Annotated in this window: 53 protein-coding genes and 1 riboswitch (1 of these 54 running past the window's edge); of the genes, 29 read left to right on the forward strand and 24 right to left on the reverse strand. The window is 64.5% G+C overall.

The features are described 5' to 3' along the window. From B7G54_RS20860 to B7G54_RS38220, 3 genes are all read right to left on the reverse strand, one after another. A partial coding sequence (locus tag B7G54_RS20860) for a virulence factor (protein WP_085041007.1) occupies positions 1-950 on the reverse strand: 950 nt, incomplete at its 3' end. Between the two features lie 134 nt (positions 951-1,084). Then, on the reverse strand, positions 1,085-3,397 hold the full coding sequence (locus B7G54_RS20865; protein WP_085040805.1) for a T6SS effector phospholipase Tle3 domain-containing protein: 2,313 nt from the start codon (positions 3,395-3,397) through the stop codon (positions 1,085-1,087). Positions 3,398-3,416: 19 nt separating this feature from the next. Beyond that, a complete protein-coding gene (locus B7G54_RS38220) occupies positions 3,417-3,821 on the reverse strand; it encodes a hypothetical protein (protein WP_244289396.1) in 405 nt (134 codons plus the stop codon). Between the two features lie 842 nt (positions 3,822-4,663). Here B7G54_RS38220 and B7G54_RS20875 point away from each other — a divergent pair. The 18 genes from B7G54_RS20875 to B7G54_RS40130 all read left to right on the forward strand — a co-directional run bounded on the left by B7G54_RS20875 (position 4,664) and on the right by B7G54_RS40130 (position 22,114). After that, complete coding sequence (locus B7G54_RS20875) at positions 4,664-5,917, forward strand: MFS transporter (RefSeq protein ID WP_085040807.1); 1,254 nt, start codon at positions 4,664-4,666, stop codon at positions 5,915-5,917. A 146-nt stretch (positions 5,918-6,063) separates the two neighbouring features. After that, positions 6,064-6,993 (forward strand): LysR family transcriptional regulator, encoded by a 930-nt coding sequence (locus B7G54_RS20880; protein ID WP_085040808.1) that lies wholly within the window; start codon positions 6,064-6,066, stop codon positions 6,991-6,993. A gap of 115 nt (positions 6,994-7,108) precedes the next feature. Beyond that, positions 7,109-7,603: a cupin domain-containing protein gene (locus B7G54_RS20885; protein WP_085040809.1), complete on the forward strand. Its 495-nt coding sequence runs from the start codon at positions 7,109-7,111 to the stop codon at positions 7,601-7,603. A 38-nt stretch (positions 7,604-7,641) separates the two neighbouring features. Next, positions 7,642-8,661, forward strand: a complete 1,020-nt coding sequence (locus tag B7G54_RS20890) for a hydroxyquinol 1,2-dioxygenase (RefSeq protein WP_085040810.1) — start codon at positions 7,642-7,644, stop codon at positions 8,659-8,661. Positions 8,662-8,723: 62 nt separating this feature from the next. Next, positions 8,724-10,190 (forward strand): aldehyde dehydrogenase family protein, encoded by a 1,467-nt coding sequence (locus B7G54_RS20895; RefSeq protein ID WP_085040811.1) that lies wholly within the window; start codon positions 8,724-8,726, stop codon positions 10,188-10,190. 8 nt (positions 10,191-10,198) lie between these two features. Next, positions 10,199-11,266, forward strand: a complete 1,068-nt coding sequence (locus B7G54_RS20900) for a maleylacetate reductase (protein WP_085040812.1) — start codon at positions 10,199-10,201, stop codon at positions 11,264-11,266. A gap of 28 nt (positions 11,267-11,294) precedes the next feature. Beyond that, positions 11,295-12,167 (forward strand): intradiol ring-cleavage dioxygenase, encoded by an 873-nt coding sequence (locus tag B7G54_RS20905; RefSeq protein ID WP_085040813.1) that lies wholly within the window; start codon positions 11,295-11,297, stop codon positions 12,165-12,167. A 5-nt stretch (positions 12,168-12,172) separates the two neighbouring features. Next, positions 12,173-12,484, forward strand: a complete 312-nt coding sequence (locus tag B7G54_RS20910; protein ID WP_085040814.1) for a YciI family protein — start codon at positions 12,173-12,175, stop codon at positions 12,482-12,484. Positions 12,485-12,487: 3 nt separating this feature from the next. Beyond that, on the forward strand, positions 12,488-12,823 hold the full coding sequence (locus B7G54_RS20915) for a Rieske (2Fe-2S) protein (protein WP_085040815.1): 336 nt from the start codon (positions 12,488-12,490) through the stop codon (positions 12,821-12,823). Positions 12,824-13,019: 196 nt separating this feature from the next. After that, positions 13,020-14,108 carry a porin gene (locus B7G54_RS20920; RefSeq protein WP_085040816.1) on the forward strand — a complete coding sequence of 363 codons (1,089 nt, stop codon included), beginning with the start codon at positions 13,020-13,022 and terminating at the stop codon, positions 14,106-14,108. Between the two features lie 1,351 nt (positions 14,109-15,459). Next, the gene (locus B7G54_RS39795; RefSeq protein WP_165765594.1) at positions 15,460-17,094 is read left to right on the forward strand and encodes a phenylacetate--CoA ligase family protein; all 1,635 of its coding nucleotides are present in this window, start codon (positions 15,460-15,462) and stop codon (positions 17,092-17,094) included. 18 nt (positions 17,095-17,112) lie between these two features. Beyond that, positions 17,113-17,502, forward strand: coding sequence for a hypothetical protein (locus B7G54_RS38715; protein ID WP_133059200.1), 390 nt, complete (start codon positions 17,113-17,115; stop codon positions 17,500-17,502). 718 nt (positions 17,503-18,220) lie between these two features. Continuing rightward, positions 18,221-18,324, forward strand: a riboswitch (SAM-I-IV-variant riboswitch). A 42-nt stretch (positions 18,325-18,366) separates the two neighbouring features. Continuing rightward, positions 18,367-18,699, forward strand: a complete 333-nt coding sequence (locus B7G54_RS39095) for a hypothetical protein (protein ID WP_165765595.1) — start codon at positions 18,367-18,369, stop codon at positions 18,697-18,699. A 300-nt stretch (positions 18,700-18,999) separates the two neighbouring features. Next, positions 19,000-19,881, forward strand: a complete 882-nt coding sequence (locus B7G54_RS20950; RefSeq protein ID WP_085040820.1) for an NmrA family NAD(P)-binding protein — start codon at positions 19,000-19,002, stop codon at positions 19,879-19,881. Between the two features lie 31 nt (positions 19,882-19,912). Further along, positions 19,913-20,287 carry a hypothetical protein gene (locus B7G54_RS20955; protein ID WP_085040821.1) on the forward strand — a complete coding sequence of 125 codons (375 nt, stop codon included), beginning with the start codon at positions 19,913-19,915 and terminating at the stop codon, positions 20,285-20,287. A gap of 72 nt (positions 20,288-20,359) precedes the next feature. Further along, entirely contained in the window at positions 20,360-21,073 is a 714-nt protein-coding gene (locus B7G54_RS20960; protein ID WP_085041008.1) for an SDR family oxidoreductase, read from the forward strand. Positions 21,074-21,236: 163 nt separating this feature from the next. Continuing rightward, positions 21,237-21,698, forward strand: coding sequence for a MarR family winged helix-turn-helix transcriptional regulator (locus tag B7G54_RS20965; RefSeq protein ID WP_085040822.1), 462 nt, complete (start codon positions 21,237-21,239; stop codon positions 21,696-21,698). Between the two features lie 89 nt (positions 21,699-21,787). Further along, the gene (locus B7G54_RS40130) at positions 21,788-22,114 is read left to right on the forward strand and encodes an HD domain-containing protein (protein WP_341866387.1); all 327 of its coding nucleotides are present in this window, start codon (positions 21,788-21,790) and stop codon (positions 22,112-22,114) included. Here the strand turns inward: B7G54_RS40130 and B7G54_RS20975 are convergent. Continuing rightward, positions 22,003-24,450, reverse strand: coding sequence for a heavy metal translocating P-type ATPase (locus B7G54_RS20975; protein ID WP_085040823.1), 2,448 nt, complete (start codon positions 24,448-24,450; stop codon positions 22,003-22,005). The genes B7G54_RS40130 and B7G54_RS20975 overlap by 112 nt on opposite strands. Positions 24,451-24,642: 192 nt before the next feature. After that, positions 24,643-25,068: a hypothetical protein gene (locus tag B7G54_RS20980; protein ID WP_085041009.1), complete on the reverse strand. Its 426-nt coding sequence runs from the start codon at positions 25,066-25,068 to the stop codon at positions 24,643-24,645. A 284-nt stretch (positions 25,069-25,352) separates the two neighbouring features. Here B7G54_RS20980 and B7G54_RS20985 point away from each other — a divergent pair, with 284 nt between their 5' ends. The 3 genes from B7G54_RS20985 to B7G54_RS20995 are packed head-to-tail and all read left to right on the forward strand — an operon-like array spanning position 25,353 to position 27,366. Then, entirely contained in the window at positions 25,353-26,015 is a 663-nt protein-coding gene (locus B7G54_RS20985; RefSeq protein ID WP_085040824.1) for a LemA family protein, read from the forward strand. A 17-nt stretch (positions 26,016-26,032) separates the two neighbouring features. Continuing rightward, positions 26,033-26,866, forward strand: coding sequence for a TPM domain-containing protein (locus tag B7G54_RS20990; protein WP_085041010.1), 834 nt, complete (start codon positions 26,033-26,035; stop codon positions 26,864-26,866). Between the two features lie 2 nt (positions 26,867-26,868). Then, on the forward strand, positions 26,869-27,366 hold the full coding sequence (locus tag B7G54_RS20995) for a TPM domain-containing protein (protein ID WP_085040825.1): 498 nt from the start codon (positions 26,869-26,871) through the stop codon (positions 27,364-27,366). 378 nt (positions 27,367-27,744) lie between these two features. On the opposite strand, the gene glmS is transcribed toward B7G54_RS20995, so the two are convergent. Continuing rightward, the gene (gene glmS / locus B7G54_RS21000; protein WP_085040826.1) at positions 27,745-29,574 is read right to left on the reverse strand and encodes a glutamine--fructose-6-phosphate transaminase (isomerizing); all 1,830 of its coding nucleotides are present in this window, start codon (positions 29,572-29,574) and stop codon (positions 27,745-27,747) included. A gap of 156 nt (positions 29,575-29,730) precedes the next feature. On the opposite strand from glmS, the gene B7G54_RS21005 reads away from it, so the two are divergent. After that, on the forward strand, positions 29,731-30,222 hold the full coding sequence (locus B7G54_RS21005) for an Lrp/AsnC family transcriptional regulator (protein ID WP_021160045.1): 492 nt from the start codon (positions 29,731-29,733) through the stop codon (positions 30,220-30,222). Between the two features lie 43 nt (positions 30,223-30,265). Here B7G54_RS21005 and panB read toward each other — a convergent pair whose 3' ends face one another. Continuing rightward, positions 30,266-31,123 (reverse strand): 3-methyl-2-oxobutanoate hydroxymethyltransferase, encoded by an 858-nt coding sequence (gene panB / locus B7G54_RS21010; RefSeq protein WP_085040827.1) that lies wholly within the window; start codon positions 31,121-31,123, stop codon positions 30,266-30,268. A 77-nt stretch (positions 31,124-31,200) separates the two neighbouring features. On the opposite strand from panB, the gene B7G54_RS21015 reads away from it, so the two are divergent. Further along, a complete protein-coding gene (locus B7G54_RS21015; RefSeq protein ID WP_085040828.1) occupies positions 31,201-32,019 on the forward strand; it encodes an AraC family transcriptional regulator in 819 nt (272 codons plus the stop codon). Positions 32,020-32,038: 19 nt separating this feature from the next. Here B7G54_RS21015 and B7G54_RS21020 read toward each other — a convergent pair whose 3' ends face one another. Continuing rightward, positions 32,039-32,572 carry a methylated-DNA--[protein]-cysteine S-methyltransferase gene (locus B7G54_RS21020; RefSeq protein ID WP_085040829.1) on the reverse strand — a complete coding sequence of 178 codons (534 nt, stop codon included), beginning with the start codon at positions 32,570-32,572 and terminating at the stop codon, positions 32,039-32,041. Then, positions 32,569-34,044, reverse strand: coding sequence for a DNA-3-methyladenine glycosylase 2 family protein (locus B7G54_RS21025; RefSeq protein WP_085040830.1), 1,476 nt, complete (start codon positions 34,042-34,044; stop codon positions 32,569-32,571). Before B7G54_RS21025 ends, B7G54_RS21020 begins: the two co-directional genes overlap by 4 nt. Positions 34,045-34,365: 321 nt before the next feature. Between B7G54_RS21025 and B7G54_RS21030 the strand changes: the two genes are divergently transcribed. Beyond that, positions 34,366-35,658 carry an MFS transporter gene (locus B7G54_RS21030; protein WP_085041011.1) on the forward strand — a complete coding sequence of 431 codons (1,293 nt, stop codon included), beginning with the start codon at positions 34,366-34,368 and terminating at the stop codon, positions 35,656-35,658. Between the two features lie 78 nt (positions 35,659-35,736). Here the strand turns inward: B7G54_RS21030 and B7G54_RS21035 are convergent, their stop codons facing one another. Both B7G54_RS21035 and B7G54_RS21040 read right to left on the reverse strand, forming a co-directional pair. Continuing rightward, complete coding sequence (locus tag B7G54_RS21035) at positions 35,737-36,840, reverse strand: LacI family DNA-binding transcriptional regulator (protein ID WP_085040831.1); 1,104 nt, start codon at positions 36,838-36,840, stop codon at positions 35,737-35,739. Between the two features lie 116 nt (positions 36,841-36,956). Beyond that, a complete protein-coding gene (locus tag B7G54_RS21040; RefSeq protein ID WP_085041012.1) occupies positions 36,957-37,775 on the reverse strand; it encodes a zinc ribbon domain-containing protein in 819 nt (272 codons plus the stop codon). 120 nt (positions 37,776-37,895) lie between these two features. Between B7G54_RS21040 and B7G54_RS21045 the strand changes: the two genes are divergently transcribed. Continuing rightward, positions 37,896-38,732 (forward strand): NAD-dependent epimerase/dehydratase family protein, encoded by an 837-nt coding sequence (locus tag B7G54_RS21045; RefSeq protein WP_085040832.1) that lies wholly within the window; start codon positions 37,896-37,898, stop codon positions 38,730-38,732. 19 nt (positions 38,733-38,751) lie between these two features. Here the strand turns inward: B7G54_RS21045 and B7G54_RS21050 are convergent, their stop codons facing one another. The 3 genes from B7G54_RS21050 to B7G54_RS21060 all read right to left on the reverse strand — a co-directional run bounded on the left by B7G54_RS21050 (position 38,752) and on the right by B7G54_RS21060 (position 40,544). After that, positions 38,752-39,072, reverse strand: a complete 321-nt coding sequence (locus B7G54_RS21050) for a DUF1330 domain-containing protein (RefSeq protein WP_085041013.1) — start codon at positions 39,070-39,072, stop codon at positions 38,752-38,754. A gap of 204 nt (positions 39,073-39,276) precedes the next feature. Beyond that, entirely contained in the window at positions 39,277-39,975 is a 699-nt protein-coding gene (locus tag B7G54_RS21055) for a hypothetical protein (protein ID WP_085040833.1), read from the reverse strand. Between the two features lie 104 nt (positions 39,976-40,079). Next, on the reverse strand, positions 40,080-40,544 hold the full coding sequence (locus B7G54_RS21060; RefSeq protein ID WP_085041014.1) for a MerR family transcriptional regulator: 465 nt from the start codon (positions 40,542-40,544) through the stop codon (positions 40,080-40,082). A gap of 77 nt (positions 40,545-40,621) precedes the next feature. Between B7G54_RS21060 and B7G54_RS21065 the strand changes: the two genes are divergently transcribed. After that, positions 40,622-41,866, forward strand: a complete 1,245-nt coding sequence (locus B7G54_RS21065) for an NADH:flavin oxidoreductase/NADH oxidase family protein (RefSeq protein WP_085040834.1) — start codon at positions 40,622-40,624, stop codon at positions 41,864-41,866. 181 nt (positions 41,867-42,047) lie between these two features. Here the strand turns inward: B7G54_RS21065 and B7G54_RS21070 are convergent, their stop codons facing one another. The 8 genes from B7G54_RS21070 to B7G54_RS21105 form a co-directional block, all read right to left on the reverse strand. After that, entirely contained in the window at positions 42,048-44,165 is a 2,118-nt protein-coding gene (locus tag B7G54_RS21070; RefSeq protein ID WP_085040835.1) for a TonB-dependent receptor, read from the reverse strand. 50 nt (positions 44,166-44,215) lie between these two features. Further along, the gene (locus tag B7G54_RS21075; protein ID WP_085040836.1) at positions 44,216-46,330 is read right to left on the reverse strand and encodes a TonB-dependent receptor family protein; all 2,115 of its coding nucleotides are present in this window, start codon (positions 46,328-46,330) and stop codon (positions 44,216-44,218) included. Between the two features lie 174 nt (positions 46,331-46,504). After that, a complete protein-coding gene (locus B7G54_RS21080) occupies positions 46,505-46,924 on the reverse strand; it encodes a DUF2946 domain-containing protein (RefSeq protein ID WP_085040837.1) in 420 nt (139 codons plus the stop codon). Beyond that, positions 46,902-48,365 carry a PepSY-associated TM helix domain-containing protein gene (locus B7G54_RS21085; RefSeq protein ID WP_085040838.1) on the reverse strand — a complete coding sequence of 488 codons (1,464 nt, stop codon included), beginning with the start codon at positions 48,363-48,365 and terminating at the stop codon, positions 46,902-46,904. Before B7G54_RS21085 ends, B7G54_RS21080 begins: the two co-directional genes overlap by 23 nt. A gap of 244 nt (positions 48,366-48,609) precedes the next feature. Next, complete coding sequence (locus B7G54_RS21090; RefSeq protein ID WP_085040839.1) at positions 48,610-49,095, reverse strand: DUF2946 family protein; 486 nt, start codon at positions 49,093-49,095, stop codon at positions 48,610-48,612. Between the two features lie 73 nt (positions 49,096-49,168). Further along, entirely contained in the window at positions 49,169-49,714 is a 546-nt protein-coding gene (locus B7G54_RS21095; RefSeq protein WP_085040840.1) for a hypothetical protein, read from the reverse strand. Continuing rightward, positions 49,711-49,953, reverse strand: a complete 243-nt coding sequence (locus B7G54_RS21100) for a hypothetical protein (RefSeq protein WP_085040841.1) — start codon at positions 49,951-49,953, stop codon at positions 49,711-49,713. Before B7G54_RS21100 ends, B7G54_RS21095 begins: the two co-directional genes overlap by 4 nt. Positions 49,954-50,046: 93 nt before the next feature. Continuing rightward, the gene (locus B7G54_RS21105) at positions 50,047-50,370 is read right to left on the reverse strand and encodes a hypothetical protein (protein ID WP_021162626.1); all 324 of its coding nucleotides are present in this window, start codon (positions 50,368-50,370) and stop codon (positions 50,047-50,049) included. Positions 50,371-50,962: 592 nt separating this feature from the next. Here B7G54_RS21105 and B7G54_RS21110 point away from each other — a divergent pair. After that, positions 50,963-51,595 (forward strand): LysE family translocator, encoded by a 633-nt coding sequence (locus B7G54_RS21110; RefSeq protein ID WP_085040842.1) that lies wholly within the window; start codon positions 50,963-50,965, stop codon positions 51,593-51,595. Positions 51,596-51,613: 18 nt separating this feature from the next. On the opposite strand, the gene B7G54_RS21115 is transcribed toward B7G54_RS21110, so the two are convergent. Then, entirely contained in the window at positions 51,614-52,582 is a 969-nt protein-coding gene (locus tag B7G54_RS21115) for a LysR family transcriptional regulator (RefSeq protein ID WP_085040843.1), read from the reverse strand. A gap of 270 nt (positions 52,583-52,852) precedes the next feature. On the opposite strand from B7G54_RS21115, the gene B7G54_RS21120 reads away from it, so the two are divergent. Beyond that, on the forward strand, positions 52,853-54,181 hold the full coding sequence (locus B7G54_RS21120; RefSeq protein WP_085040844.1) for an MFS transporter: 1,329 nt from the start codon (positions 52,853-52,855) through the stop codon (positions 54,179-54,181). 128 nt (positions 54,182-54,309) lie between these two features. Continuing rightward, positions 54,310-55,476: a M24 family metallopeptidase gene (locus tag B7G54_RS21125; RefSeq protein ID WP_085040845.1), complete on the forward strand. Its 1,167-nt coding sequence runs from the start codon at positions 54,310-54,312 to the stop codon at positions 55,474-55,476. Between the two features lie 67 nt (positions 55,477-55,543). On the opposite strand, the gene B7G54_RS21130 is transcribed toward B7G54_RS21125, so the two are convergent. Then, positions 55,544-56,855, reverse strand: partial view of an NADP-dependent glyceraldehyde-3-phosphate dehydrogenase gene (locus B7G54_RS21130; protein WP_085040846.1) — the 3' portion only. The gene runs 317 nt beyond the window's last position; only the last 1,312 of its 1,629 coding nucleotides appear in the window; its start codon lies beyond the right edge, outside the window — the gene reads right to left on this strand; it ends in the stop codon at positions 55,544-55,546.

Here is a 56,855-nt window from a genome sequence, read left to right on the forward strand (position 1 = left end):
TTGAGGTCTGGAACCGCGACGCCGGCATTGCGTGCCGCCTGGTCGATGGTTGCCTTCCATGCCTGCACAGTTCGCGTCGTGCCAACCTTCGGCGAAAACGCTTGCGAGTTGCCCGTTGCGGCTTTGCCGATCCATGCCAGCGGTTCGCGTTCCGTATTGAAGTTCGGGCCGGCGAGGAACAGCACGACGAGGTTCTCGTTGATCTGCGCATCCGTGGGCGGGAAGCTTGGCGCGTCCCAGTTGATCGCCCATACGGTCTTGTCGGGATTCGCCTGCAAGTAGTCCAGTGCCTTGTTCAGCGATGTAAAGCCCGCGTTCGCGCCGCCTTGGGTGATTTGCACATCAGGGGGCGTGTCGCGGCTCCAAAGCGTCTTGGGTGACGGCGGGCCGATTTCGAAGCATTCGACAAACTCATTGGTCAAGTACGTCTTCGCTTCGATCGGATCAAGCCTTGGGGGTAACGCAAACTCGATATGCATTCCGGCAAGCTCGCGCCAATCTTTGGAATTCTCGGATTTCACCGTGTAGAAATAGCTCGTGTTAGCGAAGTAGCGCGAACGCATCAACACGAGAAATTTCTTTACGTACTTGTGATAGAAGCCATTGAATGTTTCCTCGCCTCTGTTGCCGTATGCGATACCTGCTACCGATTGCAAGATGGCAAACGACTTCGGATCGGTGCGAACCATATCGTCATTCTTGTTTGGAACGACAAGCCCTTGCGTCCACAACAATTGCCATTCGGTGGGGTAGTCCATACGTTGCAATGGATTCAACCACATCAGGCCGACAACCTGCGCGACGAACGGCTTCGGCTGCGCATCGAATACTGATGCTGCCTTCCCCGCAGGCTCCCGGACGGAGGCAGCGTATGCCGGACGCATGATGGCCGTGGTGAACAGAAACACAGCGAGCGCAGTCAGGCCAGGTACAACAAAGAATCGTTTCATCCAATCTCCGATTTCCAAATGGGCCGGGTCGGGTTGTTCTGCGTATGCCATCAGCGACGCCATGAGCACGGTGGCGATGAGCCATGCCGAAAAGGCGGCGGCGACACGTCGCGGCCAGGTAGCGATCAGTGCCTTCATGCGAAACCCCCGACCTTCAGATAGAACCCGCCTTCACGTTCGTCCGTTATTGCCTCGGGAATCTTTCCTTCACTATTCGTGGCATGCACCCATTCGTGCATCGACATTCGAGCAAGCGTTCCGTATTCGAAGTAATTGACGTACTTCTTGTTCAGACTGGATTCGGGAATGCCGTTCCCCATCCGCCAATCAGCCTCAATGCGCAAGTCATAGAGTTGATCGGGAGTCAGATAGCACCGACCCACCGCAACGTCATACGCAAGTGCCTTCTCGGCATGTTCCGGATTGGTCATCGTCGTCGAGTGATTGGTCGGGCTGTTGATCGCCCCACGATCGAGCCAGTCGACGATCTGCTTGTCGCGCCACTCCTTGTAGCCGTCCGGCATCGCGCTTTTGCCGTCCTCGCCGATCACGTGCCCGTCGCGATCGAGCCATTCGGTGTTCAGCGTTCGACGTGCCTCCATACGCATCAACGCGCGATCCTCGTAGCGCTGTCCGGCTTCAGTTTCTGCCGTACCTTGCGCGACGCTATCCTGGCTCTTCGGCTGGTACCGGTCGTACGGATCATCGCTCTGCTTGTCCGCATCGGCCTTGTTCGCGTCACGCCATGCAGCCGGCGGATCGTTGCCTTCGTTGAAGTCGCTTGTCGCGTCGCCGTCGCTTGTTTCGATGGGCTTGCCGAATCGCAACGCCTTCGGCGGGAAGGGCTCGTCAAGTGCCGGAGCATCCGCCACCATCGTCCAGCCCTCGGGCGGATCGGCGTTCACGCGGAGCATGTTCAACGCAGAACTGATCCCGGTCACGACGAACATGAGCGGTGCGGTTACGAGCGTCGCCGCCATCCCGAAAACGGATTCATTCCCTTTGAGCGCGCCGACGAGATTGAATTTGGCCAGCGGCGATGGTGGATACCAGAATCCCGGCGTCTTTCCTTTTTGTACATGCCGCCAGTCATCTTCCCGATACCGGTAGGGCTTCTGCACGCCGACCGGGAAACCGGATGCAAACACGCGCTGCGTCAGGATGCCGGCCGCACCGATATCGGCGAGTTCGTGCTTGCCGATCCCGCGCCAGCCGATCCCTTGAACCGTCACCGCCGAGATCACCTGGTCGTGCGGACAGCAGTACGCCGTGACGCGGCCATACGTCGAATCATTCAGACCGTGCCGCACGCGATCCTCTTGTGCCGTATAAGACCGGTTGCTCGTTGGCGATACCCGCTCGTTTGCCATGTCATCGTCGATCTGGGCAGCAGGCAGTTCGCATGCCTTGCGAGCACCGATGATCGAGAGAAAGTTGCCGAACGTCTTCGTGCGCGCGGCGTAGGTCTGCCGTCCGCGCTGGCCGTGGGCGTCTTTCGTTGCGCGTTGCGACCACGTATCCATGAACGTGTCGGATTTGTTCGGGCCGTCTGCATGCGCGAAACTGTACGGAGCATTCGCCAGCACGTAGGCGTCTGCGACGCAGTGTCCGACGCGTCCCCATGGGTCTTCCACATCGGTGAATGCATCGCCGAAGAACGCCGCCGTGAGGCCGACGATGTTGCCTTGGCTATGACACACGACGGTAATCGGTACATCGGCCTGCATGCGCCGGATCGACTCGATCAGCTTGGCAAGGCGCAACGCCGCGAGTACGCCATACGCGCGTGGCGGCGAGCGATACAGTGGCCGATTGGTTGGATTGATGCCTTGCACCGTCATCCACCCCGCGGTTCGATCATCCAGGCCGCCGTGCCAAAGATCGGGCAGGCTTGCACAACCGTTCGTGAACGGTCCGCCGCCCCAATAGTCCTTTTCGTTCAGAAAGATCTTGTCGCCGTACTCTTTCAGTTCGGCTGCCGTCGCCCGATAGCCCCACCGGAAATGAATGACGGGCGAAAACGACGGATCGGGCTTGATGTAGTCGCCCGCCCAGAGCTTTGGATTCAGAAATCCTTCCGGCGTCACGTTTTCCGTGTACTTCGCGGGCACCAACTGCCCGGCGTCGATGCCGTGATACATCAACTGATCGTCCAGGCGGCCGAGCCGGCGATTCAGGCCTTTGCACAGTCCTTCCTCCGTCGCGTCGAACCATTCGCCTTCGGAGTTCACGCCATGTACGAAGATCACGATACCGGGCAACGGCATCTGCTTGATGCAGACAAGCGACGTGTTCTTCGTGAACATCGTCACCCCGTCGCCCCGACCGACGATGATCTGCGGCGAGTTCGGGCGCGGCACTGCCGCGTCCGGCACATCGCTTTTTGCGGCGCGTTCGCCGGTGGGCGCGTCCGCTACCGGTCGCGGATCGACAAATGAATCGGCCATCCAGACTCCTGCGCGTGCCTTAAACATTCTTCTTGATGAACTGAACCGCCAGCTTTTCGAACCGGTCGGCATCGACCGCCGGCAGTTCGCCGGCGGCGTCGGTCGTCAAGTTCGACAGCGTCCCGGACGCCACCCGAATGTCGCGCACGATCGCATTGATTGCTCGTCTGCCGCCCCGGTCGGTCGTCAGCCGGGCCGGCACCGGCAAACCGAGAAACAGCGCAGGCGATAGAGGATCTCGGGTGGACACGCAGGTCGGTTGCCCGTCGATCCCCGATATCAACCCGTCGCGAATATCGGCGTGATGGCGCGCCAGAAGATGGCCGGCTGCACGTTGCGCCAGCCCGAAATAGAGATCGACAGGCCGCTTGTTGCTGCCAATCAGACCGGACGCAAAATTTCGAAATGTACTTTCTATCGACATCACCGCAATCCCGCTATTTTCGTTCTCAATTCGGACTGGTTCGAATTGGGGTTTCAGGTAAATAAAAATAAGGCGCTGGAAAATTCGCGGTGAAGAATATCAAACTTATTTGCCGTGATAAACGGTTTGATATTTAGAGATAATTTTTTGATTCAGAGGAGACTGTATTTGACATTCTCTATGTGGGGCGGGGGATTTCGGTTGAGTAGTAAGAGTAGATGCTTTGAATAAGAATTCAATGGCGTATCGATTTTGAATAACTTGTTTTTAGTCGAATTAAATTGAATGAAAAATATAACGAATGAGATTCATCCCATGTCTGGACGAACTGCTGCGCACGGCGATGTTGGAAAGGGATGTGAACAGGATTGCGCGGGTGCTCGTCCGGTGCATGTGGGTTTGCCCCTGTTTTATTCGCCTCCCGCTATCCGGCGGGCGGTTTCTTCTTGCATGGTTCCGACGGGTTTGACTGATCGTGTGCATGCATGACGTGAATGGCGCGTTGCGTGGATGCCTCGATGTCCATGAGGGAATTCCCCGTGAGGCATGAGCGAGCGCCGCTCCGGGGCCGTGCTCGTTCGCTTCGCGCTTTCCCGCCGCCCCTTCCCGGCACCGCCCCCGATTATTTGCGTTTCGCGAATGGCGCGTTCGCCGGTTGTTCCATACCCGACAGGCGACGTTCCACCTATCGTGGTGACGCCGGCCGATTGAACTCAACGCGTCGAACCCGAACGGCGGCCGGCACTTCGTCGCGATTCGCGTCGCACACAAAAAACATCGGACCTGGCTCATGCGCAGGCGCTCCGGCGCGCGCAGGCGAACCTGTGTCCACGGAGACGGACATGAAAGCAAACGAGTGGGATACCTCATACGAGTGGAAGGCGGTCGCGCTGCTGGCGCTCGGCTTCGGGCTGGTCGGCCTCGACCGCTGGCTGATCGCGCCGCTGTTCCCTTCGATCATGAAGGACCTCAACCTGAACGCGCAGGACGTCGGCAACTGCATCGGCGTGCTCGGCCTGTCGTGGGGCATCTTCGCGGCGCTGATGGGCGGCATCTCCGACAAGATCGGCCGCCGGAAGGTGCTGATTCCGGCCATCATCGCGTTCTCGCTGCTGTCGGGCTTCTCGGGGCTCGCGGGCGGCCTGCTCGGCTTGATGGCGATTCGCGGCCTGATGGGCGTCGCCGAAGGCTCGTTCTGCCCGACGAGCTTTGCCGCGACGGCCGACGCATCGCATCCGCGGCGGCGCGGCCTGAACCTCGGCCTGCAGCAAAGCGGCTTCGCGCTGTTCGGGCTCGCGCTGTCGCCGATCATTGCCACGCAGTTGCTCGGGTTCGTGTCGTGGCGCTGGGTCTTCGCGCTCGTGGCCGTTCCCGGCCTGATCCTCGGCGCGATCATGTTCTTCGTCATCCGTGAGCCGAAGGTCACGAAAGCCGCCGCGTCGGAGCATGCGCCGGCGTCGCTCGGCCACGTGCTCAAGAGCCGCAACATCCTCGTGGCGATGGCCGCCCTGTGCTGCGCGATGACGGGCGTATTCGTGCTCGGCGCGCTGCTGCCGCTGTACCTGACCGATTACCTGGCGCTCGGCACGCAGAAGATGGGCCTCGTCGTGTCGGCGATCGGCTTCGGCGGTTTTCTCGGGCAATTCGGGTTGCCGGGCCTGTCCGACCTGGTCGGCCGCCGGATCGCGAGCATCGTCGGCTTCGCGGGGACGGCCGTGATGCTCTACATCTTCCGTGGCCTCGGCCCGCAGCCGCTCGTGCTGTTCGGGGTCCTGTTCGTCGCATCGTTCTTCACGCTCGGCCTGGTGTCGCTGCTGTCCGGCCCGGTGGCGACCGAGGCCGCGCCCATCGGGCTCGTGTCGACGTCGATCGGCGTGGTGGTCGGCGTCGGCGAGATCTTCGGCGGCGGCATCGCGCCGGCGATGGGCGGCTACGTCGCCGCACACTTTGGCATCCAGAACATTCTGTGGCTGCCGATGGGCGCGGTCATGCTGGGCATCGTGGTCAGCCTGCTGCTGAAGGAAACCGCGCCGGCCGTGCTGCAGCGCCGCGTAGCCGTGCAACCGGAACTGGCGGCCGGCGAACAGCCGCGCTAAGCCTTGCGCGGGCAGGGCGGTGCATGCGGGGGCCGGCGTCGACGGCGATTGACACCGATTGGGTGACACAGTGACGCTTCCCGCATGACACAGCCCGTTATCAGCACGGGTAGACTGCCGGTTTCGCTGTCGAAAAAGGGCGCGGCATGGACCGGTTTCTGAGCATCGAGGCATTCGTCAGGGTGGCGGAGGCGAGCAGCTTCGCCGAGGCGGCGCGGCAGCTCGGCGTGACCAGCTCCGTCGTGACGAACCGCATCCAGCAGCTCGAGAAGTTCGTCAACGCGCCGCTGTTCCATCGCAGCACGCGCCACGTGCGCCTGTCGGAAGTGGGCGAGGCGTTCTATCGCGAGTGCGCGGAGGTGGTGGGGCGCGTCAACGAGTTGACGGACCAGATGCGCGAGCTTCGCGCGACGCCGACCGGGCGGCTGCGCATCCAGATGCTGCCCGGCTTTGCGCTCGATCACTTCGGCGCGCCGCTGGTGGAATTCAACCGGCGCTACCCGGGCATCCAGCTCGACATCATCGTCAATGACCGTGTCGTGGACCCTGTCGAAGAAGGGTTCGACATCGCGTTCCAGATCTTCCCGCCGATTTCCGAGTCGCTGATCGAGCGACGCCTGTTCACCGTCAGGCGCCTCTTTTGTGCGTCGCCCGCTTACCTCGACGCGCATGGTGCACCACAACATCCGCGCGACTTGCTGCAGCACACCACCGCGCTGTATTCGGGCTATCCGTCGCGCAACCGCTGGACGATGACGCGCGGCGACGAGGTCGTCGAAATGGAGCTGCCGGGCATGATCCGCTCGAACTCCGTGCACCTGCTGCGCGAATACGCGCTGTCGGGCGGCGGTGTCGTGTGCCTGCCGACGCTCGTGGCGAGCGATGCGCTCGTCGCCGGCCGGCTGGTGCCCATCCTGACCGACTTCCAGCTCGCGCCGCTGAGCTTTGCCGCGGTTTATCCCGCAACGCAGCGACAGGCGCTGAAGGTGAAGGCGCTGGTCGAATTCCTCGCGGAAACCATCGGCGACGAATCCCCGTGGGATCGTCCGCTTCTGGAGCGTGGCTGGGTGCGTTGAATCGCGCGGATTATTCGCGAAACGCAAATGCCGTAGTCGCCGTCCCGTGCCTTGTTGCCGTGGGGCCTTGCCCCTAGAGTGGAATCCAACAAGCGGTTCAACTCAGGAGACAGAAATGACCGACACGGCATTCCATACCGTCCTTGGCTCGCTCGACAGTTACAGGAAGGGCGAGATCGAAATCACCAGCGGCAGCGCTCAACACTACGCGTTCTCGAATGTCTTCGAGGTCGCATCGAAGTCGGCCCCTTACGAAAAGGTCGTCGCCGGCAAGAACCTCGAATACGTGATCGAAGTGCTGAGAACCGACGGCCAGTCGCCGTGGTTCGCCTGCGCGCATGACGAGTTCGTGATCCAGATGGACGGCGAAGTCCGGATCGAATTCATCAAGCTCGATACGCCGCCGAAATCGGGGCGCGGCACCGTGAACGCCGGCGCCCAGCCGGCCGGCCGCAAGATGGGGTACGTCGTGCTGCGCAAGGGCCATCAGGCGCTGCTGCCGGCCGGCTGTGCGTATCGCTTCACAGCGAGCCAGCCGGGCGTCGCACTCGTGCAGACCATCCTGGGAGAGCTGTCGGTGGAGAAGTGGGCCGACATCTGCCTGCACTGATTCGTCCGACCTCATTCGACTATTCCAGGAGACACGTTATGGCCACCCTCGAAACCCTCGACCTTTCCGCCAGCTTTGCCGCCGATCTGGTGCAAGCGTCCGACGCCGATGCCGTCACCGGCTATCGCCGCTTCCAGCTCGGCGCGTTCGAATTCCAGCGCGACGAATATTTCGTGAAGATCAGCTGGCCCGCGAAAGGCCAGACACGCACGCATGCGATGCCGGCAGACGCGTTCCTGCGCGCGATGATGCGCGACGTAGCGTGGGGCTTCTTCTACGGCTGGGTGAACTTCGACCACGTGTTCGGCACGCGCAATCACTACGGCAAGGTGGACATGTATGCCGGCACCTTCAACGGCATCCTGAAGGACGCCGGGGTCGACTACACGGAAACCTTCGAAACGCCCACGATCATGGCGACCTTCAAGGCGATGCTGCACGACTGGACGAACGAAGGCTTCGATCCGTTCGCGGCGCCCGAGGAAACGGGCACGGCATTCGGCCGCAAGCACGGCGACAACGGCTCGGCGATCGAGCGTACGCGCATCGCGACACGCCGCATGCCGGGCCTCGAAGGCGATTCGCCGCTGCGCGACGACCTGCCGGTCAACCGCGCGTTCCTCGACGTCGCGCAGGACGAACCCGAAGTGCACGTCGAGCCGGGCTTCGAAGGCGAACTGCACGCGTTCAACCTGTTCAAGTACCTGTCGCGCTCGGACGTGACGTGGAATCCGTCGGTCACGTCGGTGTGCGGGCGCAGCCTGTTCTGCCCGACCACCGAGGAATTCATCCTGCCGGTGTTCCATGGCAACGACCGCGTCGAATGGTTCCTGCAACTGTCCGACGAAATCGTGTGGGACATCGGCGACAAGAACACCGGTGCGCCGCGCGCACGCGTGACGATGCGTGCCGGCGATATCTGCGCGATGCCCGCCGACATCCGGCATCAGGGCTATTCCACGAAGCGGTCGATGCTGCTGGTCTGGGAGAACGCGACGCCCGACCTGCCGCAACGCTACGAGAGCGGCGAGCTCGCGCCGTATCCGATCGCGTTCTGAGGAGCGCTTGCGCTCCCGCTTCAGCTTCAGCTTCAGCTTCAGCAATACACCGAGGACGATTCATGCAAACCCAACTCTTCATCGACGGGCGCTTCGTTGACGCCGTCGATCGCGGCACGATCGACGTGCTGAATCCGCACGACGGCGCCGTCATCGCGAAGATCGCCGCAGCCACCGCGGCGGACGTCGACCTCGCCGTCGAAGCCGCGACCCGCGCGTTCCCCAAATGGTCGGCGCTGCCGGCCGCCGAACGTGGCCGGCTGCTGCTGCGCCTCGCCGACGCGATCGAGGCCAACGCGGAGGAGCTGGCACAGCTCGAATCGCTGGACACCGGCCACCCGGTCCGCGATTCGCGCTCGCTCGACGTGCCGCGCACGGCCGCGTGCTTTCGCTACTTCGGCGGCATGGCCGACAAGCTGCAAGGCTCGGTGATTCCCGTCGAAACCGGCTTCCTGAACTACGTGCAGCGCGCGCCGATCGGCGTGGTCGGCCAGATCGTGCCGTGGAATTTTCCGCTGATGTTCACGAGCTGGAAGATGGGCCCGGCGCTTGCCGCCGGCAACACCGTGGTGCTGAAGCCGTCGGAAATCACGCCGCTGTCGACGCTGCGCATCGTCGAGCTGATGGCCGAGGTCGGGTTTCCGGCAGGCGTCGTCAATATCGTCCCCGGCTACGGCCATACCGCCGGCCAGCGGCTCGCCGAACATCCGGGTGTCGGCAAGATCGCGTTCACGGGATCGACGGCCACCGGCCGCCGGATCGTCGAAGCATCGCAGGGCAACCTGAAGCGCGTGCAGCTTGAACTGGGCGGCAAGGGCGCCAACATCGTGTTCGACGATGCCGACCTCGACGCGGCCATCAACGGTGCCGCATGGGCGATCTTCCACAACCAGGGGCAGGCGTGTATCGCCGGCTCGCGTCTCGTGCTGCACGAACGCATCGCGGATGCGTTCCTCGAGCGATTCGTGGCGCTCGCGTCGTCGATCCGCATCGGCAACCCGCTCGACGCCGATACCGAAATGGGACCGCTGACGTCGAAGCAGCACCTCGATCGCGTGCTGTCGTATGTCGACGTCGCGCGCGAGCAGGGCGGCCGCGTGCTCACGGGCGGCAGCGCACCGCAGGATCCGGCGCTTGCCAACGGCTACTACGTGCGCCCGACGGTCATCGAGGCAAGGAGTGCGGCCGACCGTGTCGCGCAGGAGGAAGTGTTCGGCCCGTTCGTCACGGTGCTGCGCTTCGGCAGCGACGACGAAGCGCTGGCGATTGCCAACGCAACCGAATACGGGCTGGGCAGCGGCCTCTGGACGAAGGATCTTTCCCGCGCACACAAGATGGCGTCGCGGATCAACGCGGGCATGTGCTGGATCAACTGCTACAAGCGCGTCAATCCGGGCAGCCCGTTCGGCGGCGTCGGCCAGTCGGGGTACGGCCGCGAGATGGGCTTCGAGGCGATGCACGACTACACGGAAGCGCGGTCGGTGTGGGTCAACGTCGACGGCAACGTGCCGCCGCATTTCAAGCGCTGAGGTTTGCCATGGATCGCTTCGTCTATCAGGGCACCCCGTCCCGCGTGGTATTCGAATGGGGCGCGCTCGCCAGGCTGCCGGACGAGCTGTCGACGCTCGGTGCCCGCCGCGCGTTGATCCTGTCCACGCCCGAGCAGCGGCCGCTCGCCGAGCGCGTCGAGGCGATCCTGGGCGACCGTGCGGCCGGCATTTGCGCGCAGGCGGTCATGCACGTGCCGGTCGAGGTCGCGCACGCGGCTCGCGAGATGGCCGGCGATCTGGACGCGGACTGCTGCGTCGCGATCGGCGGCGGGTCGACGATCGGGCTGGGCAAGGCCATTGCGCTCGAGTCGGTGCTGCCGATCCTGGCCGTGCCGACGACGTATGCCGGCTCCGAGATGACGCCGATCTTCGGGCTCACGGAAGGCCGGCTGAAGCGTACCGGGCGCGACGCACGCGTGCTGCCGCGTACGGTGCTTTACGACCCGTCGCTGACGCTGTCGCTGCCGCCGGACATTTCGGCGGCATCGGGCATCAATGCGATGGCGCACGCCGTCGAGGCGCTCTATGCGGAAGACGCGAACCCGGTGATCAGCCTGATGGCGGAAGAATCGATCCGTGCACTCGGCGAAGCGCTGCCCGTCGTGGTGCGCGATCCGGAGAACCGCGCGATGCGCAGCCGCGCGCTGTATGGCGCATGGCTGGCCGGAACCTGCCTGGGCGCGGTCGGCATGGCGCTGCACCACAAGCTTTGCCACACGCTCGGCGGCACCTTCAACCTGCCGCACGCGCAGACGCATGCCGCGATGCTGCCGCATACTGCGCACTACAACCACGCCGCTGCGCCGGATGCGCTGCGCCGCGTAGCGCGCGCATTGGGCGGGAACGACGCGGCCGAAGCCGGCTCGCTGCTGTTCGCGCTGAACGCGCAACTCGGCATCGAGCCGGCGCTCGCCGACCTCGGGATGCCGCAGGCGGGCCTCGACGAAGCAGCCGACCTTGCTTGCCGCAACCCGTATGCGAATCCGCGGCCGATCGAACGCGCGGCGATTCGCGCGCTGCTTCAGCACGCATGGGAAGGACGCGCGCCGCAATGAACGGCCCGACGCGTCAATGGAGACAGACATGAGCCATGACCATCATGACGGCGACGCCAGGCTGACCGAGCAGGTCGTTGCCAGCTTCGACGGCACGCCGAACCCGCGCTTGCGCACGCTGATGCAGAGCCTCGTGCGGCATCTTCATGCGTTTGTCCGCGAAACGGAATTGACGGAGGCGGAGTGGATGGCGGCGATTCGCTTCCTGACCGAGACGGGGAAGATGTGCGACGACGCAGTGCGACAGGAGTTCATCCTGCTGTCGGATACGCTCGGCGTCTCGATGCTGGTCGATGCGATCAACCATCGCTTCGCGACCGGCGCAACGGAAACGACCGTGTTCGGCCCGTTCTACATCGAGGGGATGCCCGAGCGCGCATATGGCGAGAACATGGCGCTCACACCGGGTGTGCCCGCGGTCGTGCGCGGCCGGGTGCTGACCACTGACGGCAAGCCGGTGCCGAACGCCGTGCTCGACGTGTGGCAGACCGCGGAAAACGGCATGTACTCCGGGCAAGACACGGCGCAGCCGCACGGCAACCTGCGTGGCCGCTACCGGACCGACGCCGAAGGCCGCTACGCGATCACGACGATTTTGCCGATCAGCTATCCGATTCCGACCGACGGCCCGGTCGGGAAGATGCTCGACGCCACCGGCCGGCATCCGTGGCGGCCCGCGCATCTGCATTTCATGATCGATGCGCCGGGCTGCCGTACGCTGGTTACGCATCTGTTCGACGAAGACGACCCGTACCTGAAATCGGACGCCGTCTTCGGCGTGAAGCCGTCGCTGATGGTTGCGTATCGCCGGTGCGACGCGGATGACGCGCTTGCCCGTCAGTTCGGCCTGGCCGGCCCGTATCGCGAAGTGACGTACGACTTCGTCCTCGACCGGAGCTGACCGCCATGGCGCGATTTTTCGCGGTGTTTGCGACGGACCAGCCGGGCATGCGCGACGTGCGCGATCGCGTGCGGCCGATTCATCGGACTTACCTGCGCTCGGCCGACCAGCACGGCGTGGTGGTGCGGCTCGGCGGCCCGACGCTGGACCCGCACGGCGACGCGATGAACGGAACGCTGCTCGTCGTGGAGGCGGACGACATCCAAGCAGTGATGCAGTTCGTCGGCAACGATCCTTATGTGAAGGAGGGGCTGTTCTCGCACGTGGAAGTGCGGCCGTGGGACTGGAGCCTCGGCAACCCCGAGCAGAGGGTATGAGACATGGAAGCACGACAACTCTGCCGCTTTTCCGATGTGCCCGACGGCGGCGCGCGGGTCGTCGACGCGGCATGCATCGGGCACCCCGTCATCGTCGTGAGACGGGGCGAGCAGGTGTGGGCTTATGTGAATCGTTGTCCGCACTTCTCGGTGCCGCTCGATTTCGTACCGGGTAGCGTTTCCTGTTACCGGTCGCAGGTGTTGATGTGCGCCCATCACAGTGCGCTGTTCCGGTTCGACGATGGCGTGTGTATCGATGGGCCTTGCTCGGGATCGGCGTTGGATGCGGTGGCTGTCGAGGTGGACTCCGCTGCGTGGATCATCCATCGAGGCGCTTGATTCGGGTGTTTCGATAAGTACCGACGGGGCCGGTCAATTCGGCGGCTATCGTATTTATCAATCAGTAAAGCTAATCATATTTCTGGTGTCTGATAAACGGCATCGGAATGAAGGCGATTCCTTGTGCAGCATCGAGCGAGCACCTGCCCCATAGCAGGTGGCAGCCTCGCTTTTTCATAAAAAAGACGGAGACAGAATGAAACTCAGGTTTGGAGCGGTGGCGATTCTTGCCGTGACGCAGGGCGCATGGGCGCAGAGCAGCGTGACGATGTTCGGGCTGATTGACGCCGGCATCTCTTATGTCAGCAACGAGGGCGGCGGGAAGAACGTCAAGTTCGACGACGGGATATTCGCGCCCAATTTATTCGGCTTTCGCGGCACGGAAGACCTCGGCGGCGGATATCGCGCGACGTTCGCGCTCGTGAACCAGTTCTCGATGGCGAACGGCAGCATCATCGGGGCCGGGATTTTCGGGCGCAATGCGTACGTGGGCCTCGAAAGCACCCGGTTCGGCAGCGTCACGCTGGGCAATCAGTACGACTTCATGGTGGATTCGCTGTTTTCAAAGGGCAATACGATTTCGCGGGACATCTCGGGGCTGTATGGCTTCCGGAATGGCCCGTTTCAGCGGCTCGCGCTTCCTGATAATCCGACCGGCGCGTTCGATTGGGACCGCACGGCGGGTAGCAAGCCGATCGCGAATTCCGTCAAATACAGTTCGCCGACGGTTGGGGGCTTTTCCGGCGGCGTGATGTATGCGTTTGGCGGCGTGGCCGGTTCGGTTGGGGCAGATAATGCCGTCAGTGCCGGGCTGAACTATGAAGCGGGGCCGTTCGGTGTGGGCGCGGCCTACACGAACGAGAAGTACGGCCCCGCACCCGGCGTGCCGTCCACCAGCGTGCGGAACTGGGGTGTCGGGATGCACTACGACTTCGGTGTCGTCACCGCGAATGCGCTGATGACCACCGTGCACAATTCGTTCAACGATGCCGGGGTGTGGATGGCCGAAGCGGGTGGGTTGTGGCACGTCAGGCCGGATGTCGTGCTGGGCGCGAAGTACATGTACATGAAAGGCAATGAAGCGGTGAACAACAACCACGCGCATCAGGTCAGCGTGGCGCTTCAGTACCTGTTTTCGAAGCGGACGATGGTTTATGTGTCGGCGGACTACCAGCGCGCGAACAGCGGCGCGAATGCGCAGGTCAATGGCGTGCTGGAGCCGAACGGGGCGTCGAGTTCCGCGAGCCAGACGGTGGCGCGGGTGGGGGTGCATACGGTGTTTTGATGGGCGGCCGGAACGTGCATTCAGTTCCGCCATGCCTTGTGCCGTTGTGCTACCTGCCAGGCGCGGCGATTGTCGTCGCCTTGTCCTGCTCCGCCGCCGGCGCCTCGTCTGCCGCTTGCGCGCGCTGGATCGCCGGACGCGCGAGGAAGCGGTCGATGTAGCGGCAACGCGGTTGATCCGGCGGAGCTGGCTCGTGCGCTCGGGTATTTTGACCAGGCGCATTTCATGCGCGATTTTCGGAAGCTGGTGGGGAAGGTGCCGGCGGAGTACCGGCGCGATGACTTGCAGAAATGAGCCCGCCTGGGCATCCGTGAGGGAACCTCGGCCCTCATGTAAGATGCGCACAGCTTCACCCGGTCTTGAGAGGGGCCGGTTCTCGCGCCATAACGGCAATCAGCCGTACAACAACAAGGAAGCCACGAGATATGCCGGGGATTCCCACGGAAGCCTTTACTGTCTGGCACACGATCCTGTCCGTGGCCCGACATGCACCGTCGCCGCACAACGTTCAGCCGTGGCGTGTGCAATTGATCTCGGACGATTGCGCCGAGCTGTTCATCGATGGCACGCGCACGCTGCCGAAAGAAGATACGACCGGGTCGTTCCTGTTGTCCGCGATGGGCATGTTCATCGACGCGATCGATTTGCTGGCGGCGCCGCACGGGTTGCGTGTCGAATGGCAACTGCATCGCCCGGTGCAGGAATTCGCGGCCGTCCTGTCGCGGCCGACACCGTCAGGTTTGATTCCGTTCGCCGCGCTGCGGCTCGTCGCCAGCGCCAGCGCGGACGTGTCGCGCGACGACCCGTCCGCGCTGATGCTGGCGCGCCGCACGTCGCGCCTTTCGATGGATCCAACACCGGTGCCGGATGCAGCCGTCACGCAACTGGCGGCGCTGGCTGACGAATGGGGGCATCGATATACGCACCTGTCCGGTGCGAAATTGATCGAGCCGATCATCGCGGCGAACATCGACGCCGTGTTCCATGACATGAACGTCGCGGACTACCATGACGAAATCACTGCCTGGTTTCGCTTCACGGAAAGCTCGACTGCTCGACATCGCGACGGTCTCGACTGGCGCTGCATGAACCTGTCGCGCGCGGAGTTCTGGATGTCCGCACGCCTGTCGAAAATCCTGACGTTCAAGCCGACGCGCTTCTATTTCAAGCGCCGGTATCGTGCGCAACTCGGCCACGTACCGGCAATCGGCGTGTTGAGTGGCGATTTCTTCAATCCGGAGAGTGCGATCGAGTCGGGCCGTTTCCTTCTGCGCTTCTGGCTGGCGCTGACGAGCCTCGGCTTGTACCTGCATCCGTACGGCAACCTGGTTACGAACCCCGCCGCCGCCGCATGGTTCAGCGTGCATACCGGGGTCGACCGGGCATGGCTCGTGTTCAAGGTCGGCTACTCGCGTACACCGCCGCAGAGTCAGCGCAGGACGCTCGCCGACATCCTTGTCGACGCGCCGGCTCCGTCCCACTCGCCGAGATCCGCATGAACACGCTCATTCGCCTCTTTCTCGAAGCCATTCTCTGGACACTCTGGTTCCTTCGCCGTGTGATTAGCGTCGACGGACGTCTCTATGTTTTCCTCAATGCGCCGATCTTTCAGCCCTATCTGACTTACGTCGGCCGCATGCGCGCCCGAGTGGCGTTCCTCAAGGCGAGCACGTCGTGCCCGGCATACATCGAGTTCCTGAAGGCCGAGGAGTACAAGGCCGGCAGAAGATGGCGGCTGTCGGACCTGCCCGCCATGACCAAGGAGAATTACATCAAGCGCTATTCGATCGAGCAGCGCTGTTATGGCGGTGCGATTCCGAAGTCGGGCGTCGTCATCGACGAATCGTCGGGGTCGACGGGGCAGCCGAACAACTGGGTGCGCAGTGCGGCAGAGCGCAGCGACGTCAAACGCATCCTGCAACTGAACTATCAACTGGTGTTTCGCGACTCCGGCAAGATGTTGCTGAACTGCTTTGCGCTCGGGCCGTGGGCGACCGGCATGAACGTGTCGATGTCGCTCGTCGACGTCGGCATCATGAAGTCCATCGGCCCGGACAAGGCCAAGCTGATCAACACGCTGAAGCTGTTCGGGCCGAAGTATCAGTACCTGATATTCGGCTATCCGCCGTTTATCCGCTCGGTGGTCGACGAGTGCGATCTCGACCTGACGCCGTATCACATCGATTTCATTGTCGGCGGGGAAGGGTTGTCGGAAGCGTTGCGCGACCATCTGTTGCGCAAGGCGAGCATGGTGATTTCGTCCTATGGCGCGTCGGACCTCGAGATCAACATCGGTGTCGAGACGCCGACGACGATCGGCCTGCGGCGTGCGCTGCTGAGCCGTCCCGAGTTGTGCCGGGAATTGTTCGGTCGCGATACGCCGCCGATGATCTTTCAGTACAACGCGCTCGACTACGTGATCGAAACGAATCACGATGGCGAACTGCTGGTGACCATCGGGCGGCAGTCTGGTGCGGCGCCGAAGATCCGTTACAACATTCGCGATTCGGGTGGCACGTATACATTCCGCGAGCTGAACAAGCGTCTGTCGGCACATGGCATGCGGCTGACGGATTTTGCGTCGCGGACCAGCCATTTTCCGTTTCTGTTCGTGTACGGCCGTAATGATTCGAGTGTGCCGTTCTATGGCGCGAAAGTGTTCCCGTCGGATATCGAGCAGGTTCTGTCCGCTTCGTCGGTGTTGCACGACTCGATCAGCACGTTCCAGCTCGCTACGACAGAGGATGCGGAGTTGACGAGTTTCCTGCATGTCCATCTCGAACGTGCGTCGGGCAGTGTACCGATGCAGCTTGATGATGCGGCGCTGCACGGCGAGATGTTCGAAGGGATGAAGCGCGTGAATCAGGATTTTCGCGAGGTGTCGAGGCTGTTCGATTCGAAGCAGGTCGTCGTGCATGTGCACGATCACGACACCGGGCCGTTTCACGGGCGGGATATTCGGATCAAGAACAAGTACATCGCGTGAGAGTGGGGGCGTGCCCTCGTGCTGCTTGTCGTGGTGCACGAGGGTTTTCGTACAGTGAATGTTGAAGCTGACACGATGAAAAAATCGTTGGTGGTGATCTTCGCCTCATCATTTCTGGTGCTTACGCATCCGGTGTTGGCTGCATCCGTTTCAACGGGGCGCTCTTATGTTTGTCATTTTGGCAAGTACGGCGAGGTCAAGATAGACACTCGCGATCCCGGAGCTTCAATAATCATTGGCGGTGTTCGTTACCCTGCCGTGAATGGTAGCTACTTCTACCAGACCGTCGACGGAAAAGTGGCAGTTGCATTCAATCCCGACATGACGGCCTGGACGTTGATGACGGACGGGGAGAATCGGAGCGGCATAACCGATTCTCATTGCAAGGTGGTTGCGAACGAGAAGTGAAATTTCGGGTCGTGGTTTGCCAAAAAAGGGTGTTCGACTGAGACGTATTGCATGGTTGTCGCGCGACACCAGTTCGTGAGCTGTGCAGCCAAGCAACTTCGTCAAAAAATAGACTTGATCTTCGGAGGGTGGGTGATGAATGGCTATTTTTTGATGTTCTTGCTTTTATTGATCGTCTTGAGTGCACTTATTGTGTACTCGAACTGGAGGCGCATTAAATACATGCGCGCAAAAAACTACCAGTGGTATCGGGAAACGTACCCTGACGCAGTGCGCGGAAGTCGAGTCATGTGTCGCAGTTGCGGCAACGACCGAATTCATGCTCGCAACGTTATGCAGCGCACGTTTATGCGGGAGCACTTCTGTAGCCAATGCGGCGAAAGTCTTTACTACAGCCCGGAAGGTACGGTGCGTTAACGTTGCGGCCATATCGAACTACGCTGTATGCCGACGGGCGCCAGAGGATTGAGCATTAGACGATCGCGTAGCTGTCGTCGCGCGTCAGGCCAGCACACCGGGTCATTCTGCATCTTCCTTTGTTGCGTCATCCCAGTCTGACCGCATCGGCCGGCCGCATACTTGAACGTCCACGGGTTCCCCTGGCGCGTGAGCTGAACTGGTGGCGCCATCCGGTTGAAGAGTCGCTTTCCCGACGCTTCTTGCCCGACATCGTTTTTTCAGTATAATGAACCAACGTTCGGAATGTCGAACGCAAGAAGTCCAGCATCCAGAGTCGGATTTTCCGACGCCAACCTGCCCTCCCGGGCAAGGTGGACGCCTTTGAGGCGATGCGGCCGATTTACGGCAACGAAACGGGAGCAGCATGGCTGGCACCGGTTCGATAACCACTCATCCGGAGCAACCATGCGTCAAGCTACCTCTGCTTCCCACCCGGCAGTCTGTGAAGACTGGTCGCACTTCCTTCCAGGTTTCACGTTGACGCATACGGTTCATCTCGTATCGAGATTGAATCCGGGCATTGTCTCGACAGCGGCTGCCGTACTCGAAGGTGAAACCGCCACGGTTGACCGTTGGGCCATCGCCCGCTGTGGCGACGTTCTCGAGCAAAAAATCGTTCTCGGGGAAATGACGGAAGGGCAAGCGGTTCGACTGCGCGAACGGCTTGCCGCGCTCGATGGTGTGCTCCGCACGAGGATGGAGCATCACTTCGTTCGGGGCGGGTCGGCTGCCTCCTGATAACGCATCGGGGCTCGGCCGTTAGACGATGGATTCTCGTCGTCGGCGTATCGGCTGAAAAGGGCAGGCAATGATCCCCTCCCTAGTCGAAAATTGGACCAGATCAAACAGGCGGCGTCAGATCGGCTGACACAGTTCGGCCATTTCAAGTCGTTCGCCCGTGTCCGCAATGCCACCGGCCGAATCGAGCGAGGTATTCCTCGGGGTGCGCACGAACCAGAAAAACTTGACAGTGAGAGCATATGCTCCTAGTCTTGCTTGAAGGGAGCATATGCTCTCACTTTCGAACGGAGCGAAGCGATGAACGAGGCCGAGATTCTTGTGAGCGGTGCAACCGGACGGACCGGAGGTATTGCTATTGACGAACTGCTCACGATGGGCAAACGCGTGCGGGCATATGTGCGCACGGATGACGATCGAGCGGCCGCCCTGAGGCGGCGCGGTGTCGATATCGCGATCGGGGACTTCACCGACATCAACGACATTCGGGCAGCGATGGAAGGAATCCGGTCGGCCTATTTCCTTCATCCAATCGCGCCGGGAATCATTGGGGCCGCAGCCTATTTCGCGCAGGCAGCAAAGGAAGCGGGCGTCACGGCGATCGTCAACATGTCGCAGATTTCCGCACGCCGGGAGTCGACGAGCCACGCAGCACAGGATCACTGGGTTTCCGAGCAGGTCTTTGATTGGTCAGATGTCGCGACTACGCATTTGCGCCCCACCTTCTTCGCCGATTGGCTCGTCTATCCGCATTTTGCAAAGGAAATCCAGGCCACGAGGAAGATTGAATTTCCCTTTGGCAACGGCCGTCACGCGCCCATTGCCACCGACGATCAGGGACGCGTCATCGCTCATGTCCTCGCCAACCCCGAAGGCCACGAGGGCAAGACCTACACGCTCCACGGCCCCGTCGAGATGAACCATGTCGAGATCGCAGCCGCGATGAGCGAGGTTCTCGGCATCCGGATCGAATACGCGCCGACTTCCATCGAGGAATTCCGAATCAAGATGGAAACCCTTTACAAGTTTCCGCCGTTCCTCACGCAGCATCTGGTCGAAGTTGCGCAGAACTACCGCGACGGCATTTTTTCGGGTACCAACGATGTCGTCGAGAAAATCACCGGGAAGCCGCCGCTTTCGGTCCAGCAGTTCGTCGCCAAGAATCGATCCGCATTCGCGTGAACAGATCCTTAAAACGAATCGAGGTTTGAAAATGTCAATCACTCAAGACGAGCGGCACCCGTTTCTCGATGATCTGACGGCTGACGCGGAACTGGTCAGCTCAGTGTTGCGCGTTCCCGTTATCGGGCGCGACGAAATCCGGCTCGCCGTCGACGCCGTCGGAACCTTCTACGCGTCACAGACGCCCACGTTTCTTCAAACCGTCGGCTCGCGGCTTTTTCTTGAATACGAGGCTGTTCTGACGAGCGGCGAGAAGTTGAGCGCGGTCGTTGTGGTCGATCGCAACGCCGACGGATCGGTGCCGCGAGTCAGTGTACGGATGAGCCCGCTTGGCGCTGTACTGACGCTCGCCACCCATCTGCGGGGGGCGCTCTCGAAGCAGTTACCGGAAAACGTCTTTCTTTGAACCGAGCACGCGCGGGCTGGCGGCGGGCGTTGACTCGCACCCGGCATGCGGCTTTTGAAAGAGGAGCATGTGATGGATATCAAGAACGCCACCGTCTTCATCACCGGTGCCAATCGCGGCCTGGGTCTGGCTTTTGCGCGAGAGGCGCGTCGTCGCGGGGCGGCGAAAGTTTATGCGGGCATGCGCAACACGAGTGGCTTCGACGAGCCGGGCGTTGTGCCGGTCAGGATTGATGTCACGGATACGGCGTCGATCGCCGAAGCCGCGAAACTGGCGGCGGATACGACTGTGCTGGTCAACAACGCGGGGATTGCCGCCTTGATCGACGGGCCTCTGGCGGCCGACATGGAAGCGCAATCCGCCCGCATGTTCGATACCAACTACTACGGCGTAGTGCGCGTCACACAGGCCTTCGAACAGATATTGGCGGCCCAGCCGCATGCTGCCATCATCAACGTGCTTTCCGATATCGTGTGGCTTCCGCGGCCCTATCTCACACCGTATGCCGCCTCGAAGGCCGCAGCGTGGAGTTACACAAACCAGCTTCGCCTTTATCTGCACGAGCGTGGCATCCAGGTTCTCGGCCTGCACGTCGGGTTCGTGGATACCGACCTGACCAACGGCATTGACGTGCCCAAAGCCAGTCCGGAGGACGTCGTGCGACAGACTTACGACGCGCTCGCCTTCGGCAAGAGCGAGGTTATGGCCGACAAGGGGACAGCGGTGCTGAAAAGCACGCTTGCGGCCGAGATACCCGGCTACATCACACCACCTGCAGGGCTTTGAACACCGCGGATGACACGGGGCGGCTGCGGCAGCGAGACATGCGGTGCGCGGATCGCCGTACGCCAGCGCCGCCGCTCCCGGCTTTCATCGAAAGACACCGCCACACCTTCGCGCGACGCACGCTTAGCGTTCGCGCCACTAACCGCAATCAGGAGTAGAACAGATGTTGCCTGTCAACCAGCCGCTTGGAATCGATCAATGCAACTGCTTCGCCGTAAGGAAGGCGAGCAGGCAGATCTCGCGACTCTACGATAGCCATCTTGAGCCCGTGGGCCTGCGCATCACGCAATTCCTCACCCTGGCCGCGCTGAACGAGGTGGGAAGTACCCCGGTCAACGCCCTTGCGGAACGGCTCGATATCGAACGAACGGCGATGGGGAAAATGGTTGGCTTCCTGGAACGCGACGGCTTCGTCACGATCAAGCCGTCGCCCACGGACGGCCGAAGTCGCCTTATCGAGCTCACCGAGGAAGGGCGGCGCCTGCACGAAAGGGCGGCTCCTCTCTGGCGGGAGGCGCAACGGAAGTTTGAGCAACTGAATGGCGTAGACAACGTTACGGCGTTGCGGGAGGGGTTGAGAGGGGTGGTCGTCGGCGACGTGTCGATGCATTCGTCAGAAGGCTAAGCTTCCGGATGCATTGCGACGGCAACATGATTCGTGAAACCAATCCTCATTCGAGGAAGGGCTATGAACCTCCTGTCACCATCGGGAGCATGAGCGCACCGGATTCCGAACTTGCCCGCAAAGCGGCGGCCCTCGCCGCGCAGGCTCATTCGAGGCCGCTCCTCAATCATGTCCATCGGACATGGTGGTTTGCGGAGTTCATCGGCAAGAAGCGGCAAATGAAATGCGATCGCGAACTGGTTTATCTTGCATCGCTGCTTCACGACCTGGGTTTGTCCGAGGATCATGCTGCGGATACCGCCGCTCAAACTTTGGCGTTACGCAACCTCAGCGCGTTCGAGATGACAGACGCGGAACTCAAACTCATCGCAAGCGCCGCAATCATCGGCGAGAGCAGCAGCCCCGTGAACGGGTAAAGCACCCCGGCCGCCAACGGAACCCCAAGCGCGTTGTACACGAACGCGAAGCCAAGATTCTGCTTCATGTTCGCGACAGTTGCCTCTGACAGCTCTCGCGCCCGCGCAATACCGCGCAAGTCTCCCTTGACGAGCGTCACCTGAGCGCTGCTCATCGCCACGTCCGTGCCTGTTCCCATGGCCACGCCGACATCGGCCTTGGCAAGCGCGGGGGCGTCGTTGATGCCGTCGCCAGCCATCGCCACGACATGCCGGGCTTGCTGAAGCCGTGTCACCAGGTCGAGCTTGTCGGCAGGCTTCACCTCGCCATGGAATTCATCGACGCCGAGCTTCTCGGCCACGGCCTTGGCCGTGACCACGCCGTCACCGGTCGCCATCACGACGCGAATACCGTTCTCCTTCAATGTCGAAAGCGCTTCCGGCGTCGTCGTCTTTATCGGGTCGGCGACTGCCAGCAGCCCGGCCAAGCCGCCGTCGACCGCCAGGTACATGACGCTGGCGCCTTGCGCGCGCATGCCGTCCGCCTCCTTGGCCAGCGATTCGACGGAGACGGCGTCAGTCTGCATCAGCGCGGTGTTGCCAAGCGCTAGCTTCCTGCCAGCGACCAATCCTCTCACGCCGATACCCGTCGCGGATTCAAAGTTCTCGGCTCGGTCCAAAGTCAGGTTCTTCTCGCGGGCAGCCGCGACGATGGCCGCGGCAAGCGGATGCTCACTGCCCTGGTCGAGACTCGCCGCCAGACGAAGCACCTCGTCGGTCGCGTATCCGTTTGTGCCCACGGCCTGCTCGAAGGCTGGATGTCCCTCGGTCAGCGTTCCCGTCTTGTCGACAATCAGTACATCGACCTTTCGCAGATTTTCAATCGCGGCTGCATCGCGAAAGAGAATCCCGGTGGTGGCTCCTTTGCCGCTTGCGACCATGATGGACATCGGTGTCGCAAGACCAAGCGCACAGGGGCACGCAATGATGAGCACTGCCACCGCATTGATGAGACCGAACACCCAGCTGGGCTCGGGCCCAAAGATGCCCCACACGAAGAACGTCAGAAGAGCGGCGCTGACGACTCCGACGACAAACACGCCGGCCACCTTGTCGGCCATGCGCTGCATGGGTGCCCGGGACCGCTGCGCCTGCGCGACCATCTGCACGATTTGTGACAGCACCGTCTCGGAGCCGACCTTTTCCGAGCGGATGATGAGACTGCCTGTCGCGTTCATCGTCGCGCCAATGACGTGGTCGCCAACGCGCTTCGTGACGGGAATGGGTTCGCCGGTAATCATGGACTCGTCCAGCGAACTCGAGCCATCGGTTACCACGCCGTCCGTGGGGACTTTCTCGCCGGGCCGCACGCGAAGCAGGTCTCCCACATGCACATGGGACAACGGAATGTCTTCCTCGGAACCGTCGGGGTTGATGCGTCGAGCCGTCTTGGGGGCGAGCCCGAGCAGTGCCTTGATGGCGGCGGACGTTTGCGAGCGGGCCTTTAGTTCGAGCAACTGCCCGAGAAGCGTCAGCGAAATGATGACCGCCGCTGCTTCGAAATAGACGCTGACCCGGCCGTGCTCACTGTATGTTTCAGGAAACACACCGGGGAAGAGGGTGGCAATGACACTGTAGATATAGGCCGCGCCTGTCCCGAGGCCGATGAGCGTCCACATGTTGGGGCTGCGGTTCATGAATGAGCGCGCGCACCGCTCGAAAAACGGCAGGCCTGCCCACATGATGACCGGCGTAGAGACGACGAACTCGACCCAGCTTTCGGTGCCGGCATCCATCAATCCCAGGCGATGGCCAAACATCGCCAGCACGAAAACGACGACGGTCAGTGGCAACGTCCACCAGAATCGGCGTCGGAAATCGACCAGTTCCGGATTCTCGCCTTCGTCGACGCTGGGCAGAATCGGTTCCAGCGTCATGCCGCACTTCGGACATTGCCCAGGATGGTCCTGGCGAATTTCCGGGTGCATCGGGCACGTGTAGATGGTGCCCTCAGGCACTGCTCGTGGCTGCTCAATGGTCGAGGGCTCGACGTACTTGGACGGCGCAGCCTGGAATTTCGTCAAGCAAGCCTGGCTGCAGAACGCGTACCACTTGCCATTGTGTTCGTGACGGAAGCGTGACCCATCGGCCACTGTCATTCCACAGACGGGGTCGCGAAGCGTATCCCCGGTACGAACGTGCTCGTCCTGGCCCTCATGGTGATGAGCATGCGCGTCGTGTCCGTGCCCGGCGGAATGGTCGTGCTTGTCCGTCTCACGTGCGTGATGCCCGCCCGATGACAAGTGCTCGGAAATCCGTTGGCGGTAAAGCTTGTCTTCGCCAGGTTGACCGCTCATTTGGCGCTCCTTTGCTCACCCATTCCGCTCCCATCGGACTCGTCGCCCTGCGCATTCGGTATTGCCGTGACGGCGGTGCGACTACGTGCGTCACCTTTACGGAGGCTAGCCGGTACATCCGTTGCGTGCAGTGAGACTATATTGCCAAATCATCAGAGGGTGCCTGCCTCCTACCGCCTATCTCGAACGGTCTTACTTCTCGGCCGGATGCTCCTGCGCAGCCTGGCGGTCCATCATTGCCTGCATCATCATTTCCATCATGTCCATGCGCTTTTCCATGCTTTCGTGTCGCGACGACATCGGCATGCCCGATGAATTGGCACCCATCATTCCCATCATGTTCATACCGTTCTGCATGACTTTCATCTGCTCGTCCATCAGGGCGGCGCGTTCCTGAGGCGTCTTCGCGTTCATCATCTTTTCGTGCATGGCACGCATGCTCTGCATTTGGTCGTCCGCTTCGCGGTTCGCCTTGCTTGGCGCTTTTGCGGCTGCTTTACTGGGATGATGGGCATCGTGAGCTGCATTGTCGGCGGCTGACGGCGTACCGGCGATTGCAACGGCACTGACCATGCCGAGCGTCGCAATTGCGATTGCGAGTTTTTGGGGAAATGCCATCTTGTTCTCCATGAGCATGGTTCTTGAGAGCCGGTCGAACCCTGAAACCACTCTATGCTCGCGCCCCTTCGATGGCTTGACGTGGCTCAACAAAGGAACGAACCGACTTCGTCATACGAATCGCAGCCGTGGAGCTAGCTGTGACCGGATGGGTGTATCAACCTGGGCATGCTGCGACAACGCAGCATTGACGTGCATCAACGCCGAGACCGGCCAGCTACTTACGATGGGTAGTGCACCCGTAAGCGGCGGAATGCCGCGGAATATCGAGCAGAGGCGCGCCCATGTTGGAAAATTCGGCAGCAATCTCCGCGCGGCGCGGTCTGGCCCGCGCATTCCTGGCGGCCGCACTGGCGGTGTGCCTGCTTCCTTTCGCTGGATGCGGTTATAACGCCATCCAGAGTGAAGACGAGCAGGTGAAGGCCAGTTGGTCAGAAGTTCTAAATCAATATCAACGGCGTGCCGACCTTGTCCCCAACCTCGTCAACACGGTGAAGGGGTACGCGAACCAGGAAAAGGAAGTGCTCGTCAGTGTGACGGAGGCGCGGGCGCAAGTGGGCTCGATTCGCGCCACGCCCGAACTCATCGCCGACCCGCAGGCGTTCGCGAAGTTCGAGGCGGCGCAGGGGCAGCTCACGTCATCTCTGTCACGTTTGCTCGTGGTATCGGAGAACTATCCGCAATTGAAGTCGGATGCGAACTTCCGCGACCTGCAGGCGCAGCTCGAGGGTACGGAAAATCGTATTTCCGTTGCTCGCAATCGATACATTCACTCCGTCCAGACGTACAACACGACGGTACGTTCGTTCCCGAATAATTTGACTGCAAAGGCGTTCGGCTATCTGGAACGACCCAACTTCTCAGTGAGCAACGAAGCCGAGATTTCCAAGCCGCCGCGGGTCGACTTCGGCTCGACGCCGGCATCTGCAGGCAGGGCATCCAATTGAACGTGTTCCGACTGGCGATGGCCGTCGTCTTGGCCTTCTTTGTCTTCGGGGGAGTCTGCGCCCACGCGGACGCCGTTGTCCCGCCGCTGACATCGAGAGTAACCGATGAGACTGGAACCCTGACCAGCGACCAGAAGGTTGGCCTTGAGCAGACGTTGAAAGAGTTCGAAGCGAAAAAAGGAACGCAGATTTCGGTTCTTGTCGTTCCAACCACGGAGCCGGAAACCATCGAACAGTATTCGATGCGAGTCGTCGAGCAATGGAAGCTTGGGCGCAAGAACGTCGACGACGGTGCGCTCCTGATTATCGCCAAGAACGACCGAACGCTTCGAATCGAGGTCGGATACGGCCTCGAAGGCGTGCTCACCGATGCGACGAGCAATCGCATCATCAACGAGGCAATCGTTCCCCGGTTCCGAAACGGCGATTTCTACGGCGGCATCACTGCGGGCCTCGACGGCATGATGCGCGTCACCAGCGGCGAGCAGTTACCCCCACCGCAGCGACGATATCAGGCAAGCGACGGCACCGGACGGTTGCTTCCGGTTCTCTTCCTCCTGACGGTCATGGCCGGCGGCCTGCTGCGCGCCATGCTCGGGAGACTGCCGGGGGCCGCCGTTACAGGCGGAGTCGTTGGTGTACTCGCGTGGGTTTTGTCGGGGGCGCTTTTTGTCGCTATTGCGGCAGGACTGATGGCGCTGCTCTTCACGTTGCTGGGGGGCGGGATGGGAGCAGTTGGTGGGCGCTTCATTGGCGGTAGCGGTGGGCGTTTCGGTCGTGATTCGAATCGCGACATCTTTCGCGGAGGCGGTGGCGGCTTTGGCGGCGGTGGCGCATCGGGACGGTGGTGAGCATGGACCTGAAACGCCTCTTCCGGCATCTCTTCACGACCCACTGGCGGGTCAACAGCGCATTTTCACGGCGAGCACTTATTGCTATTGAAGAGGCTGTACGTACCAGTCATCGCGCGCACGTGGGTCAAGTCAGGTTTGCGGTAGAGGGGGCGCTGCACATCGGCGATTTGCTGAAGGGCATATCTGCGAGGGACCGTGCCATCGAGGTTTTCTCGGACCTCCGGGTTTGGGACACGGAGCACAACAACGGCATTCTTATCTATCTGCTTCTTGCGGACCGCGACGTCGAAATCGTTGTGGACCGAGGCATACACGCCAAGGTGGATGGCCGCGAATGGGAGGCGATTTGCCAAGCCATGGAGGCCCATTTCCGGCAAGGAGATTACCGGTCCGGTGCCCTGCGGGGTGTCGAGCAAGTTACCGAGCTCTTGAGAAAACACTTTCCAGCTCACGGCCCGAGGCGCGACGACCTTTCGAGTTCGCCCGTTGTGATGTGAGTCCTTGACCTCATATCGCTCCTCCGGAGCGGAAATCTGTCAATTTTGTGAGAAACCATCGGCTCCAAGCCATTTGGCCAACTCAAAGTGCATTTCAATGATGAGCTCCATCGTTTCATGGAAACACTGAAGGCTCGTGAACGGTTGCTCGAGAACGAACTCGGTAAAGCAATTTCAGACTGGTTCGGGTATCAGGTCGATTGATTTTCCGCGACATTCTTCGCCTCGGCCACGCGCAATTGCTGGTGGAACAGTTTCACTTAAGCCCCGCCCGACGGGCGTTTGCGGGAATTTTATAGGGCGTTCAGTGAAACTTTGTGAACCGCTTTAAGTGAAACTATTCGAAGTTGCTACTGGCCAGGTCTCGACCGATACACCTCACTCCACCGTCACCGACTTCGCCAGATTCCTGGGCTTATCAATATCCGTCCCTCGCGCCAGCGCCGCGTGATACGCGAGCAATTGCATCGGCACCGTATGCAGAATCGGCGAAAGCGGCCCGTAGTACTCGTTGAGCCGAATCACCTCGATTCCTTCACTCGGCACCAACCCGCAGTCCACATCCGCGAACACGAACAGCCGTCCATTCCGCGCACTGACCTCATGCATGTTCGACCGGAGCTTTTCAAGCAGCATGTCGTTCGGCGCAACCGCAATCACCGGCATCTCGTTGCTCACCAGCGCCAGCGGCCCATGCTTCAGCTCCCCCGCCGGATAAGCCTCCGCGTGAATATACGAAATCTCCTTCATCTTCAGCGCGCCCTCGAGTGCGATCGGATAATGCATCCCGCGCCCGAGAAACAGCATGTTGTCGCGTCGCGCGAGCAACTCTGACCACGCCATGATCTGCGGCTCGAGCGCGAGCACTTTCGACATCGCATCGGGCAGGTGCCGAAGCGCCCGCAGGTGTTCCTTCTCCTCGTCGTCGCTTAACCGCCCGCGCACCTGCGCAAGCGACAACGTCAGCAGAAACAACGCAACGAGCTGCGTCGTAAACGCCTTCGTCGAAGCCACCCCGATCTCGATCCCCGCACGCGTGACAAATTGCAGCGCACATTCCCGCATCAACGCACTCGTTGCGACGTTGCAGATCGCGAGCGTATGCGTCATGCCCATCCGCTTGGCGACATGTACCGCACCCAGCACATCGGCCGTCTCACCGCTTTGCGACACCGCGACGACGAGCGTGCGCGGATTCGGCACACTGTCGCGATAGCGAAACTCGCTGGCAATTTCCACGCTGGCCGGCAGCTTCGCGATGCTTTCGATCCAGTACTTCGCAGTCAGCGCCGCGTGATAACTGCCGCCACACGCGAGCAGCAGCACCGAATCGACGTCATTGAAGGCGCGCCACGCACCATCACCGAACAACTCCGGCATGATCGAGGAAACATCGAGCAACGTATCGGCCACCGCCTGCGGCTGTTCGAAGATCTCCTTCTGCATGTAGTAGCGATATGACCCGAGATCGGCCGCACCGCTATGCGCGGCGACGCGCTGCACTGCGCGCTCGACACGCAGGCCGGCCGCATCGACGATCCAGTAGCGATGCAGTTGAATATCGGCAACGTCACCGTTCTCGAGGTACGCGATGCGATCGGTGATCCCCGACAGCGCAATCGCATCCGACGCCAGAAAATTCTCGCCCTCACCAACACCGACCACGAGCGGCATCCCGTCGCGCGCGCCGACGACCCGGTGCGGCTCGTCGCGGCACATCACCGCGATCGCATAGCTGCCGCGCAGTCGCGCGACCGCGCGCCGCACCGCATCGAACAAGTCACCGTCATACAGGTGGTCGATCAGGTGCGCGATGGCCTCGCTGTCGGTCTGGCTCGCGAACACGTAGCCGTGCGCCTGCAGTTCCGCACGCAGCTGGTCGCAGTTCTCGATGATCCCGTTGTGCGACAGTGCGATGCGCGCATTGGCGTCGCTCGGTGAGAAGTGCGGATGCGCGTTGAGCGTGACGGGCGCGCCGTGCGTGGCCCAGCGCGTATGCGCGATACCCGTGTAACCCGACAGCGCCTGTCCGGCGATCTCGCGCTGCAGGTTCGCGACGCGGTCGACGCTGCGGGCGCGCGCCAGCGCCCGGTCGCGGTAGACCACGACGCCGCACGAATCGTAGCCGCGGTATTCGAGCCGCTTCAGGCCGTCGACCAGGTTCGGCAGGATGTCCCGCTGGGCGACCGCCCCGACAATTCCACACATATCGCGCTCCGTAAATGTCCTGTCTGGATCAATGAGAGCGATGGTAGAACCGACTAAATGGAATTAAATTTCAAAATATAGAAGAAAATGAAACGAATGTCAGATCGTCTATCATGTTGAAATTAAATTTCACACCCTGACCGGAAGGAGCTGCCGATGGCCGGCATCACCCTCGACGATCTCGACCTGCGCATCCTCGCGATCCTGCAGGACGACGCATCGGTGTCGAACCTGCAACTGGCCGAGCGCGCGCTGTCGTCGCCGCCTACCTGCATGCGCCGCGTGCGGCGGCTGACGGAGGCCGGCGTGATCCGCCGGCAGGTCGCGGTGCTCGACCCGGTGGCGATCGGCACGGCCGTCACGGCGCTGATCGAGATCAGCCTCGACCGGCAGACGGCGGAAGACTACGACGCGTTCGAAGCGTACGTGTGCGCGGAGCCGGCCGTCACGCAGTGCTATCGCGTGTCGCCGGGGCCCGATTTCGTCGTGGTGGCCGATCTGGCCGACGTCGCCGAATACGACGAATTCGCGCGGCGGCTGTTCACCGGCGCATCGAACGTCCGCAACGTGCGGACGTTCTTCTCGACGCATCGCGCAAAGTTCGAGGCGAACGCGCGGGTCACGCATGCGATGCGCAAGCGAGCTTGATCGACGCATTCGCCATGCGTTCGCGAATGCCTTTGCGATGTCATCACGCAGCCGCGTCAGCCGCGCCCACCAGTTGCAGCGGCTTGCCATACCCGAAGCAATGCGCGGGCTCAGGGAACGCACGCTGGCGCACGTCGTGCGCGTACTGACGGATCGCATCGCGCATCACCGCGTTCGCATCGGCATAGCGCTTCACGAAGCGCGGCGTGTACGCATCGAATGCGCCGATCATGTCCTCGGTCACGAGCACCTGCCCGTCGCAGGCGGGCGATGCGCCGATGCCGATCGTCGGGATCGTCAGCGTTTCGGTTAGATGGCGCGCGAGCGCTTCGGCAGTGCCTTCGACGACGACGCTGAACGCGCCGGCCCGTTCAGCCGCGCACGCGGCATCGAACACCTGCGCGGCGGAGCGCGGGTCCATCCCCTGCGCGCGGAAGCCGCCCGTTGCGTTGGCCTGCTGCGGCATGAGCCCGACGTGCGCCATCACCGGAATGCCGCGTTCGGTCAGGAAGCGGATCGTGTCGGCCATCTCGCTGCCGCCTTCGAGCTTCACGGCCTGCGCGCCGGTTTCGGCGAGCAGGCGCGCGGCGGAGCGATACGCTTGCGCGGGCGATTCCTGGTACGTCGAGAACGGCAGGTCGACGACGACACAGGCCTGCGCGGCGCCGCGCACGACGGCCGCACCGTGTGCAATCATCATGTCGAGCGTGACGCGCAGCGTATCGGGCATCCCGTACAGCACCATGCCGACGGAGTCGCCGACGATGATCACGTCGGCCACCTCGTCGACGAGCTTCGCCATCGGCGCGGAATACGCGGTCAGCGACACGAGGCTGCCGATGCCCTTGGTCGAACGGATCGCGGTGACGGTCTTGCGGGTGGTGCGGGTATGAGCGCTCATGGACGGAAGCCGTGTGAAAGAAGAGCCGCCACGGTAGCATCGCGCTCGTTCGTGCAATGACCTTCGGAGGACGTCTTATGTTGCTGGCGGGACAATCGGGTGACCCTTACGCGGTGCCGCCGATGGCGCGCCTGCCGAGGCCGCTGTACGTGCGTGCGTTCGGGATTCCCGGCAACGTGAGCATCGACGCGCACAGTCATCCGTGGGCGCAGCTGATGTATGCGACGAGCGGTGTGCTCGAGGTGTCGACGCCGTCGGGCCGGCACCTGCTGCCGCCGCACTATGCGATGTGGATTCCGCCGCACGTGCCGCATGCGGTGTCGACGCGCGATTGCGTCGCGTTCCACAGCCTGTATCTCGACGCCGCGATCGCGTGCGACGACGTGCACGGCGATTGCGCGATCCTCTGCATGACGCCGCTGCTGCGGGAGCTGGTGATCGCCACGGCCGAACTGCCGGTGAACTACGACGAGACGGGGCCGGACGGCGCGCTCGTCTGCCTGATCGCCGACCGGATCGCACGGATGCGGGCGGCGCCGCTCACGGTGCCGCTGCCGCGCGATCCGCGTCTGCTGAAAATCGCGCGTGCGTTGCATGCGTATCCGGGCGATACGCGCAATCTCGACGAATGGGGCCACCAGGTCGGCGCGACGCGACGCACGCTGTCGCGGCTGTTCCGGCAGGACACGGGGCTGTCGTTCACCGAATGGCGGCAGGCGGTGCGGCTGCTTGCGTCGCTGCCGCTGCTCGATGCGGGTGAGCCGATCGGTGCGGTGGCCGCCCAACTGGGTTACGACTCGACGTCGTCGTTCATCGAGCTGTTCCAGGCAAAATTCCGCGTGACGCCCGGCACTTATGCGAAGCGTGAAGCGCGCCGGCCCGTGCTGAGCGCGTGACGCGGCCGTACGCCATCGCTCAGAACGCGAGCGCCTGCTGCACCGGATGGTGGGCGCCGCGCTCGAACCCGGCACCTTCGAGCGACAGCAGCGCACGCTTGCGGTCGATGCCGCCCGCATAGCCGGTCAGGCTGCCCGATGCGCCGATCACGCGATGGCACGGCACCATGATCGACACCGGGTTCCGTCCGACTGCACCGCCCACGGCGCGCGCGCCGCTCATCGGCAAGCCGACGCGCTCGGTGATGTCACCGTACGTCACGAGTTCGCCGAACGGAATCGCGAGCAACTCCTTCCATACCCTTCGCTGAAACGCGGTGCCGCGCAAGTGAATCGGCACCGAGAACGTCTCGCGCGTGCCGGTGAAGTACTCGGCGACTTCTTCCGCGACCTTGCGCGCAAGCGGCGACATCGCGAGCGCGTCCGCTTCGGTCACGATCGCAACCGGCGGGAAGTATTTCTGGCCGACGAAGTAGAGGCCCGTCAGCGCATCGTCCTCGATGCGCACGGCGATGTCGCCCAGCGGGCTCGGAATCAGGTGAGCGGGAGTCATCGCAATACATCTCCATGAAGGCGCCACACGTGCAGTGCGGCATACGCGCGCCACGGCGCCCAGCGCGCCGTATGCGGCGCGGATGATGGCACGCGCGCAGGGTCGGTGGGGGCGGCAAGCAACGCATCGTCGGCCGGGAACGCATTCGGCCACGCCATCGCGCGCATCGCGACATACTGCACCGCACGTTCGTCGAAGCCGGGCAGCGCGCGCAGGGCGTCGAGCGTCGTGTCGAGCGGCGCCATCGGTTCGAGCGCGAGCGTGCCGTCGTCGACTGCGCGTGCGAGCGACACGATCGCCTGGGAGGCGTCGCGCGCGATGCCGATCGTTTCGAGCGCGGCAGGCGGCAGCGCGGCCAGCGTCGCGGCGGAAGGCAGCGCGTGCGTGAGGCCCGGCGGCGCGCTTTCGATTGATGTGCCGAAACGCTCGGCGATGCGCGCCAGCACGGGCGTGCCTGCATGCGTCGCCGCAAGCCGTTCGCCTGCGATCGCACGGATCGCAATCTCGACGCCGTCGAACGCGCCGGGCACACGCAGGCCCGGCGAGCCGCTCGCGAGTTCGCCGAGATGCGCGTCGATCACGTCGGGGCGGCTGTCGAGATCGAACAGCCGTCGAATGCGCGCGAGCACGGCCGGCACGACCGGCGTCAGCGCGGGCGACACGGTGACGGCCAGCGCGAAGCGCTGCGGCACGTGCGCCACCGACACCCAGCCGGTTACGCGGCCGTCGGCGCCCCTGTTTCGATCGGGCAATTCGACGACGCGCGCATAACCGGGCGCATCGACCCGCTCGACACCGTCGATCTGCCGTTGCGCGAGAAAACGCATCAGGTTGGCCCATGCGAACGGCGGCCGGTACGGCAGCGGGAACGTCATGTCGCCATCGGCCGGCGCGCGGGCCCCCTTACGCAGCCGCAGCGGATTGAGGCCGTACCGTTGAAGAAACAGGTCGTTGAAGCGCCGCACGCTGCTGAACCCGGCCGTCGACGCGACGACGGCCACCGGCAGCGCGGTATCGGTCAGCAGCCGCTTGGCCATCAGCAGCCGGTGCGTCTGCGCGAACTCGACCGGCGACACGCCGAACTGCGCGCCGAAGATCCGGCGCAGGTGGCGCTCGGTCACGCCGACGCGCTGCGCGAGCGCGTCGACGGAATGCGCGTTCAGGAAACCGTCCTCGATCAGCGTGGCGGCTGCGTCGGCGAGATTGCCGGACAGGTCGAGCAGCCCGTGGCCGGGCGCGAGCTCGGGGCGGCAGCGCATGCAGGGCCGGAAGCCGGCTTTCTCGGCGGCCGCGGCGGTCGGGTAGTAGCTGCAGTTCTGCGCTTTCGGCGGTTTCACCGGGCAGACGGGGCGGCAATACACGCCCGTCGTCGCCACGCCGACGAAGAACCAGCCGTCGAAGCGGCGGTTCCGCGAAAGCAGGGCGTCGTAGCAGGTATCGGGATCGAGGCGCATGCGACGACTGTAAACCATCCCGGCCCCCGATTCTGGCTGGAATCGGACATGTGTATCGGCGGCCGCCCTCGCGCGTGCCCGTCGGGAAAATCCGGGAAAAACGGTTAATGCCACGTGGCGAAACAGTCATCTCTTTTGCCGCGACCAATTTGAGATGACTCATCGAAATCCCCGACTGACAGGGCGCCGGCAGACGTCCTATCCTTTTGAAAAACGTTTTCCAGGTTGATCGGCGGAATCGGCCGTGCGCGCCAGCGCACCGCTGCCCGCCCCGGCGCCGGTCGCCGGTCGACGAACATCGTGCGGCGCGACGGGCGCGGCCGCATATCGGAGACATTCATGCAATCTGCCGTCGTCGGCGCCGTGCGCGCTGCCGCCAGCCGCTACCGCTGGGCCGTCTGTGCGCTGCTGTTTTTCGCGACCGTCATCAACTACATGGATCGGCAGATCCTCGGCCTGCTTGCGCCGATGCTCCAGCACGACATCGGCTGGAGCCAGGTGCAGTACGGCCGCATCGTGATGGCGTTTTCCGCGTTCTATGCGCTGGGCCTGCTCGGCTTCGGGCGCATCGTCGACCGGCTCGGCACGCGCATTTCGTACGCGCTGGCGATGCTGGTGTGGAGCATCGCCGCGATGCTGCACGCGGCGGTCGGCTCGGTGACGGGCTTCGCGTTCGTGCGCGCGCTGCTCGGGATCGGCGAGGGCGGCAACTTCCCGGCCGCGATCAAGACGACGGCCGAATGGTTCCCGCGCCGCGAACGCGCGCTCGCCACCGGCATCTTCAACTCGGGGGCGAACATCGGCGCGGTGTTCGCGCCGGCGATCATCCCGGCGATCGCGGTGGCCTACGGCTGGCGCGCGGCGTTCGTGATCATCGGCGCGATCGGCCTCGTGTGGCTCGCGGTGTGGCTCGTGTTCTATCGCCAGGCCGATACGCGCGCGCTCGCTGCGGAATATGACGAGCCGCGCGACGAAGCGGAAGCGCTCGACGCGGCGAATGCGAATGCCGGTGCGCCGCGCTGGGGCGAGCTGATCCGCAAGCGCGAGACGTGGGCGTTCCTGATCGGCAAGTTCCTGACCGACCCGGTGTGGTGGTTCTACCTGTTCTGGCTGCCGAAGTGGCTCAACGAGTCGCGCGGGATGGACATGCAGCACATCGGCCTGCCGCTCGTCTGCATCTATGCGCTGACGACGGTCGGCAGCATCGGCGGCGGCTGGCTGTCGTCGATGCTGCTGCGCGCGGGCTGGAGCGTGAACGGCGCGCGCAAGACGGCAATGCTGATCTGCGCATGCTGCGTGCTGCCGATCGCGTTCGTGTCGCAGGTGCAGAGCCTGTGGGCCGCGGTGCTGATCGTCGGCCTCGCCGCCGCTGCGCACCAGGGCTGGTCGGCGAACCTGTTCACGACGGCGTCCGACCTGTTCCCGCGCCGCGCGGTGGCATCGGTGGTCGGCATCGGCGGGATGGCCGGTTCGATCGGCGGCGTGCTGTTCTCGGAAGTGATCGGCCAGGTGCTGCAGCGCACGGGCCACTACTGGGTGCTGTTCGCGGTCGGCGCATCGGCCTACCTGATCGCGCTGGGCGTGATGCACGTGCTCACGCCGAAGATGAAGCCGGCGCAACTCGACGCGTGAGTATGGGGCCGCGTGCCCGCAAGCGAACGCGCCGCCCAAGGGCGGCGCGTTTTCTTTTGACGACTCGGTGCAGCGAACTCAGCCGGCCGCGGCCGTCGACGCGCGCATGATCAGCCGCGGCTCGAACGTCGAATAGCTCGCATCGGTGCGCCCCGCGAGCGCATCGATCAGCTTCTGCATCGCGAGCTCGCCCATGTTCTCGCTCTGGATGTCGACGGTGGTGAGCGCGGGCGCCGCGTATTCGCCGTACGGCACGTTGTCGATGCCCGCGACCGACACATCCTGCGGCAGCCGGAAGCCGAGCGACGCGGCTTCCTTCATGAAGCCGAGCGCGATCAGGTCGTTGTAGCAGATCACGGCTTGCGGACGCTGCGGCCCGAGCATCACGCGCGAACACGCACGCTTGCCGGCTTCGGCGGTCGGGGCATGCGCGTCGTGCACGTCGAGCGTGAGCCCGGCTTCCGCGAGGCAGTCGCGCGCGCCCTGGATCCGCTCGTCGTTCACGCGCGCCGTGCCAAAGCCGAGATACGCGATGCGCGTGTGGCCGAGATTGAGCAGGTGGCGCGCGAGCATGTAGGTCGACAGCCGGTTGTCGATGCCGACGCTCGGAATCGGCAGGCCGGGGCTGCGACGCAGCAGCACGAGCGGCTTGTTGAGGTCGAGCATCCAGCCGGCCTCTTCATCCGGCATCCGCGTGCTGACGATCAGCCCGTCGACGCGCTGCGCAAGCGCCTCGATCAGCGAGCGTTCGCGCGCCTGGTTCTCCTCGGTATCGACGAGCAGCAGCGTGTAGTCGTGCTGCAGCGCGACGCGGTTCGCCCCCTTCACCACGTTCGTGAAGTGCGGGTTGCTGATGTCGAGGATCACGAGGCCGATCGTGCGCGTGCGGCCGGTGATCATCGAGCGCGCGAGCGGGTTCGAACGGTAGCCGAGCCGGTCGATCGCCTCCTTGAGCCGCGCTTCGACGGTCGGCGAGAAGCGCTGCGTGCCGTTCACGTACTTCGATACCGTCGCGACCGACACGCCGGCTTCCGCCGCCACGTCGCGGATCGTCGGGGAAACTTTTTTCATTCGAAGGGTAACGTTTTCGTCCGATAACGCCGGATTGTGGCAGAAAAAGGGCACGCGCGGCCATGCGCCGATATCGGGAAAGTGCGGATGGCTGCGAACGGGCTCGACCATTGACGTTCGGCGGCGCTCCCGCGTATAGTTGGAAAACGTTTTCCGATCCGGGCCAAATACCAGATCGGCGTCCAGGTCAGATTCAAGGAGATTCGTTGACGTCCGCCGCCGCCTGCCTAAAGGCGGAGGATTCCCACACCTGGCGATGCACGTCCGCATCGGAGAATGTTCAACGCAGCGTTGGTATCTCGATCATGCACGACACCACATCCACTGCAGGCCCACTCTCTTACTCGCAGCCCCGCGATACCTTTCGGTCGCGTCGTGCTGCCTTTCGACCCGCACGACGAACAGGACTGGGTGGAACCGCTTTCGTCGACTTCCTCGAACGTGGCTCCGTGCGCGATCGCCTTGTAACGGAGCTTGTTTCGGAAGGACGACCGGGACGCGTCGTAGACGCTCCTCGCCATCCTGGTTCTGGCGAGTTTTGCGGCCGACACGTTGCCGGCCGCGATGTAATCGAAACGCCGCACCAGATCGAGCGCGAGCTTGTGCTGGAAATCGGCACGGGCATCCTGCGCAAAATTGGTCCCATCCTTGATCTTGCCTTCTGGAAGCGGCCGACTATTGAACACGCGAAAGCTGTTGCCGGCGCAGCGAAATGCGTCGCCTTCCCGCTTCAGGTCACGGCCCTTCAGCGGCACCCAGCCAAGCGATTTCCTGCCGCGATAGCGCAGGGAGGGCCGGCGGCGCTGACTGCGCGACTTCGCGTATTGCTCGCACGTTGCATTGACCGTTCCGGAGTGAATGCCGAACTCCTTGCTGCTACCGGTGGTCAGCATGTTCAGATCAAAACCCGTGGGCCACTTCTTGTTCCACTTGAGCGCGTGCTTCTGCGTGTCGTTGCAGAAGTGCCAGACGTAGTTCACCGCACGGCTCTGCTTGTTAAGCAGTCCGTTGAGCGATTTCACCCGGTAACGGTAGACAAGGATCATGCCGGCCATCCTAACCCGTGGAAGAAGCTGCCTGTCAAGCGCACTCCTTTCACTCTCCGCCCCATGTCCCCAAGGAAGTTTCCTTGAGGGAAAGAGCGGAGTCTCTCGGAGCAAATCCTGATGAACGCCTCATCCACCGGCGCGCGCAAACCGTTCGGGCGCCTGTTGCTGACGGGCGCGGCCGGCAACCTCGGCCGCCAGTTGCGCGGCGCGCTCGCCGACTGGGCCGACGTCGTGCGCGTGAGCGACATCGCGACGCTCGGCGACGCGGCTGCGCATGAAGAAACCCGCGTCGTCGATCTGGCCGACCGGGCCGCGGTGATGCAGCTCGTCGACGGCGTGGACGCGATCGTCCACCTCGGCGGCATTTCGGTCGACGCGCCGTTCGACGATCTCGTCGGCGCGAACATCACCGGCACGTATAACCTGTACGAAGCCGCGCGCAAGCACGGCGTGAAGCGCGTCGTGTTCGCGAGCTCGAACCATGCGATCGGCTTCCATCCGGTCACGGAAGTGCTCGACGCCGATTCGCCGCTGCGTCCCGACAGCCTGTATGGCGTGACGAAGTGCTTCGGCGAATCGCTGTCGCGCTACTACTTCGACCGCTTCGGGATCGAGACGGTGTGCCTGCGGATCGGCTCATCGTTCGAAGTGCCGAAGAATCCGCGCATGCTCGTCACGTTCCTCAGCTATCGCGACTTCATCGAGCTCGTGCGCTGCTCGCTGCTGACGAATCGCGTCGGGCACGCGATCGTGTACGGCGCGTCGGACAACCCGGTGAAGTGGTGGGACAACACGAAGGCCGGCTTCCTCGGCTTCCGCCCGCGCGACAGCTCCGAGCAGTTCGCCGGGTTGTTCCCGGTGACGGCGCCGACTGCCGATTACGACGATCCCGCGCAACGGTTCCAGGGCGGCGGGTTCGTCGTCGGCGAGCCGATGGAGCGGAAGGCTTCGTAAGCGTCGCCGGCGTCGCGATTCAGCGCAGGATGTCGGTCGCCCTGTGCCGCTCGCCGACACCGTCGATCAGGATCAGCGGGCCGCTCGCGTGACGTGCGCGCAGCGGCTGGATCTGCCGGTACGCATTCGATGCGTACCAGGCGCGCGCCGTGTCGAGATCGGGAAACGCGATTGCGATCAGGTCGCCGCGCCATACGCCCTCACGTATCTCCGGCCGCGCGCCGTGAATCACGAAATGGCCGTCGAACGGCGCAAGCGTGCCGTCGATGCGTTCGAGATACTCGACGACGTCGTCGCACATCTCGACGTCGTGCAGGTGGGCGATGGCGTAGGCGGTCATGGCGGGCTCCTTGACGTGATGCGGTTCGTGCGTCGATGCAGCCATGATCGCGGCGCAGGCGGCGCGCGTCGATTACCTGTGACGTAAGCAAACCCGCACGGCTGCGGAAGTTTTCCCGCGCGTGCCGACGGGCGCACCGCTCGTGCGGCGCGGCAGCGCCCGCGCCTGCCGCTTACCCGCATGCATCGTCAGCCAGTGCAGCCGTCAAGGCTGCTTGCTGCAAGCCGGATCGGTGTTGCGCCGCTCGGGCGAATCGCACCAGTAACTCGGCCGCCACGCTTCGAACGTGACGGCTTTCGCCGCGTTGGCGCGCGTGACGTGCACCGGGTCGGCTTTCAGCACATCGCCGTTCGGGTCGTCGTTGAAGCGCCAGTTCCGGAACACCTCGCGATGGAACACCCACGTGCGATGCGCGGCGTCGTAGCGAAACGTCACGCGGTCGCGCCAGTGGTTATGGCCCGCGAAGACGCCCTGTTCGACCGTGAACGTGCGCGGTTCGATCGTCAGCGCGTTCTCGGCAACGCCGTCCAGGTACGGGTCGCCCATCCCGCCTTCGTCGGCTTTCATGATCACGGTGTCGTTGCGCGCCGCGAGCCGATAGTGCCCGTCCGTGCCCGGCAGGAAGATCATCAGCGGGCGCAGCGACGCCTTGCGCGTCGAATCGTCGGGCCGATGCGCGACGACGACATAGCCGATACGGGTGCTGTCGGTCAGGCGCCCTGACGCGGCATCCATCGCTTCGTAGCCGGCGGGAAGCTGCGCGACGATGTCGTCCGGAAGGTCGGGTGCGTCGGGGCAGGCGAACGAGGCAGGCGTATCGGCGCACGTCGTGGCGCAAGTGTTGCCGATGCTGAACGTCAGCAGCGCGGCGACGAGGAATCCTTTGATGCGGGGGATCGTCATGCGGATCGGGTCATGAGGTTGCGCCGCGGAAGCCGGCGCACGCGCGTCGCCCCGTCTCGCCGTAGCGCGGGTTGGTTGTTCGTCGGGACGCGCAGTGTAACCGGTCATGCGCGCTTGCGCGTCGGCCGCGGGACGGCCGCGGGCATCGGCGCCGGCGGTTCGTCGGCCTGCAGGCACAGCCGGTCGAGCATGCGTTGCGCGGCGCCCGCGCAATCCTCGCCCTCCGGCTTGTTCACGATCTCCTCGATCAGCACCTGCAGATGTTGCCGGTTCTGCGCGAGACGCCGTTCGAGCAGCACGATTTCGTCGACCTTGTGCCGCAGCGCGGCCAGCAGTTCGTCGCGCGGCCACGCGCCGAGATCGGGCGGCAGCACCGCGCGGATTTCGTCGAGCGCGAAGCCCGCGCGCTGCGCACGGTCGATGATCGCGAGCCGCGTCAACGCTTCCGGTCCGTATTCCCGATAGCCGTTTGCCTGCCGGCGGGCCGGTTCGAGCAGGCCGCTCGCTTCGTAGAAGCGGATGCGCGACGCCGCGATGCCGCTGGCCCGCGCCAGTTCGCCGATTTTCATGCCGTGCTCCAAAGGGGCTTGACCTTAAAGTTGACTTTAAAGTTATCGTTGGGCATCGTCAATCGAGGGTGCCCTCCATGAACCTGTTTACGCCGCTGACACTGCCCAACGGGGCGGTGATTCCGAACCGTCTGGCCAAGGCCGCGATGGAAGAGAACATGGCCGATGCGAACCACGCGCCGTCCGACGCGTTGCTGCGCCTGTACCAGGCGTGGGCCGACGGCCAGGTCGGCCTGATCCTGACCGGCAACGTGATGGTGGACGGCCGCGCGATGACGGGGCCGAACGGCGTCGTGCTGGAGAGCGACGCGCATCTCGATCGCTTCCGCCGCTGGGCGCAGGTGGCGCGCTCGGGCGGCGCGCACGTGTGGATGCAGATCAATCACCCGGGGCGCCAGATGCAGGCGGCGCTCGGCCAGACGACGCTCGCGCCGTCGGCCGTGCCGCTCGCGCTCGGCGCGCTGTCGAAGCAGTTCCCGGTGCCGAAGGAGATGACCCAAGCCGATATCGCCGACGTGCAGCGGCGCTTCGTGCGCGCCGCGCAGCTTGCGGAGCAGGGCGGCTTCAATGGCGTGGAGATTCACGCGGCGCACGGCTATCTGCTGAGCCAGTTCCTGTCGCCGCTGACGAACCGCCGGCAGGATCGGTGGGGCGGCAGCATCGAGAATCGCGCGCGCCTGCTGCTCGATATCGTGCGGGAGGTGCGTGCAACGGTGTCGCCGGCATTTGCGGTCGCGGTCAAGCTGAACTCGGCCGATTTCCAGCGCGGCGGCTTCAGCGCGGACGATGCGAAGCGCGTGGTCGAGCTGCTGAATCCGCTCGGCGTCGATCTCGTCGAACTGTCGGGCGGCAGCTATGAAGTGCCGGCGATGCAGGGCGAGGCGCGCGACGGGCGCACGCTGGCCCGCGAAGCGTATTTCCTCGAATTCGCGCGTGACATCACGGCCGTCGCACGGATGCCGCTGATGGTCACGGGCGGCATCCGGCGCCGCGCGGTTGCCGAGCAGGTGGTCGACAGCGGCGTGGCGATGGTCGGCATCGCGACCGCGCTGTCGATCGAGCCGAACCTGCCGCGCGACTGGCGGGACGGCAAGGACAGCGCGCCGGTGCTGGAGCCGATCCGCTGGAGGAACAAGGCGCTGGGCGCGCTGGCCAACATGGCCGTCGTCAAGTTTCAGCTCACGCGCCTCAGCGAAGGCCAGCCCACGCACCCGCAGGTGTCGCCGCTGCGCGCGCTGGTCAGGCAGCAACTGGCCGCGCAGTGCCAGACGCGGCGCTACCGGAAGTGGATGGCGGGGCGTGCGGCGGGCACGCGGGCGTGACAGCGGTCATGCGGAGCCGGGTGGTTGGTCGCCCGGCGAGGTGTTCGTCGCACCGCTGCGCGCCGATCCACGGTGTGCATGCGGTGCGCGGGCGGCCGCGCATTCGCGGTGAGGTCGCGATGGACGTGCGCGCCGCAATGCATGTGCCGGCGGCACGCGCGTTGCACCGCATCGCGCCGCATCAGAACCGGTAGTTCGCCAGCACTTCGAGCCGCCGGTCGTTGCCGAGCAGGTACTGCGTCTCGTTGTAGTACGCGGACTGCACGAAGCGCCGGTTGAACACGTTGTATGCGCGCGCGGTGATCGTCGTGTCCTTGCGCGGCTTCCACGCGAGGCCGAGATCGACGGTCGTGTACGACGGCATCACGAGCTGGTTTGCGGTATCGGCAAAGCGCTTGCCGACGTACTTGACGCCCGCGATGCCCGTCCAGTCCGGCGCGAAGCGCCAGCTCACCCACAGGTTCGCGAGCCGCTGCGGCACCGACACCGGCACGTTGCCCGCACGCGAGACCGTCGTGCCGCCGGACGTCTGCTGGAAGTCGTCGTATTTCGCGCGCAGGATCGACACGTTCGCGTCGACGCGCCAGTCCTTCGCGATCTCCGCGCCGACGGTTGCCTCGAGCCCGCGCGACGACTGCTGGCCGACCTGGATCGACTGGTTCGGGTTCAGCGGATCGGCCGTCAGGAGATTGCTCTTGACGATCCGGTACGCGGCGAGCGTCCATTCCGCGTTGCCGCCGAGGAGCGACTGCTTCACGCCGATCTCGATCTGCCGGCCGGACGCGAGCGCGAAATTCGCCTTCGACGCATTCAGCGACAGCAGCGAACTGATCGGATCGGCCGCCACCGAATACTGGCCGTACACGGCGAGGCCGGGTTGCACGTCGTACACGGTACCGATGCGCCAGCCCGTGTTCGCGAACACCTTCGAGAATGCGCCGCCGTTCACGAGATCGTCGCGGTTCACGCTCGCATGGTCGTAGCGCAGCCCGCCGATCACCGACCAGCGCGGCGTGATCTCCAGCCGGTTCTCGGCGAACAGCGCGTACTGGTTCGCCTGGCTGCGGTACTTCGGATAGGTGCCGGCCGTGTTGATGAAGCTGCCCGGATCGACGTTGAACGGATCGACCGTCGACGTGCCCGAGTACGGCGAGTTGTTGTCGTGCTGGAACGTCGTGTGATTGAACTCGAACCCCGTCGAGAACGTGTTGCGCATCCCGAGCAGCGAGCCGGTGACGGTGGCCGCCGTCACGTTGCCGTACTGCGCCTGGTCGTGGAAGATCTCCGTATAGCTGCTGCGCCGGACTTGCGCGGTCGACGGCAGGTACGTGTAGTACTCGGCATCCTTCCAGTGACGGTTGCTCTTCATCCGGTACAGCGTGCTCGTCACGTTCAGGCTGTCGCTCGGCTGCCAGTTCGCCGACACCGTCGCCCAGCTGTCGCGGAACGCGATGTCGCTGTCGCCGACGTTGTAGTTCTTCCTGTCGAACGCGCGATCGCGCGCGCCGTTGACGAGCGGCACGCCGAAATACTGCATCGGATGCTGGAAGCCTTGCGCATACGACGCCGTCACGTACAGGTCGGACGTCACGTCGTAGCGCAGCGCGCCGGAGATCGACAGGTTGCGCGAATTGCCGCGGTCGACCCAGTTCGACGAGCGGTTGCCGCTGATGTCGAAGCGGTACGACAGCTTGTCGTTGATCGCGCCGCCGCTGCCGAACGCGGCCCGCGCCGTGCCTTCGGTGCCGCCGCCGGCCTGCAGCTCGTTCTGGATCGCGCCGCGCGTCGGCTTTTTCGGCACGATGTTGACGACACCGCCGATCGCGCCTTCGCCGTAGATCACCGAAGCGGGGCCGCGCAGCACGTCGACATGATCGACCGGCCACGTGTCGAACGGAAACGTGATGCCGATCGCGCCGTATGGGCGTACGCCGTCATAGAGCTGCGTGACCGACGACGCGCCGACGAAGCCGCGCGCGCCGAGCTCCGAGCCGCCGTTGCCGGGATGCGGCGAGGCGCTGATGCCGGCGGCACGGCTCACCGCATCGACGATCGAACTGTCGCCGCGCGTGTCGAGCGTCGTGCGATCGATCTGCTCGACGCTCGCGGGCGTTTCGAGCGACGACAGGCCGAGACGGCTGCCCGTGTCGAGCGGCTGCGTGAGCGGCGTCGCCTTCTGGGCGTTGACGCGAATCGGCGCGAGCGTGGTGCCGGTGTGCTTGACGTCGCTTTCCTGTGCTTGCCCGGCAGGCGCGAAGGCCGCGAGAAAGGCGGCGGGCAGCATCGATCTGAACTTCATGTTTCGGTATCCTTTTAATCTGTGCAATGAGCTATGCCGCGGGCGACGCATCAGAACGCGTACCGCATGCCGGCGAACACGCTGCGCCCTTCGCCCGGATAGAAGATCGCGGTGTTCGCCGTGCGTGCATCCGCGACCGTGCTGATGTCGCTCACATAACGCTTGTTGGTCAGGTTGCGTGCATCGACGAACAGCGACAGCCCGTTGCGGAAGTCGTAGCCGGCCTGCAGCCCGAGCAGCGCATAGCTCGGCACGCGCAACGTGTTCGCATCGTCGGCCCAGGCGCCCGACGGCACCCAGTCGAGGGTGGCCGCGATGTGGAAGCCGCTCGGCCGCGCATACCCCAGCGTCGCGCGCAGCACGTTCAGCGGCACGCCCGCGATCCGGTTGTTGCCGTACTGCGGGTCGTTCTTGAAGCGGAAGTCGTTCAGGTTCCAGATGCCCGACAGCGTGACCTTGTCGCCCGCGCCGCGCCCGGTGACGTTGCGCAGCAGCTCGACCGACGCGCCGGCCTCGATCCCCTGCAGCACCGTCTTGTTCGCGTTGAACGTCGCCGCCGGGACATCCGGGTTCGTCGTGTACTGCAGCAACTGGTCGCGCACGAGCGAGCGATAGGCGGTCACGTCCCAGCTCACGCGCTCGCGCGAGCCGCGCGTACCGAACTCGATCGTCCACGCATGCTGCGAAGCGAGCGGCGTGAAGCGTGTCGTGTTCGAGAAGGTCTGCGTGAGGTCGGTGAAGTCGGGCACGTCCTGGCTGCGCGTGACGTCGACGTAGGCCTGGGTATGCGCATCCGGCTGCCACAGCAGGCCGAGCTTCGGATTGACGCCGCTGTAGCTCGCGTTCGTCGACTTGTAATTCGGGTCGCGCGGCAGCCCGCCGTTGTCGATGTACTCGCGCACCGAGTGCAACGCCTTCACGCCAGCCATCAGCGCGACGGCCGGCAGGACGAACAGCCGGTTCTCGACGTACGCCTCGTAGTTGAACGCCGTCTGCGTCGAGTCGAGCGTCTGCGCGCCCTTGTTGCCGTTGACGTTCACGTACTGGTTCGCCTGCGTGCGGCCGCCGAAGAAGCGCGCGCCGACGATCAGGTCGTTGCGCATCCCGCCGAGCGTCAGGCGGCCCGTGTAGCGCGGCGCGAAGCCGTAGGTCCAGCCGTCCTGGTCGAGCGCCTGGAAGATCGGGTGATAGAGGCTCTTGTGAATCGCCCACGTGTCGAACTGCAGTTCGCCCGAATCGAGCTTCACGGTCGTGCGGTTCGCGATCCGCTCGGTTCGCGTGTTGCGCGCCTGGTCGCCCGCTATCGCGTTCGGCGCGGCCCTGGTCGGGTTGTTCAGCGCGTCGGACAGCGACAGCGTGCCCGGCAGCAACTGGTCGACGACGTACACGCCGACGTAGAAGCGCGTCTCGACCGTCGGGCTGAACCGGTAGCCGACGTTCGCGTTGAACTGCTCGTATTGCCCCTTCGCGTGATCGCGATAGCCGTCCGCGTGATTGACGCTGAAGTTCGCGAGGAAATCGAGCGGGCCGAGCACGCGCGAGATCTGCGCGCTGGTGCGCACCGTGCCGTAGCTGCCGCCTTCCACGCGCACGATGTTCGGCGCGTCGGCGGTATGGGCGGTCGGCGTGATGAAGTCGATCGCGCCGCCGAGTGTCGACGCCCCGTACGCGAGGCCGTTGCCGCCCTTGTAGACCTGCACCGCCTGCAGCGCGAGCGGATCGATCTGGTAGTAGTCGCCGCTGCCGTCCGCGAGGTTGGTGGGAATGCCGTCCTGCAGGATCTCGAGGCCGCGCGTGTGATACGAGCGGGCGATCCCCGAGCCGCGAATCGACAGCCGCAGCTCCTGGCCGTAGCGATTCTCGACGAACACGCCGGGCACGTCCTTCAGCACGTCGCGCAGCGTGAATGCGTAGGTGTTCCGGTAGCTGTCGGCATCGACGAAGCCTACCGAGCCGACCGTCTGCTCGAGCGTGCGCTTCAGGTTGCCGGTCGATTTCGATGTCAGCGAGTCCGGCGCGCGGGCCGCGTTGACGTTGATCGCGGGCAGCGTCGACGCGGCCGGTGCGTCGGTTGGCACGGCGGCGCCTTGTGCGCATGCGGCCGACGCGGAGAGCACGGAGATCGCGCCGGACAGCGCGACGGCGATACGGGTCGAGGGAAACATGTCGTTGTACGTATGGATAGGGTGACGTTTGATGAAACGGACACGATGCGCGCCATGCGCGGCGCCGGCCGCCGCGCGTGGTCACGCGCGCGGGCTCGGCATCGGGCACCGGCTGGGCGGGCAGGCGAAGCGGACGGCGCCGCGCGGTGTGCGGCGGTGCCGTCGCGATGGGCGTCAGGCGTGTGCGGAAGGCGGCCCGCGGGCGGCGGGCGCGTAGCGCTTCGACGGGCTGCGGGGGGAGGGGATCGGTGGCTCGGGCGGCGCATGCCGCACGGCCGGGGAGGCGGGCAGGAACGCCGCGTACTGCAGCGGCGGATGGCCGGCGAGCAGGCCGCAATAGCCGCAGCGGTCGAAATGCGCATCGGACGGCGCATGCGGTTCCGCGTGCGCCACGAGCGTGTTGCCGGTTGCCGAGCAGATCGCCGCGGGCGGCACGCCGCTATCGGATGCCGGTGCGCGCAGTTGCGAGATCAGCGGCGCGACCAGCGCGAGCACGAGCGCGAACAGCCCGAGCCACGCCGTGGCCCGGGCCTGGCGCGTCGGCGCGCAGCGTGCGCCGGCGCGCGATGAATCAGGCCGCTGCGCGTGCCGCACGGCCGAACAGCAGACGGTCGATCAACCAGACCGCGACGATCGTCGCGCCCATCAGCGGGAAGACGACGCCGAGCAGCACGAGCCCCGCGATCCAGCCGCGCATCGGCGGCGCGCCGCGCTCGCGCGACGGCGCACCGAGCCTGGCCGCCGGGCGGCGCTTCCACCACATCACGGTGCCCGTGACGGCCATCGCGGCCAGCCCGAGCGACAGCACCGCGCAGAGGATCTGGTTCGCGAGCCCGAAGTAGCGGCCCATGTGCAGCGACGTGCCGTACGACACGGCCTGCGATACCGCGCCGTAATCGTCATAGCGGATGTCCTTCAGCACGGCGCCGCTGTACTGGTCGATGTAGATCGTCCGCTCGGCCTTCGGGTCGTCCGGGAAGTACGACGCGGTGAACACGCCGTCCGCGCCGGACGGCAGCGCGAGCGTGTAGCCGCTCGTCACGCCGAGGCCCGCGACGATCGCGATCGCGCGTGCCAGCGGCAGCGGTGCCGGGGTCGGCGCCGACGGCGAATGCGGGACGGGCACGTTGCCGACTGCCCACGGCGTTTGCGGCAGCGGCAGGTCGTCCATCACCATCCCCGGCATCGACTCGCCGGATTCGTGGTGATGGCCGGACGGCGCGGCAGCCTGGGCAGGCGCAGGCGCCGCGGCGGCACCCGGGCGCGTCGAGCGCACCGACGCGTCGCCCCATGCGCCTTCCGGCGCGCCGAGATTCACGGTCGCGGCCAGCGCCTTGAAGTTCTTGCCCCACGAGCCGGACCACGGCAGCCCCGTCAGGATGAAGGCCACCGTGCCGGCCGCGAGCCAGATGCCGGCCGTCGCGTGGAGGCTTTTCCACAGCGGCCGGCCGCGCAGCGACAGGTCGGGGCGCAGTGCGGGCCCGACGCGCGCAGCGCCTCGCGGCCACCACAGCGCGATGCCGGTACCGATCATCACGAAGGTCCAGCACGCGGCGAGTTCCATCAGCAACTCGCCTGTCTTGCCGAGCAGCAGCTTGCGATGCAGCATCCGGTCGACCTGCATGAAGCGGTTCTCGACGCTCAGCGTGCCGAGCACGCTGCCGTCGTACGGGTTCACGTACACGCTCTCGCGGCTGCCGTCGCGCAGCCGGAACACGTATTCGGCGCTGCGGTCCGGCGCGGTCGAGACCTGGGCGGAAACCGGCGTCGCGCCGGCCGGCATCGCGGTGCGCGCACTCGCGAGCAGCGTGTCGGGATCGAGTCGCGGCGTGGCGCGGGGCTCGACGACGAGCCGGTGCGGATACAGCAGCGGCTCGATCTGCGGCTGGAAGCAATAGAGCGTTCCGGTGATCGCGAGGACCACCAGGAACGGCATGACGAACAGGCCGGCATAGAAGTGCCAGCGCCAGAGCGTCCGGTAACCGGCGTGGGCGGATTGGGCGGGCGAGAGGGCCCGCTCGACGGTGGTCGACATGGTGTCAGCTCCTCGTATGCGTTGAGCCGCCACGCCGGCGCGGGCCGGCGGGGACGTCAACGTGCGTCGCGCTCGCCTGCGCGCATCGACGGAACGGGCGGCGCGGCGCCATGCGCGGAAGGGGCGCATGACGGCGTCGCCCGCGCGGTGCGGGCAGGCGGGTGAACGCTTGAATCAGGTCGTGTGAGACGAACGGCGTGCAGGCCCATGCACATCGACGTACACGAGCCGCTGGGCGGAACCGTCAGCAGAACAGGGGAGGCGCGCGGGAGGGGGGGCGATCGCCGAAGACCGATCGCACGATGGGAATGCTGTCGAAGCGAATCCGGCATCGCCGCGGCGCGGCGGCGGGAAACAGCAGCACGAGCAGCACGAACGACGCCAGCGCCGTGAACAGCACGGCACCGAATGCGCACAGGCTGTCGCCGTTTCCGGACGACGCCGTGTTGTCGGCATGCGCGTCATGCTTGAGCGCATCGGCGAGCGCCCGCGCGTCGTTGGCCGGTGTGATCGGCGCGCCGGCATCGAAACGGGCGGCCAGTGCCGCCACGTTGACGATCAGCGGGCCGCGGCCCGAACACAGCACCACCGAGCCCGCATCCGGACCGTCCGGATCGAGCATCACGGCACCCGACATCAGCGCGCGGGACAGCAGCGTCACGAGGAGGAAACCCCACAGAAGCTGTCGCGCGACGCCTTGCCGGAGCAGGAAGCGGCGAAGTGCGTTCATGGCGCGCGATTGTACCTCCGTTTGCGGGGAGGGGCCGGCGTGCAGCCGGAAGCCGGCAGGGCGCGCGCGGCGGCTATCCGGAGCCGAACGATCCGCTGCCGGGCCGCGCGTTCGCCGAGCCATACGACCAGGTGCCGTCCGCGCGGGCGGTCAGCACGTTGCCCGAGCGCCGGTCGTAGAGATGCCACTGTTCGTCGGCCGGGTCGTCGCCGTATGGCCAGGTCGTCAGCTTGCCGCCGAGGTCGAAGTTGAACGCCCACGAACCCGGCTGGGCGCATGGCACGACCGATTGCAGGATCTGTCCGTCGAGGCGTTGAGCGGCGGCCGCGATGTCGCCGGATCGGGATTCGCTGTGCGCGAGCTCGTGGCCGTCGAGCGCGATCGACCAATGGCAGTAGCAGATCCACAGATGCCCGTTGCCGGCGACCGTCACGTGCCGCGACGCGAGCCTGTCGCGCGCCGCCGCGGACAGGCCGGGCGAGCCGGCAAGCGGCTCCCTGACATGCAGCACGGGTTGGCCGAACTCGAACGTGAGAAAGCTGCCCTGGCCTTTCGTCACGGACCAGGCGGGCGTTTCGCAGATGGCCGGCCAGATCTGGTCGAAGTCGACAGCGTTCACGGCGTGCGTCTCACATCGGCGAAACCGGCCGCGGCGGCGTCCGCGCCGTCGTCAGTGTCGGCCAGCTGATTGGACAGGTCGGCCGGCGACAAGCGCCGCATCGTCCGCTCGACGTCGTGATCGTAGCGGCGATCGTTCGGGGCGAGACGCTTTCGTGCCTTGCGCCCGTCGCGCTTGACGAGCACGCCGAGTGCGCCGAGTGCGCCGGCCTGCCGGGATTTCCGGTTTCTGATGCTCATGCGGCGAGGTTGCCGGGCAATCGTGCGACGCGAATCGGGCATGGCCGCCGCGGCCGCGCTTGCCGCCGGCGGCAGCCGATGCGGTGTGCCGGCTCAGGCCGGATAGGCATCGTCGACTTTCAGGTTCGCGAGCCGGAACAGCGTGCGCAGCGTCTGCGGATGAATGTCGCGGTGCGCGGCGAGCGACGTCAGCATGAAGTCGAGCACCTTCGCGTAGCGGAGCAGCACGAGGCAGCGCGCGAGATCGGGCGTGCGGCCGCGCATGTCCTCGGCGAGGTGGACCATTTCGGTGGACAGCGAGCGCGCCATCTCGAGTTCCATCTGCTGTTTTTCGGTCCAGTCGGGCAACGGCTGTTCGAGCAGCTTCGCGAGAAAGAGCTGGAACGACGTGTCGGACGAATTGGGCAGCGCATCCATGGAGGGCCTCGTAACTTGCTCGAATCGTTCGGGTGTGCCCGGTGGACGCGCCCGACGGTGGGTTCGTGTCCGCGCGGTGAACGGCGCGGCTGTCTCCCGAATGGAATGCAGGTTCCGTACCAGCGCAGCGGGACGATTGTTGAGTAATGTTGAGCGACGATGCGATGCGGGGCGGCGAGTCCCGCCGGTGCTGGGTGGCGGAGGTGATCGAGGCGGCCATCGACAGGCGCGGTGCGATGCATGCCGGGTACGCGGGGCGGTGCGGCGAGGCGAAATGCTTCATGGATGTAACGTAACGCCGGGATAAGACGCATCGCGTGTTTCCCCGTCGGTCTGACGAAACGAACCGGCATGCGCGTGCCGCCTGCGCCTGCCAAGCGTTCGGCGGGCCTGGCGCAGCGGTACGGGGCGGCCGCCAGGGTCGGCGAAAACCGCTGGCGAATGTGACGGGTGTTTCAAAACCGAGACGGTTTCGCGTGCGGCGCTCCGGTTGCGCGACGCCCAACTGGCCCAGCGAATTGCGGGCCAATTGTCCATGGGCAGACGGCGCGTGTTTGCCAACAATCCCCTGATCATCCCTGCGAGGTTAGACATGAGCGTCCACGCCTTCTTCTCGGCCAACCTGCTGCTGGCCTACACGGCCTATTTCATCGGGACGGCCAGCCCCGGGCCGAGCAATCTCGCGATCATGTCGGTCGCCGCGAACCAGGGCCGCAAGGCGGCGCTCGCGTTTGCGCTCGGCGTGATTTCAGGGTCGATGTTCTGGGCGACGGTGGCGGCGCTCGGCGTGTCGGCCGCGCTGCTGGCGTGGTCGAAGCTGCTGGTCGCGATCAAGCTCTTCGGCGGGCTGTACCTGCTGTGGCTCGCGTTCAAGTCGGGGCGCACGGCGTTGTCGGGCAAGGTAGCGGCATCGCTGAACGCAGCGGGCGAACAACGGCTGTCGCGCTTCTATGTACGCGGCGCGATGCTGCACCTGACCAATCCGAAAGCGATCCTCGTGTGGGTGTCGATCGTCGCGCTGTCGTCGCACGGCGCGGGTGCGTCGCACGGCGCCGTCGTGCCGGGCTGCATCGTGATCGGGTGCCTGGTGTTCGGCGGCTATGCGCTTGTGTTCTCGATGGACGGCGCGCGCCGGCTGTACGTGCGCGGCCGGCGCGCGATGGAAGCGTGTCTCGCCGTCGTGTTCGGCGTGGCGGGGATCCGGCTGCTGGTGTCGAACGGCTGAGGCGGCGCGCCCGCGCATCTAGCGGGCGGCGCGCCGGGTGGCCGGGCGCACGGCGTCGCCCGGCTGCTCCGCCGGGCGCGTGAACAGCGACACGATCGTCTGCCGGAGCCAGCGGTGCGCGGGATGGCTGTCCCAGCGCTGATGCCAGATCACGCAGTAAGGCCGTGCAGGCATGCGCACCGGCGGCTGCCGCGACACCAGTTCCTTCTCATGGATCGATAGATCGAGCAGCGTGGTTGGCAGCACGCCGATGAAGTCCGACTCCCGGATGATCGCAAGCGCAGGCGAGTACGCATTCAACGTGAGGACGAGATTGCGCCGCAGGCCGTGCGCGGCGAGCAGGCTGTCGTACACCGGCACCCGCATGCCGGAAAACCCGACGTCGAGATGCCGCGCCGCGAGAAAGCGTTTCAGCGTGAGCGGCCCCTTTGCGAGCGGGTGATCCTTGCGCATCAGGCAGCTCCAGTGGATCGGCCACATCTCGTGCGTGCGCACGCCGCTGCTCGGGCTCGCGTCGTTCAGGTAGCCGCCGATCGCGAGATCGACGCCGCCGCGGTCGAACATGCCCGGCAGGTCGGCGACGCTGAACTGCGTGATCTCGATCCGCATCGCCGGCGCATGCGTGCTCATGTACTGCGCGAGGCGCGGCATGATGCGCTCGACCGTGTAGTCCGACATCGCGATCGTGAAGGTGCCCCGATGCTCCTGCGGATCGAACTGGTCGGGCGAGATCGCCTGCTTCAACGCGTCGAAGTGCGGCTGGATCGTCGACCACAGCTCGCGCGCCCGCGCGGTCGGGCGCACGCCCGAGACGGTCTTCTCGAACAGCACGTCGTCGAGCGATTCACGCAGCCTGCGCAGCGCATTGCTGACCGCCGACTGTGAAAGCGCCAGCCGCTCGGCGGCGCGCGTGACGTTGCCTTCAGCCATCAATGCCGCGAACACGCGCAGCAGGTTGAGGTCGAGCTGGCGGAACACATCCTTCATCACACATCTCCGTTTCGGTTGCCGGGCTCCCGCACGTGGCGCAGGAACCGGAACGTCGTGCCGGCCAGTGTCCGGGCGACGGGCCGTGCGGGCAAGGCCGCGTTTGCCCTTGCGGCGAGCCGGCCCGGCGGCGCGACGACGCCGCATGCAGGCTCGCACCGTTATTTACGTTGATGATGATCATATTCCGGAAATCCGTTGGACGCGGTAACGGTGCGCATCGAACATGCATGCAAAACCACGGCAGCCAGCAGGTGGAGGAGTCAGACGATGAAAGAGGATGCAGTGAATCCGGCCGGCGCCCTGGCGCTCGATCGCCGTTCGGCGGGAGCGCCGCCGTCCGCGCGAGCGGGCACGCTGCGCGACGTCGCGGCGGCCGCCGCGGGCAATGCGCTCGAATGGTTCGACTTCGTGATCTACGGCTATTTCGCCAGCGTGATCGCGAAGCTGTTTTTCCCGGTGGCCGGGCAGGTCGGGTCGCTGCTGCTCGCGACGGCGACCTTCGGCGTGGGGTTCGTCGTGCGGCCGCTCGGCAGTATCGTGCTCGGGCTGTACGGCGACCGGTACGGCCGCAAGGCGGCGATGTCCGTCACGATCTGGCTGATGCTGGCCGGCACGGCCGCGATCGCAGTGGCGCCGCCGTATGCGCAGGCCGGCTGGCTCGGCGCCACGATCCTCGTGCTGGCGCGGCTCGTGCAGGGCTTCGCGGCATCGGGCGAATTCGGCAGCACCGTCGCCTTCCTCGCGGAAAAGGCGCCGCCGCATCGACGCCATTTCTTCGTGAGCCTGCAGATGTCGAGCACGATGCTGGCCATCGTGCTGGGCGGCACGATCGGCACGATCCTGACGACGTCGCTCAGCCCGCATCAGCTCGAAAGCTGGGGCTGGCGCGTGCCGTTCGTGGTCGGGCTGCTGATTGGCCCGGTCGGCTTTTACATCCGCCGGAGCGTGTCGGAAACCGAGGTGTTCGTGCACGGCGAAGCACTGCCGGCCGCGCAGGTGCTCAAGCACCTGTTCGGCGAGCATCTCGCGTCGTTCCTCGCGGCGATCGGCGTGACGATCGTCAATACGGCCGCGTTCTACATGTATCTGATCTACATGCCGACGTTCGCGGTGAAGCAGCTCGGGCTGCCGATGTCCGCGCCGTTCATGAGCACGACGGTCGCCGGCATCGTGATGGTCGCGATCGCGCCGCTTGCCGGCCTGCTCGGCGACGTCTGGCGCCGGCCGGTCGCGATGGTCGCCGCCGCGATCGTCGTGCTGTCCGCGATCACGCTGCCGCTCTATACGTGGGTCATCGCGAGCCCTTCACTGCGCAACCTGCTGATCATGCAGGCCGCCGCCGCGGCGCCGATGGGTGTGCTCGTCGGGCTGGTGCCCGCGCTGTCGGCGCGCGCGTTCCCGGCCGCGGTGCGCAGCACCGGGCTCGCGGTGTCGTACAACATCCCGACGACGGTCTTCGGCGGTTTCTCCCCGCTGATCGTCACGTGGCTGATCGCAACCACGCACAACAAGGCGTCGCCTGCGCTGTATATCGTCGCGACGTCGGTCGTGAGCCTGGTCGCGCTGCTCGGGTTCCGCCGCATGCCGCGCGAATGAGCGAACCGGATTCAGTCGCTATTCGTTTCTTTGAAATGCAGGATAACGAATGAAATGGCCTGGTACGGCGGCATCGCAATGACTGGCCCGTGCGGCCGCCCCCTCACCCTCAACAGGAGAAGTCACGCATGAAGTTCAAACCTACCTTCGCGGCGCCGGGCGAGGCGGAACTCAAAGGGCGCCTCGAACGCGTGCGCGCGCGCATGGCGCAAGCCGGCCTCGATCGCTATGTGGCGTTCTCGCCGGACAACATCTACTACCTGACGAACTTCGCGAACATCGTCCACGAGCGGCCGTTCGTGCTGGTCATTTCGCGCAGCGGGCCGCCGCAGTTCGTCGTGCCGCAACTCGAGCAGCCGCATGTGCGGACGCGCTCGATCGGCGAACTCGAGCTGATTCCGTACTTCGAATTCCCGGCGCCGGCCAGGCGCGAATGGAGCGACCGTTTCAAGGCGCTGTTCGGGCCGGGCGAGCGTGTCGGTGTCGAGTCGGTGTGTCCGTTGCAGGTCTATGCGCAGACGCCGGGCGAGCGCGTGTGCATCGACATCATCGACGACGTCCGGATGATCAAGTCCGAGTACGAGATCGGCCGCCACGCGTATGCGTGCGGGATCGCCACGGATGCGCACAACCTGCTGCTGAGCGAAGCGCGCCCGGGCCTCGGGATGGCGGAGATGTCGTCGCGCATTCGCGGCTTCATCATGCAGCGGCTGCTGGCCGACGATCCGTCGCTGAACCCGTTGGCGACGCGGATCGTCGCGGTGTTCCAGCCGGGCAGCGTGTCGCACGATCCGCACAACTTCAGCAACATCGACATGCGGATGGAGGCGGGCGGTCCGCACGTGTCGATCGTCAATGCGGTGATGAACGGCTACGGCGCGGAAGTCGAACGGACGTTCTTCCTCGGCCACGTGCCCGACGCGGCCCGCCGCGCGTTCGACGTGATGTCGGAAGGGCGCCGGCTGGCGTTCGACGCTGCGATGCCCGGCGCGCTGCTGAGCGACGTCGACCGCAAGGTCAACGACTATTTCCGCCGCGCGGGGATGGGCGACCGGCTGCTGCACCGGACCGGGCACGGGATGGGCGTCACCGCGCACGAGGCGCCGTTCTTTGCCGAAGGCTATGACCGGCCGATCGAAAAGGGGATGTGCCTGACGATCGAGCCGGGCATCTATATCGAGGGTATCGGCGGCTTCCGTCATTCCGATACGGTGCTGATCGGCGATGAAGGCCCGGTTCAGATGACCGGCGGGCCGCTCGATCTCGACGCGTTGACGTTCCCGGTTCGCAAGTAGTCACGCGCAGGCGCAAAAAAAGCCGCTGCACAGTCGTGTGCAGCGGCTTGTTCGCGAACGGCGCGCTTCAGAAAATAAAGCCCGTATTGATGAACTTCGAGTAGTGATCCGACACGATCGAATCGAGCAGCTGCTTGCTGCCTTCGGTCTGCTTCGCCGCGACCATCGAGCGAATCGAGAACGCGCGCAGCGCGTCGCTCACCGACAGCGTGCCTTCCGCCGAATCCTTGCGGCCCGCGAACGGGAACACGTCGGGCCCGCGCTGGCACTGGCAGTTGATGTTCACGCGGCACACCTGGTTCACGAGCGGATCGACGAGCGCGCCGATCTGCGCCGGATCGGAACCGAAGATGCTGACCTGCTGGCCGTGATCCGACGTCGTCACGTAGTCGAGCGCGGTGTCGACGTCGTCGAACGGCGCCACCGGAATGATCGGCCCGAACTGTTCCTCGCGGTACAGCTTCATCCCTTCCGATACCGGATACACGACGGCCGGATAGAACAGCGTCTTGCTGAATTCGCCGCCCGAATGGTTGACGACCTGTGCGCCCTTGGCCTTCGCATCGTCGATCGCGTCGGTCATGTAGGCCGTGCGATGCATGCCGGGCAGCGGCGTGATGCTGACACCCTTCTCCCACGGCATGCCGATCTTCAGTTGTTCGAGCGCGGCGGTGAAGCGCTTCAGAAATTCGTCGACGATCGAGCGATGCACGAGCAGCATCTTCAGCGCGGTGCAGCGCTGGCCATTGAACGACAGCGCGCCGAGCAGGCATTCCTTCACGGTGAGGTCGAGATCGGCGTCGGGCAGCACGATCGCCGCGTTCTTCGCGTCGAGGCCGAGGATCGCGCGCAGCCGGTGCGATTTCGGGTGCTGCTTCTTCAGGTGGTCGGCCACCTTGCTCGACCCGATCAGCGCGAGCACGTTGATCTTGCCCGACGCGAGCATGTGCGGCACGACCACCGCGCCCGGCGCGTAGATCGTGTTGATCACGCCCGTCGGGAACGCGTCGCGGAACGCCTCGAGCAGCGGCTCGAACAGCAGCGTGCCGTACTGCGGCGGCTTGAACACCACGGTATTGCCCATCAGCAGCGCGGGGATCAGCGTCGCGAAAGTCTCGTTCAGCGGATAGTTGTACGGGCCCATGCACAGCACGACGCCGAGCGGCGTGCGGCGGATCTGGCCGATCGTGCCTTCCGCGATCACGAAGCGCGAGTTCGCGTTGTCGAGCTCCTTCAGCGCGTCGATCGTCTGCGTCATGTACGTGACGGTGCGATCGAACTCCTTCTGCGAATCGGCGAGGCTCTTGCCGATCTCCCACATGATCAGGTTCACCACCAGTTCGCGCTGCGCGACCATCCGCTTGATGAAGTCCTGCATG

This window comes from Burkholderia puraquae (genome assembly GCF_002099195.1).
GTDB lineage: Bacteria > Pseudomonadota > Gammaproteobacteria > Burkholderiales > Burkholderiaceae > Burkholderia > Burkholderia puraquae.

Coding starts and splice junctions, on each gene's coding strand:
- B7G54_RS21015 (WP_085040828.1), top strand. CDS start 31,201: ATGTTGCTGGCGGGACAATCGGGTGACCCTTACGCGGTGCCGCCGATG.
- B7G54_RS20920 (WP_085040816.1), top strand. CDS start 13,020: ATGAAACTCAGGTTTGGAGCGGTGGCGATTCTTGCCGTGACGCAGGGC.
- B7G54_RS20865 (WP_085040805.1), bottom strand. CDS start 3,397: ATGGCCGATTCATTTGTCGATCCGCGACCGGTAGCGGACGCGCCCACC.
- B7G54_RS40130 (WP_341866387.1), top strand. CDS start 21,788: ATGAGCGCACCGGATTCCGAACTTGCCCGCAAAGCGGCGGCCCTCGCC.
- B7G54_RS21025 (WP_085040830.1), bottom strand. CDS start 34,044: ATGGTTTACAGTCGTCGCATGCGCCTCGATCCCGATACCTGCTACGAC.
- B7G54_RS39795 (WP_165765594.1), top strand. CDS start 15,460: ATGGTTCAGCGTGCATACCGGGGTCGACCGGGCATGGCTCGTGTTCAA.
- B7G54_RS21030 (WP_085041011.1), top strand. CDS start 34,366: ATGCAATCTGCCGTCGTCGGCGCCGTGCGCGCTGCCGCCAGCCGCTAC.
- B7G54_RS20900 (WP_085040812.1), top strand. CDS start 10,199: ATGGATCGCTTCGTCTATCAGGGCACCCCGTCCCGCGTGGTATTCGAA.
- B7G54_RS20890 (WP_085040810.1), top strand. CDS start 7,642: ATGGCCACCCTCGAAACCCTCGACCTTTCCGCCAGCTTTGCCGCCGAT.
- B7G54_RS21070 (WP_085040835.1), bottom strand. CDS start 44,165: ATGAAGTTCAGATCGATGCTGCCCGCCGCCTTTCTCGCGGCCTTCGCG.
- B7G54_RS21005 (WP_021160045.1), top strand. CDS start 29,731: ATGGCCGGCATCACCCTCGACGATCTCGACCTGCGCATCCTCGCGATC.
- B7G54_RS21060 (WP_085041014.1), bottom strand. CDS start 40,544: ATGAAAATCGGCGAACTGGCGCGGGCCAGCGGCATCGCGGCGTCGCGC.
- B7G54_RS21075 (WP_085040836.1), bottom strand. CDS start 46,330: ATGTTTCCCTCGACCCGTATCGCCGTCGCGCTGTCCGGCGCGATCTCC.
- B7G54_RS38220 (WP_244289396.1), bottom strand. CDS start 3,821: ATGTCGATAGAAAGTACATTTCGAAATTTTGCGTCCGGTCTGATTGGC.
- B7G54_RS20975 (WP_085040823.1), bottom strand. CDS start 24,450: ATGAGCGGTCAACCTGGCGAAGACAAGCTTTACCGCCAACGGATTTCC.
- B7G54_RS20880 (WP_085040808.1), top strand. CDS start 6,064: ATGGACCGGTTTCTGAGCATCGAGGCATTCGTCAGGGTGGCGGAGGCG.
- B7G54_RS20990 (WP_085041010.1), top strand. CDS start 26,033: ATGGCCGTCGTCTTGGCCTTCTTTGTCTTCGGGGGAGTCTGCGCCCAC.
- B7G54_RS20895 (WP_085040811.1), top strand. CDS start 8,724: ATGCAAACCCAACTCTTCATCGACGGGCGCTTCGTTGACGCCGTCGAT.
- B7G54_RS20915 (WP_085040815.1), top strand. CDS start 12,488: ATGGAAGCACGACAACTCTGCCGCTTTTCCGATGTGCCCGACGGCGGC.
- B7G54_RS21050 (WP_085041013.1), bottom strand. CDS start 39,072: ATGACCGCCTACGCCATCGCCCACCTGCACGACGTCGAGATGTGCGAC.
- B7G54_RS20910 (WP_085040814.1), top strand. CDS start 12,173: ATGGCGCGATTTTTCGCGGTGTTTGCGACGGACCAGCCGGGCATGCGC.
- B7G54_RS21045 (WP_085040832.1), top strand. CDS start 37,896: ATGAACGCCTCATCCACCGGCGCGCGCAAACCGTTCGGGCGCCTGTTG.
- B7G54_RS20875 (WP_085040807.1), top strand. CDS start 4,664: ATGAAAGCAAACGAGTGGGATACCTCATACGAGTGGAAGGCGGTCGCG.
- B7G54_RS20965 (WP_085040822.1), top strand. CDS start 21,237: ATGTTGCCTGTCAACCAGCCGCTTGGAATCGATCAATGCAACTGCTTC.
- B7G54_RS20885 (WP_085040809.1), top strand. CDS start 7,109: ATGACCGACACGGCATTCCATACCGTCCTTGGCTCGCTCGACAGTTAC.
- B7G54_RS21120 (WP_085040844.1), top strand. CDS start 52,853: ATGAAAGAGGATGCAGTGAATCCGGCCGGCGCCCTGGCGCTCGATCGC.
- B7G54_RS20995 (WP_085040825.1), top strand. CDS start 26,869: ATGGACCTGAAACGCCTCTTCCGGCATCTCTTCACGACCCACTGGCGG.
- B7G54_RS21110 (WP_085040842.1), top strand. CDS start 50,963: ATGAGCGTCCACGCCTTCTTCTCGGCCAACCTGCTGCTGGCCTACACG.
- B7G54_RS21100 (WP_085040841.1), bottom strand. CDS start 49,953: ATGAGCATCAGAAACCGGAAATCCCGGCAGGCCGGCGCACTCGGCGCA.
- B7G54_RS20950 (WP_085040820.1), top strand. CDS start 19,000: ATGAACGAGGCCGAGATTCTTGTGAGCGGTGCAACCGGACGGACCGGA.
- B7G54_RS20905 (WP_085040813.1), top strand. CDS start 11,295: ATGAGCCATGACCATCATGACGGCGACGCCAGGCTGACCGAGCAGGTC.
- B7G54_RS39095 (WP_165765595.1), top strand. CDS start 18,367: ATGCGTCAAGCTACCTCTGCTTCCCACCCGGCAGTCTGTGAAGACTGG.
- B7G54_RS21055 (WP_085040833.1), bottom strand. CDS start 39,975: ATGACGATCCCCCGCATCAAAGGATTCCTCGTCGCCGCGCTGCTGACG.
- B7G54_RS20955 (WP_085040821.1), top strand. CDS start 19,913: ATGTCAATCACTCAAGACGAGCGGCACCCGTTTCTCGATGATCTGACG.
- B7G54_RS21105 (WP_021162626.1), bottom strand. CDS start 50,370: ATGGATGCGCTGCCCAATTCGTCCGACACGTCGTTCCAGCTCTTTCTC.
- B7G54_RS21040 (WP_085041012.1), bottom strand. CDS start 37,775: ATGATCCTTGTCTACCGTTACCGGGTGAAATCGCTCAACGGACTGCTT.
- glmS (WP_085040826.1), bottom strand. CDS start 29,574: ATGTGTGGAATTGTCGGGGCGGTCGCCCAGCGGGACATCCTGCCGAAC.
- B7G54_RS21090 (WP_085040839.1), bottom strand. CDS start 49,095: ATGAACGCACTTCGCCGCTTCCTGCTCCGGCAAGGCGTCGCGCGACAG.
- B7G54_RS21065 (WP_085040834.1), top strand. CDS start 40,622: ATGAACCTGTTTACGCCGCTGACACTGCCCAACGGGGCGGTGATTCCG.
- B7G54_RS20985 (WP_085040824.1), top strand. CDS start 25,353: ATGTTGGAAAATTCGGCAGCAATCTCCGCGCGGCGCGGTCTGGCCCGC.
- B7G54_RS21115 (WP_085040843.1), bottom strand. CDS start 52,582: ATGAAGGATGTGTTCCGCCAGCTCGACCTCAACCTGCTGCGCGTGTTC.
- B7G54_RS21020 (WP_085040829.1), bottom strand. CDS start 32,572: ATGACTCCCGCTCACCTGATTCCGAGCCCGCTGGGCGACATCGCCGTG.
- panB (WP_085040827.1), bottom strand. CDS start 31,123: ATGAGCGCTCATACCCGCACCACCCGCAAGACCGTCACCGCGATCCGT.
- B7G54_RS20980 (WP_085041009.1), bottom strand. CDS start 25,068: ATGGCATTTCCCCAAAAACTCGCAATCGCAATTGCGACGCTCGGCATG.
- B7G54_RS21035 (WP_085040831.1), bottom strand. CDS start 36,840: ATGGTCGAGCCCGTTCGCAGCCATCCGCACTTTCCCGATATCGGCGCA.
- B7G54_RS20960 (WP_085041008.1), top strand. CDS start 20,360: ATGGATATCAAGAACGCCACCGTCTTCATCACCGGTGCCAATCGCGGC.
- B7G54_RS21085 (WP_085040838.1), bottom strand. CDS start 48,365: ATGTCGACCACCGTCGAGCGGGCCCTCTCGCCCGCCCAATCCGCCCAC.
- B7G54_RS21125 (WP_085040845.1), top strand. CDS start 54,310: ATGAAGTTCAAACCTACCTTCGCGGCGCCGGGCGAGGCGGAACTCAAA.